Source organism: Mesorhizobium sp. WSM4308, from assembly GCF_002294905.1.
In the GTDB taxonomy this organism is placed as follows: Bacteria; Pseudomonadota; Alphaproteobacteria; order Rhizobiales; family Rhizobiaceae; genus Mesorhizobium.
In genome coordinates this window covers 57,672-100,055 of the sequence record NZ_NSFW01000025.1, presented here as the reverse complement: position 1 = coordinate 100,055, position 42,384 = coordinate 57,672, and the positions used below count along the sequence as shown (strand labels likewise).

Genomic DNA, 42,384 nt, shown 5'->3' with positions numbered 1-42,384 from the left:
CTCCTGTCCCGCCCGGCGACGAACGAGGCCCCTTCCAGCCGCCACTTACCGTCGAGCCGGCTTGTCCTTGCCCGACCCGTCCCCCGCCACCGGTCCGTTCAAAACTCTTCATCGCCTGGAATTCGCTGGCCTCGCGTCGGGTGCCCGTCAGTGACTTGTCGTCGTCCAGCTCCTCACGCTTCATGCCGGCCTCGCCCCGCAGATAGCGTTCGATTTCGGCCGCATAGCCAGCAAGACGACTGCTCACGGCCTGACCTCCCTCGCCTTGCGGGACCCGCCAGCCATCGCCTTCAGTTCCTCGCGGAACTGCCGCACCAGGTTGCCTACCGCCATCAAAGCCTGCTCAATATCCTCATCATAGGCAACTCGGCCGTCGTCCATGGCGCGCACGGCCTGATTGAAATTGATGCCGACGCGCCGCAGCTGATCGGTCATGTCTACGATCGCCGGCCGCAACGCCTCTGAGGCCACAGGCAGGTGCCCAGCCTGAGCCCGCACCAGACGCCGGACGACCTCACTGACGGTTGCGCCCTCCCGCTCCGCAATGGCTTTGAGGCTAGCCAGCTCGTCAGCCGAAAACCGAATGTGCGTCACCTCGCCATAGCGTCGTGACGCACTCTTCACCGCTGCTTTCTGGGCGTCTGCGTTCATCTCTCAAGCCCGCTTGCGGGCGCTAAGGCCTGCCAGGGCCGCGCCGCCTATTTTGTGTGTATCACAAAATAGGCTATCCTGCCAACGTAGAGAAGGGAGGGTGCAAAAAAAACCGAGGGTGCAAAAAAAAACCGGCCGACGTCCCCTCACGACTTAGCCCAGTTTTCAACTCCGGACCGCCAGCACCCAGCGTCGTGATGTTTCCATCGTGAATTGTTGTGATGTGTCCATGTTGCGTTGAGGACTTGTTTCCATGTTAACATGGAAACAACCGAGCGGTTCGCAGCCTGACCGTCCGACCGGACCCCTTTCCCACTGATTGCACCCGGGCGAGCTTTTTTGGTGCGCGTCTGGGTTGCCAAACCGGTCTGCCCCGTCGACTATGTAACCAAGTTTTCGACCGTGACATTGTTTCCACGTGTCCATGGTGATTTGTTTCCATGTTAACATGGAAACAAGGAGCCAACGTGGAAGGAGGCCCAATGATCATCTCCGCTGCGATCCCCAAGGGCGGCACTGGCAAATCGACGATGCTGCGCACCCTCGCATCCGTCGCGCTGCATCGCGGCTATTCGGTCACTCTTATCGACGGCGACCGGCGGCAGAATATGAACCGCTGGTTCCAGATGCTGGGTGACGCTGGCAACCGTCCTGACAGGCTCCAGCTGGTGAGCGCGATGACCCCGCAGGAAATCCTCGACGCCGCAGCCATTCACAACGGTGAGCGCTCCGTCGTATTGATCGATACGGAAGGCACCACGAACGACAACCTCATGGCCGGGCTCTTCGCGGCCGACATTGTCGTCGTGCCGGTCTACTTTGCGCTCGACGATGTGACCGCCGCCATCCAGATCACCGACCACTACATTCCGCTTGCGGTCGAGAGCCGGGGTAGACCCCTGCCTGCGATATTCGTGCTGACCAAGCAGACCATCATCGATGGCAGGGCGCGAGCCCTGACCGAACTGCGCGCCATTATTCAGGCCAACGGCACGCCGATCGCAGAACACGTCCTGCACAATCGTGTTGCCTACCGCGATCTGCAGACCGGGCAGACCCTTTACAGCCCCGCGGTGCCCGATGCGAAGGCGATTGCCGAGAGCGAAGGGGTCTTTGACGACCTTCTGCAAACCTTCATCGAAGCCACAAGGAATGCGGCATGAGTGACGAAACCGCACCGAAACCCGGTGACGACAAGAAAGCCCGCATGATGAAGGCGATTTCCACGCAGCCGCCGGCGCTGCCGAGCATGTTCATCACACCGAAGGTCCAGACGTCAGGGACCAAGGTGCAAGCTACGCCACAGATGCAGGAACCGACAAAGCCGTCCCCGGCAGTCGGGCCCGATTTTCGCAAGCTGCTGCGGCAGGGCCAGAAAAAGGATCCCATCGCCGGCAAGAAGATTCGCGAGGAGGAGATGGTCCGCTGCGGCTACTATCTGACGGCCGTGGAGCAGCGTCAGTTCAAATTGCTGGCGATCAGCAACGGGCACAGCATGACCGAGCTGCTGCGAAAGGCCGTGCAGGATTATATCCGCATTCATAAGCACAAACTGCCGAAGGAATAATCGGCGGTTTGGAGTCGCTATCGCATGCTGCGACGGGTGATGTTCGTGGCTCTCTTGCGACGCGCAAAAAAAGGGCCCGCGACGGAGCACTCCGTCGCGGGCCCTGAGATGTGTTTGCCTACTTGGGTTGGTTGGGGTGTTTCAGCAGTTCCCCGAGGGGGGCGTCGCGCTCCGGACGCCCGCTGGCTGCCACTTTGTCGTCGACCAGCTTTGCGGCCAATTTGGGCGACAGCGGCATGAAGTCGTAGCCCTGTGAGATGGCTGCGTGGCGAAGATCCTCAAGCGCTTCGAACGCGTGGTCGCGGGTGCCAAGCCAGAGCGCGGGCTCGTCGGTTTCTTCGTGCGGGAACGCTTGCAGGAAATAGGTCCGAAGCGGTGGATCGTAGCCGATGACAGCGTCTGGATCCGAGCGGACTTTTCCGGTGACGGTGCCAGTGAGAGTGATGGTGTAGCGGCTCATTGCAACCTCCTTTTGCCGGTGGGGAAGCCGGCCCCTTAAGGGGCCGGCCACCGATGCCTCACTGGGGGTTGTTCCAGAGGATGACCTTCTTGTTTTCCTCGCCACCCGGGGCGGGAGCGAGATTGCCGAAGATCACGCCGATCTCGGGGGCTTCCAGCTTGACCGAGAGGTATTCCTCTCCCGAACGCTGGGAGATGCGGTGCCAGCCGGCTCCGATCTCGAAGCCCGTGCGCTTGTTGACAATCCGGTAGTCGGGCGCGTCCTCGCGCGACTTGTTGGTGTTCGGGATAAGGGTGATCGGGGCGTTGACCCGGAGCGTGGCAAAGACGCCTTCCATCGAGCCGTCGGCCTTGGTGGTGAGGTTTGCGATCGTGGTGGCCATGGTAGTTCTCCTTCGGTTGCATCGGGACCATTCCCGATGGCGCCAAAGGAGAGGGCCGTCCTGCTGCGGTCATCTCGGCGAAAATTCTGGAAAATTCTATTTGCCGAAAAATTGCGGGCAGGCCCTTCGCCTGCCCGCAGACCAAAAACAGAAATCGAATTTTCCTGAATATTCGCCGAGTGTACCCCCAACGGGGGTTGACCGCACAAAGCAGGCGGTCGTCTACAAAGGCGACATGAAACGGGAATGGCCCCGGATGCGACCGAAGGAAAAGAACTCAGGCCGCCATCGCTAGACCGCCGACGCAACGGTGCCGGATCGCAGGAACATGCTGCAGCCTCTCGGGTCATGTCGTCGGCATTGCCAACACATCGAAAAGCAGCCTGGCGCGTGACCGCCTTGCGTGTTCGGTATGGCGGCATAGCGGTTTCGAGATCGGGGCCGGCTGGCAGTGGCCTTCACGCCCCCTCGGGGATGATACCGCGCAGTCAGGTTGGATGACCCGGCAAGCCAGCATGTTGTTCGGCACGCTTGCACCCGCTTCAGAGGCGAGACGGTCCAGATGATCATCCGCACAACGCCCGGCGGCTCTGCGCGTGGACCGGTTTCCAAAGGTGCCGGCTCCGTCCGCTCATACAAGTGGATTAGGCGGCGAGCTGCCGGATCAACATATCGGATTGACCCCGCCGGCTGTCGGCAGGACCGCATCCATCATCCTGGCAACGTTAGACGCTCCTCCGGCGTCATGCGGGCTTCGGCTTGGCGCCGAATGTCCGAACCTGCATGGCGGAGCATGGCGCACCAGTCCTCCACATTGTACGTGGTCGCCATCCGGCCCCTGGCCAGATCGTAAATGACGCACGGCTTGTTCGCGATGGCGAGCCGAAACACGTTGACGGCCGTACCGGGTGATGCGCCGTCCCAGACCATCATGCCAAAGGCGGCGCGCCGCGCCATCTCCCGGTTCTTGGCGGCGTCGTCCCAAGATCCATGAGTGCGTCCAGGTGACGGGACATGGTAGGCGGCCCAGTCGCCCAGATTGTTGTGGGGTTCCTTGCCGGCATGGAAGACCCCGACATGCTCGTACTTGTAGCCCGCGAGCAGGCCCTGCGCCTCGGCATCGGCTCCGGGCGCATCGCCAACCAGCACGCCGTGCTCGGCAGCAACAATTGCGCCGATGCGAGTGATGGCAGGTTCCGGCAGCTCGAATATTTCGCGTGATCCACCTATGAATATCATCGACATGGTGACTTTCCCTTCTCTCTCGCGTCCCCCGCCCCGCGCCGGCCGCCCTCTTCCTCTGGCCCTGCGCGAGGGATCGTCACCCGAAGGCCGAGACGGCCAAGCCGGCTCGGGGAGCGGCGGGACGCCGCGACTAGAGCCCGGCCGGCCGCGGGCCGGCGCGCCCAGGCCTTGCCGCTGCCGGCGTTACGCGCGGGGGAGCTATTGGCCTTTGTCGGCCAGCCAGAGGCTCACGTCCTGGATTGAGCGCATGAGCACCGACGGATTGTCCCGCGCGGGAATGAAGCCCCAGCTCTGCCAGTAGCGCTCGGCCTCGGCGTCGATCGCCCGCACCACCACCGCGCGGCCGCCGACGAAGGCGGCGCTGGCGACGCAGCGCGTCCTGGACCAGGCCGCTGCCGACGCCTTACCCAGCATGACGGTGGTCGACGGCGAGTTGTTCGATCGACAGGGTCGGATCGGGCCGTCGCCCGGTGCGGATGGCGCGCGGTGCGCTGTTTGGCTGGATCACGCCTGGCGCGAGGCCGTAATAGCCGACGACTGTGCCCTCGTCGTGAACGATCAGGACGCGGGTAAACCCGCAGGCCTGGTTCGTTCGCGCGAAGCCGGCCAGCCAGGCGTCGAGCGCGCCTTGCCGCAAGAGAAGCTGTCGAGGCGGTGCGCCTCGTCAAGGTGATCGATGCCTGAAAGCGCCACCTAGCGGTCCCAGGGCGGGGACCGGCGCGCCTTCGGCGGCGACGCAGCGGCGGGGGATGAGATCGCCTGCATGAAGCGTCATAGGCTTGCGGGGAGACGCGGGTGACGGTTTCGTTGAGGATGGCCGCCTGCGCCTCGTGGAGTGCTGCGCGCCGGATGAACTCCGTGCGCGACAGGCCGAGCAGCTGCGCGCCGCGGTCGATGATGGTGAGATCATCCTCGCGAAACCGCATCGACACCTTCCTTTTTGCGGCGGCGGCCATGGTGCGTTCCTGTGCTGGAATGGACATACGCCGATGCGATGCAGCATGACACTGGATTTGTGTGACGCCATTCATGTACCTGGGACCGGCGTACAGGCATGCGGAAACCGCGGACTGATCCGATCCGAGGTATGCTCCCTGCCGCGAAAAGAGAACGTCAATCCAGACGGCTGACGCGGCGGCCCTCGCTGCGCGCTTCGATAAAGGCGCCTGCGATCTTCATCATGAATGCCTTGCTGAAACGACCAGAGGGCTTACCGTCGGATTCGATGTACCAGGAGCGTTCGGCAATATCGTAGTTGTATTCGTCAACCACGATCCAGCAGCGTTTGAGATCGGTCAGACCGGCGCGGCGGCACTCGATAGCGGAGACTTCCAAACCGACCCGATCGCTGGTCGGTGGCTGGGTGGTTATCGCCAGGAGCGCGAGATGGGTCAGGCCATCTCTTGCGCCGCGGACAGCGATGACCACGCAGGTCGGCCGGCTCTTGCGGCCTTCCGTTTCGCCGCGCTCGTGTTGCCATGCCCAAAGATACGGGTAGGAGATCACCTGACCAGGCAGAAATCTACCGCTCATCATCGTACCCTTCCCCGCGCGCCAATCGGTCGATCTCGGCGGCGAAGAGTTCCGTGTGTTCCTCCGGCATCTCGGAGACATGGTATGCGCGGCGGGGATCGCCGCCGATGCGCATCCGCTCGTAGTGCTCGTAGCTCATCAGCACGAACCGGGGTTTCCGGTGCTTGGTGAGAATAACGGGTTCGCGGCTGGCAACGTCGGTGACGTCGCCAACCTGCTTGTTGAGATCCCCGGTCGTGAACTGGCGCATGGCTGGCCTCCTTACCAATCTCCATATTATCTGGATTTTCTTGATTTGCAAGAAAACGGCGCTCACGCGCCGTCCTCCGCGAACCGCCAGACGGGAATGCCCAGCCGACGCGCCTTGTCGGCAAGGTTGTCGGTGATGCCGGAGCCGGGAAAGACGATCAGGCCGTAGGGCACTACGGAGAGAAGCTGGTCGTTGCGGCGGAACGGAGCCGCCTTGGCGTGCCGGGTCCAGTCCGGCTTGAAGGCGATCTGGGTGACCTTGCGGTTCTCGGCCCAGCAAGCGGCGATGCGCTCGGCGCCGCGCGGGCTGCCGCCGTGGAGCAGAACCATGTCGGGATGCTTCTCGCGAGCCTTGTCGAGCGCGTCCCAGATCCGGTCGTGATCGTTGCAGTCGAGGCCGCCGGCGAAGGCGATCTTGGTGCCGGCTGGAACGAGCACCTCGGTTTCGGCGTGGCGACGGGCGGCGAGGAAGTCGCGGGAGTCGATCACCGCAGCGGTCATCGCCTGGTGGGAGACCTTGGAGCCGGTGCGCGGCCGCCATGCCGATCCGGTTTGTGCCTCGTAGAGGTCGGCAGCCTCGTCGCGCATGATTTCGAGCACGTTGCGGCGCTCGATATAGGTGATGCCCTCGGCCGTGAGCCGTTCCAGCTCGACAGACTTCACCTCGGAACCGTCCTGCTCCTGCTGGCTTGAACGCTGCGCCTCTTCATTGCGATCGAGGCTGCGGGCGACGCGCTCGGCGGCACGGTGGAAGACGTTTGCGAAGGACCAGAGCAGGTCATCGAGATCGGGTTCGAGCCTGGTGTCGCCGAGCATGCCGGCGAAGATCTCGACGATCCCGGCTAGCCCGGCCCGGATCACCTCGTCGTCGGGAAGTGGCCGAGCATCAGGTTCGTCCTGATGCGGGCGATGGCCATACATCTGCAGTTCGAGGATGACGCGGTCGGTCGGCGAGGAGGCGTGGTAGGGCTCGTAGGCATCGTCGAAAGGAAGCTCGTAGGTCATGGCGTGTCTCCGTCGGTTGTGGCCGCGCCTTTTGCGGCCTGACAGCGCTCCCCGGCCGCGCCCCGGGGCGCGGCCGCACCGAAGGCCGGAGCGTGAGCGGAGGACGGCGCAGCCGTTGCGGCCGTGAACGGGGGGTGGCAGGGGTCGCCTCTCGGGCAGGCCGCGGGCGCGGCCTCGCCCGGCGGACCGCCGCCATGCCTAAAAGTCTTCCGGTGACGCCACCCCCGCCCGGCTGCCTATTAGGGCCGTTTATCCGGGCGGCAGGAAGAGACGGGCATCCTCCGGGACGAACTGATCGCGGAGCCATGCCGCGAGATGGGCCGGGCCGAGATGGCGCAGATCGTCGTTGAAATCGCCGAGCTGCGGCCACAACACCAGGGCGAGAACCCCAGCCTCGCCTGCGCGCTGGCTGAGACGCTCGATGCCGTGCCGACCGGCGGCGTCGGCATCGGCTGCGATGTAGAGGCGACGGCAGCCGGGCGGGAACGTCAGGCCGGCGAGGTGATTGGCCGAAGTGGCGGCGGCCACCGGCAGCGCCGGCATCACCACCTTAAGCGACGCCATCGTCTCAAAACCCTCGCCGGCGGCCATGACCGGGACGGGCGCACCGGGCTCAAGGCCGAGCCAGATGCCGTTGCCAAAAAGATGCCCGAGCGAGCGGCGTGGATCGGCAAGTTGCGCCTTGCCGACCTTGCCGCTCGGGTCCAGCCCAGAGGACAAGCCAGAGGAAAGGTACGTGCGCTGCAGGCCGGTGATCTGCCCGTCAGGGTTGGTGACAGCGGCAATCAGCGCAGGCAGCGTCTGCGTCTCGCCGGTCACGAGATCCCTGTAGTAGCAGCCGGGATGGAACCGCAGGGCACGCTCATGCGCGGAGAGCAGAATGCCGCGGCCAGCAAGATATCGTTCGGCCAGCGTGCCGACGATCGGTTGGGACATGGCGAACAGGCGACGCGCGGCCTCGGGCGAGCCGCGTGTTGCGACAGGTTGGCGCTGCGTGCCGGCGGGCTGGGGCGGTGGCAGCGGCATGGCGAGGAAGCGACGCGCTTCATCCGCGACATCGCGGAACTCGGTCAGGCCGCAGCTTTCGCGGATGACGTCAAGCAGATCGCCAAATTCGGCTGTGGCGGCATCGGTCCAATGTCCGGCGGCGCCGGGACCGGATTCCGGCCCGCTGAGCCGGACGAACATTGACCGTCCAGGCGTGTTGTGGACATCGCCGACCATCCAGTAGTTGCCGGAGCGATGGCCGTTGGAGAGATAGCCGCGACACACCGCCTCGGCATGTTCGCCAAGGCGGCGCGCCAGTTCGGAGGCCGAGACGGTCATGATCGTCCCCCCTTACGCCGCTGACGCGCGGTCGGTGACGCCGACCAGTGTGTGGCGGTCGAGGAGCTCGGCGAGGATGGACGGCCCTTGCTCGCTCGTCGGGATGAACAGCCGGAGCTTCCAGGAGATGATCTCGGAGATCAGGCCTAGCGCCTTCAGCCGGGGAACAAAAGCGTCGGTGAAGCCGATCAATTCGATACGGTAGTCGTTCATGACCCGACTGCGACGCAGGGTCAGGCCATCGGTGAGTTGCAGTCCGACCTTGCCTTCCACGAGCCCGGTCCAGGCATCTTGCGGCGCGAGCGTCGGCACATGATCGAGCCCTAGATTGCGCAACATGGTCGCGACAAGGGTCGGCGCGATGTGACGGCCGATGATGCGTTCGCCGGCATCGGTCTGGATCCGGTAGACCTGGCAATCATGATCCGGCAGCCGACGCCAGATCGGCAGCAGCAAACCCGTCACGATGTGAAAGGTGCTGGTGGTGAACTCCGGGACGGCGGCGACTTCAGCCTGCCACAGGTCGCAGAACAATTTTCGGTCGGCGGGTTGCCAGTGGGTTTCGGCAAGGGCGTCGAGACCGAAGCGCAGTTCGTCCGTCGGCCGCAGCAGGCGCACTCGGTGTTCGACGGTTCCGTCGTCGAGCATCAGGCTCGCCGTCGGCAGCCGGATCGCCGTGCGGTGCGATCGCGTGTTCACCAACAGAACCGATTGGGGTTCCGCCTGGACGATGGCCAGCGCGTCGACGAGGCTGAGCGGCCGAATTCGGTCCTTGCGCGCGACGGTCAGCACATGCGACTGCGCGCCCGAGACTGGGTGCGCGTAGACGGTGCGGCGATCGGTGACGACGATACTCTCCGCCGTGATCGTCTCCAGGCCTTTGTCATAGGAGCCGGCAGCGATCGCGCCCTCGACCTTCGCCGTCATCAGTTGCTCGAACACCTCGAACAGCAGGTTCTGGGTTTCGATCCGCAACGCCAGCAGGCGATTGAGCCAGGTCGTGATCGGTGGCAGGTCGTCGCGCAGCCCGCCCTCGTCGGTCGTCAGCGACAGCCCGGTCACGGTTTCGAAGGTGGTGAGCGAACAACCTTCGATCCTGCCCTGATGCAGCAGCATGTAGAATTGTCGAAGTGCGGCCCGCGCGTAGGGGCTTTCGAGATTGTCCTCGGCACGGAACAGCCCTGCCCCGCCGGTCTGGCGCTGGCCACGCGTGATCGCGCCCAGCGTGTCGAGCCGCCTGGCGATCGTCGACAGGAAGCGCTTGCCGGCCTTCACATTGGCGGCCATCGGCCGGAACAGCGGCGGTTGCTTCTGATTTGTGCGGTGGGTCCGTCCGAGCCCCTGGATGGCATTGTCGGCGCGCCAGCCGGCTTCGAGCAGATAGTGCTTGCGCAGCCTCTGGTTGCTGACGCCGAGATCGGCGTGGTAGGAACGGCCTGTGCCGCCGGCGTCGGAGAAGATCAGTACGCTCTTGTCGTCATCCATGAAACTCTGGGTCTCTGCGAGATTGGCCGAGCCAGGGCGGTTTTCCACGGCCAGCCGGTCGATGCCGTCGCGGCCAGTCTTCTTCACGATGCGGCGCGACCGGCCGGTCACCTCTGCGACGGTGTCGGTGCCGAAGTGATGGATGATCTGGTCGAGCGCGCTGCCGACAGGCGGCAGCGATGCGAGTTTTTCGACCATCTCGTCGCGCCGGCGAACGGCCTCGCGGCATTGGACGGGATTGCCGTCGGCGTCGTGGACGGGCCGCGAATAGACATTCCCCTCGGCGTCCGAATATTCCTCGAACAACTGGGTGGGGAAGGAGTGCATCAAGTAGCCGCCGACGTACTCGCGCGGCGTGACGTCGACATGCAGGTCAGACCATTCCTCGGTTGGGATTTCGGCAAGCCGTCGTTCCATCAGCGCCTCGCCGGTCGAGACGATCTGTACGACCGCCGAATGACCGTCGGCGAGGTCCTGCTCGATCGCGCCGAGCAGGCTCGGCGTCATCATCGAGGTGATGAGATGGCTGAAGAAGCGTTGCTTGGTGCTCTCGAAGGCTGAACGCGCCGCCGATTTTGCGTCGCGGTTCAGCGTGCCGGCCTTGCTGGTGATGTTGGTCGCCTCGAGTGCTGCGGTCAGGTTGTTGTGAATGACCTGGAACGCGTCGGCATAGGCGTTGTAGATGCGGATCTGTTCGTCGCTCAGTGCATGCTCGAGCAGGTCGTATTCGACCCCGTCATAAGAGAGCGAACGCGCCGCATAGAGGCCGAGCGATTTGAGATCGCGGGCGAGTACTTCCATCGCCGCGACACCACCATCCTCGATCGCGGCGACGAACTCGGCGCGGTTGGCGAAGGGAAAATCCTCGCTGCCCCAGATGCCGAGACGCTGCGCATAGGCGAGGTTCTCGACCGCCGTCGCACCGGTCGCGGAGACGTAGACGACGCGCGCGTCGGGAAGGGCGTGCTGCAACCGCAGTCCCGCCTTTCCTTGCTGCGACGGGGCGACGTCGCCACGCTCGCTTTTGGCGCCAGCGGCGTTGGCCATGGCGTGGGCCTCGTCGAAGACGATGACGCCATCGAAAGATTTTTTCGCCCCCGACGGGTTTTCTCCAATTCCTGTCTGGCTTTCGGCCCTCCCTGCCGACTCTTCTCCGTTCCCTGTCGGGCCTTCGGCCCTCCCCGCCTCTTGGCCAACCCATTCGAGGATCTGGGCTATCCGGGATTTCTTGCCTTCCCGTTCCTGCGAGCGCAGCGTCGCGTAGGTCGTGAACAGGATGCCCTCGGCAAGGCGGATCGGCGTGCCCTGGCGAAAACGCGACAGCGGCTGCACAATTTCCTGGCCAAGTGCCGCCCAATCGCGCTGTGCGTCTTCCAGCAGCTTGTCCGACTTGGAAATCCAGATCGCGCGGCGTCGCCCTTGCAGCCAGTTGTCGAGTATGATGCCGGCGACTTGCCGTCCCTTGCCGCATCCGGTCCCGTCCCCCAAAAACCATCCACGACGGAAGCGGACAGCGTTCGCAGCCCCTTCTGGTGCGGCCGAGACGACATCGCAGGTCTCGTCAACCGCCCAGGTGCCGGCAAGATGGCCGCAATGGGCTTCGCCGGCATAGACGACGCTTTCGAGCTGGGCGTCCGACAGCAGGCCTTCGTCGATGATCGCATCAGGAAGAAGCGGCCGATAGGAAGGTTTTGGTGGCGCGACGGCGGCCATTGCGGCCGACTGCACGAGCGGCGTCGGATGCGGCTTTGCGCGGGGAATGTCGATCGACTGGAGCGCGTAGGGTTCGTAGATCGTGTCGGTGAGCCGGCCGCCGTCCTCCGGCATCCAGTCGCGCAGCTCATAGGCGAGGGGAACAGCCGGGGTGGTGCTCGCGATGATGGGGCGGGTGGGCTTTGCCCGGAGGACAATAGGGCGGACTGGCCGGATGACCTGCGGAACGGCCGCAACGGGTCCGGCTCTCGCCGCGGATCGGGCGGCCATCTGCATGGCGGCATTGCGCAGGATCCCGTTCGATAGGGTGCCGATCGAATCGGGAAAGCCACCCGGTGTCCGGGGCGGCAGATCCGTGATCCAGGCGAGCAGCGTTTCGACATCGGTGGCTTTGCCCGGCGACCGGACGAAGTTTTTCGGTTCGGCGGCCGGTACCTTGTCGATAATTGTCAGACGGGTCTCAGTGGTGGTGCCATGGCGGGCGTAGACACGGCCGTCGATCGCCGCGGTAAAGACAATGGTGCCCTGTTGCTGCAGGCCTTCGAAGGCCGGCCGCCATTTGGGGTTTTCCGGACACAGCCCGGTGCCGGTGATGGCGACCAGGCGCCCGCCGGCGCGCATGCGTGCGAATGCGGAAGAGAGATGTCGCCATGCCGCGTCAGTGACGTGGCCGTCGACATTGGCGCCGACGCTGAAGGGTGGATTCATCAGCACGACGGACGGCTCGATGACCGCGTCGAGATGGTCGTCGATATGGGCAGCGTCGTGCCGAGAGACGGAAACCCTTGGAAACAGCAGGCAGAGTAGATCGGCCCGTGTCGCGGCAAGCTCATTGAGGGCGATCGAGGCGCGCGCCATCTCGGCATGGACGGCGAGCAGACCGGTGCCGGCCGAGGGTTCCAGAACGAGGTCACAAGACGCGATCGCCGCCGCGTGCGCCGTGACGAAGGCCAGGGGCAAGGGCGTGGAGAGCTGCTGCATGGCTTGGCTCTCGTCGGACCGTCGCGTATGGGTGGGAAGAAGCTCGGCAATGCGCTTCATCATCACCAGCATTGCCTGAGGCGTGATCGACCGCGACAGGATCGTCGGGCCGAACCGGCGCAGAAATAGCACCTGGGCGGCTTCCAGCGCCTCATAGGCGTCCTTCCAGACCCACAACCCTTGCGCATCACTGCCGCCCAAACTTGCCGTCATGGCAGTGCGCAATGCGGCGGTGGTGACACGCTTGCCCTGCTCGAGGAAATGCAGAAGCCGCATTCCGGCCTGATGGATCGCCTGGGCGTTGTTGATGGGGGTGGGCGTCGGCGCGTCGGGGGAAGCGGCCGTCCGGGCAACAGCAGACGTGGTCGAAACAATGTTCATGGAGATGTCCTTCGCGAGAGGGGAGTGGCGCCCGCGCCGGCACTCTCTCCGCGCCAGCCGGGCACACTCCTCCCGGCTCCCCTCTGCCTCTGGCGCCGATGCACCAAAGGGGTTGCGCTCTTTGCAAACCCATGACTTGAATGCGCGCACAGGGATGCGGCGGCGACCTGGAGCTGTGGAGGTGATGCGACGGTTCAGAATTGGCAGTGCGGTCTACGAGGAGGCAGCGCCTGACCTGCAGGCGGCGCTGGCGAGTGCCTATGCCCGCACCGAGCGTCCGCTATGCCTGTGCCGCGAGCCGGGCTGCCCGATGTACATCGCCCGCATCGGCGACCTTCACCTGATCAAGCGCATGCCGCTTAGCGGCGGCGGACATGATCTATCCTGTGATTCCTATGAATCACCTTACGAACTGTCCGGGCTGGGCGCCTTGATGGGCAGTGCGATACAGCTCGATCCGCAAAACGGCTTGGCCGCCCTTAAGTTGGACTTCAGCCTGTCGAAGACGGGGAGCCGTGCGGCATCGGTGCCTGCGGGGCAAAGTTCCGCCAGCGTAACGGCCGATCCCAGGAGGATGTCGCTGCGTGGCCTGCTTCATTATCTCTGGCACGAGGCCGAACTGACGGTCTGGACATCGAGGTGGGCCGGCAAACGGCATTGGTGGAATGTCCGCTGGCATCTGCTCGAGGCTGCCGGGCAAATGACGGTGAGGGGCGGCCCACTCGCGGATATCCTGTTCGTGCCCGAGCCGTTTCGCGCCGAGAACAAGCAAGCCATCGAGCAACGTCGCAACGCGGTTCTCGGCACGGCCCTCCCGCCTAAATCAGGTCCCCGAAAGCTGCTCGTCCTGGTGGGGGAGATGAAGGAGATGGTTCCCGCCCGCTCCGGTCAGAAACTCGTCATCAGGCATTTGCCCGGTTTTCCCTTCATCATCGACGATGCATTGCATCGCCGCTTGCAGGCGCGTTTTGAAAAAGAATTGTCCCTGTGGGCAGCGGATTCCAGCTCGCATCTCATGACGATCGCGACGTTCGGACTGAACCCGGCCGGCCTCGCCATTGTCGAGGAGATTGCGTTGATGGTGGTCTCCGAGAACTGGATTCCCTACGAGACGGTCCCGGAGAAAAGGCTCGTCGATGGGCTCGCCCGCCTTCGCGAGAAGAGCGTGAAGGGATTGCGCTTTGACCTGCAACCCGACCAGCCGATCGCCAATGCGTTGCTTCAGAAGAGGGACGAGCCGATAGCGCTCTTTGTCGTTCCGGCCGGAGCGGACGAAAACTACGAAGCGTCGCTCGACGAAATGATCGCCGCGCGACCGGAGATCGGCTCCTGGGTGTGGCGGGTCGGCGAAGGCGATATGCCGCCGCTACCCCTTTGAGCGTCGGGCGGAATTTCCAACGCGCCTCAGTATGCCTTAGGCCAGGCCCAGCTTCTTCTTGAGCTCGGCATTTTCCTTGCGCAGACGGTCGGCAAGCAGGTTCTTAAGGCGCTTGTTTTCTTCTTCGAGCGCGACAAGATCGCGAAGATCGCCGCTGTCAGAGGAAGGTGCGGCAGCCTTCTTCCAATAATAGTAGGTCTGCTCCGATATGCCGGCCTGGCCGACCGCAATCTTGCTGGTCGCGCCGGCAGCGATCGATTTCTCGATCTGGGCAAGCTTCTGGGCGCGTTCCTTCTCGGAATATGTCTTGCGGGCGGTCTTCGCTGCCACGGGAGCTTCTGCGGCCGCGGGCGCAGGTTTCGCTCCGTTCTTGCGGGCCGGCTTTACGAGCTCTGCCTTCGATTTCTTTGCTCGCGGAACTTTCTTCTATTCAGGCACTTCCACTTTGGCTGGCGCTACTGTCGTCTGAACAGTCTGAGCGTCCTGAAAATCGGCCATCATATACTCCGCTTGTGGTTTATCCCCTTCTTCAGCATCAAGGGGTCTTATACTGAAGTCAATGACCTGGGAATTTGGGAGCGGAGCAGCATAGCCCGGCTGCGTCATCTCCGTGGCAATCTTGGACAGGTCGAGATCGCCCCAGATCGAATGGCTTGGCTTCTGCTTACCGCGCCTCTGTTTCATTTCCACGATGAATGGCCGGATCTGGCGCTTCATAGTCTGTTCCTTGATGTGAGCATGACTTGCAAGTCAAGTCGCTGTTCGTGTTAGCGAGTATCCGACCTATCTTATCGCTCTCGTCGTGCTTTATCGGAGAAACCCCGCAACGAGCAAGCGGTGTGTCATGGGCCTTGCGCAGCCGGCTCAATCAACGGGAGGGCGAACATCCCTACTGAGAGGTGATGGGCTGATCTTCAGAGCTGCATCAACACCGATGCTCAGGCGTCCAGCCGGCGGAGTGCGATGACTGTGCACAATCCGGCTGGAGCGATTGCAATCCCTATTTTCTTGGGAACTAATCTTCTTATGGCGGCGGAAGAGCTGGACGCGCTTGTTTTCGGGATGGCGGTCGACAGCGTTCGTGCGCTTTCTGTTCCTTTCGCGGAAAAAGTCGCGGAAGTCGCCCACAGAAGCCAGGGCGTGCTGCTTTTCAATTTGCGCATCGATGGCGACATGGAACTTCAGCGCGTCGCCGCCATCCGGTATCCAAGCAATCAGACAGGGGTTCTGGTGCTGGATAAGCAGGGCTTGTTGACCAGCCATTGCATGGTCAATGGCACTTTCTCCAACTTTATCGCTCCGTTGGAGGACTGGAACACGCTGCCGCTGGCAACGCAAGCCAGGACGAGTATCGCAGGCCCGGCCAGCCTGTTCATCGGCGCTTTACGCAATGCCGGATACCTCCCGCGTGGCGGGCACTGAGCAGACGTTTTTCTGAGGGCGGATGCTTATTTCCTCGGGGCAGTTGGCCATACGGTCTCGAAGGTCTCAACAGCTGAGGATGGAAGCGGGTGCATACATTGAGCGAAAGTCGGTCACCGTCATGGAGAGGTATCGCCGTCGAGGCGCGGTTCTCATAGATATCCATCGTCGCCCTCCTTCGTCAGCTCCGACGCAATCGCACTTTGGACAGGAACTCGTCGATCTCGAGATCCGACAGATCATCGAGCGGCTTGAAGGCAGCATCATGCCTTCCGGCGTTGACGAGAATCGTGCGTTTGCCTTGATGTCCGGCCCACCCGGTCTCGGGGTCTGCGTTGCGGGCGATCCCCCTGAGCTCGACAGGGGTTATGTTCCAGATCGCCTCGAGCTTCCGCGCGGGTCATGCTGTCGCTCGCGCCGGTCTCGTGGGCGATGATGGCGGCGCGCATCTTGTCTGGCGACTGGCGATCGGTGAGATCGCAGAAGCCATGAAACCAGCGCTCGCGGCCCCGGATCCGGATCGCGAAGAATACGCTGGTCACGTTGCCGGCCTTATACTCCGACATTCCGAACATGCCGGTGCGCAGGAAGAGCGGCGGCAACAAATCTAGCATGAAGTGGTATTCGGACGCGGTGATCTCAAACCACTCGCCTGAATAGGGAGTGCCGGAATTGGGATCGATGCCGGGAGTGTCTTTGTGACGGCTGAACAGTTGGAACATCTGCTCGCGGGTGGCGACGCCGTCGAGCACCTTCCTGAAGGGTGGATGTGCGGTCATAAGGTCTCCTGAAGGCAGGTCGGCCACGCGCGGCATCACCGTGCCATGGCAACTGCTTGCTGTGTTGTGGCTGGCGACGGGCAGAGCCCGCGGCCGGCACGTGCATCGGCGATGATGGGGTTTGCAGGAGTTTAGGCGGCGCGTCGTTCGGAGGAACGCGAAGCGTCTCGACCAACTCCAGTGATGGCACGGACGGCGGCGGCGAGCGCCGGAATGTCGTCCAGCATGCCGAGGGCGACGAAGTGGTTGGCTCCGCCGGTATAGTCCTTGCGGCCCTTGCAGGTGCGGATCAGGATACCGTGACCTGAGGACAAACCGAACTGGCCGACCTGGATGTAGGCGTGGTCATGGTGCAGGGTAATTTCACCGCAAACGGCGATGCCTGCCCTGTTGGAGCGCAGGTCGAAGCTTCCCTGCGGCAGCGCGAGTTCGGCGGCGAGTTTCTTCAGCCGTGAACGGGCTGTGGTGTGGAAACGTCTCTTCTGCTGCTCGTCGTAGGAGCAGGATCTTTTCCAGTCGAACATGTCGATCTCCATGAAACAAAAACGCCCGGGCGCGCTATGGCGATCCCGGGCTTGAGAGTGAGTTGGAACTGAAATGAGGTCCGGCGGGAGTGCCGGGCCGGTGCGAGCGTGAGGCGGGTTATTCGGCGGCCTGGAGGTGGTCCGTTTCGTCGCCGTCGATGGTCACCGGCTCATCGGAGGACGGATCCGCATCGTCGGCGAGGAAGGCCGGCAGCTCGGCGGCATCGCCGTCGAGGGCTGCCTCGTCCGACATGTCGCCGGTGACCGCGTTGCCAGCATCGGCAGACACTTCATCGACCTCAACGCGCAGCGGCTCGGGCAACCAGTTCGAGCCTTCGAGAAGCCGGGCGGCTTCACGGGCCATGATGTCCTTCTTCATGTGGTCGATCAGCTGCGCGGAGTCTGCGCCACGCGCTTCACGGACAGCCTGCAGGATCCGCGCCTTGGTGAGCCGCCCGAGGAACTCGACCGTGGGCGTCCACCCGGCGTCGACCATGTCGAACTGGAGCGAGCGGCCAAGCACGTCTGCATGCTCGAGCGCCTTAGCTCGCCTGTTCCAGGGTTCGACCACCGCATTGAGGGTCAGCGAGACGCAGTGCGCGAACAGCGCCTTGCGGCTTGCTTCATCGAGGCCGAGAAGGAAGTCCCACAGGCCTTCCGCCTCATCGGGCAAATCGCGGTCCCAGGCTTCGTGCCGCTCGGCGAACTCCTTGGCCCAGGAGGTCTCGGCAAGACCGTCAACCTGGCTGAAGCTGGCGCTCTTCAGGCTGATCTCCAGGCACGTGTCCGGCGCGAAGCGATAGAAAACCTGCAGGACGAAGGCATGGAGTGCGGCGACGAAGGCGATGTCGACGTCGCCGGCGAGCGCGTTGCGCAGTGCCAGCGTCCGCTGCGCGGTCAGGTCGAAGACGAGCCGATCGGGCAGTGGCTTGATGCCGTCGTCCTCGCCGTCGTCGCCAGAGGCGTCGTTCACCAGCTTACCGTTGACGACAACACCATCGCAATCGTCGTCGCCATTGGACCGGGTTCCGCCGGCAGCGCCCCCTTCCTCGCCCTCATCGACATCGCCGGTTTCGGGCCGCGGCTCGTCCTCGGACCGCACGAAACCGGCGTCGACCTGGAGCTTGCCATTCGCGGCAAGGGTAACGAACACACCGGCAGTGGCCTTCTGGGCGGGATCGTAGCTTTGAGGACGATCATCGATCGCATCGAGATCAGAACCCAGCTGGTCGAGCTTCGCCTCGATTGCTTCGTCGGCATCCTCGGCCTTGGCATAGTCCGCATCCAGCTTGTCATATTCAGCCTTCAGCGCATCGTAGCGTGCGATCTCTTCGGCGCTGAGCTCCTGCGCCTCGGCGTAGATGCGCCGCATGCCGGAGGTGTGGCCATAGGGAAAGCTGATCGCCGCCTCCACCCATTTCCAGCCTTCAGCGCGGATCGCGTCGGCATCCACCTTCAGCCTGTCGAAGACAAGCTGCTCGAGGAGTGCGGCATCCTGGAACCAGCCGCCGGAATCCTGTTCGAACAGGTCGCGAAGGATGACCCCTCCAGCCGCTTCATAGGCTTGGGCGCCGACATAGACGGCCCGGCGATCGTCGGCGCGAACGGTGGTCTCGGTCAGCAGGCGCCTGATGTAATAGGGTTCCTGCGTGTGCGAGCTGGAAATCCGCTCCCAGACCTGTTCCTGGCGCGCGTGATCGTCCGAGATCGAAAACGCCATGATCTGTTCGAGACGGATTTCGTCGTTCTCGTAGTGATCGAGAAGTTTTGGCGACACCGAGGCCAGCCGCAGGCGCTGCCTAACAGTCGCCGGCGATACGAAGAACCGGGCGCCGATCTCGTCTGGATCGAGACCCTGATCGCTGAGCGTCTTGAAGGCCCGGAACTGGTCGAGCGGGTGCAGGTCGGCGCGCCGCAGGTTTTCGGCAAGCGAATCCTCCTCGGCCGAGGTCTCCTGCCCGCGGTTGACGATGCAGGGGATCGGCTCGTTCTTCGCCAGGCGCCTCTGCTTGATGAGGATGCCGAGCGCGAGATAACGCCGGCCGCCGGCGGGCACCTCGAACATGCCCGTCTTCTCGCCCTCGCCGTCGAGCACGGGACGGACGTTCAGGCTCTGGATCAGCCTTCGCCGTCCGATGTCTTCGGCCAGCTGCTCGATCGACACCCCGTCCTTGATGCGCCGGACATTTTTCTGCGACAGCATCAGCTTGTCATAGGAAATATTCTCCGCGGCGTTCATCGCGATCTTCTGAATGGCGTTCTTTGCCATGGTCAGGTTCTCCATGACGGGCGGCCCGGGGCCTCTCCCCGAACCTCCAAGCCCGTCAAAAACCCTCCCCTCCCCCCTCTGCCTCCAGGCCTCACGCCGACCCGGCCCCGGCTCAGACCTCGACGAGGCCGAGCCGCCGGAGGTGCATCCTTCCAGCATGTTGGCTTCACCGGGTTCTCAAACGAAAAAAGCGCCGTCCTCTTACTTCGGAGGACGGCGCTGGGATCGATGGAGACGGCCCGGAGGCGAGGCCGACAACGACAGTTTTCGCTGCCGGCCTCCGCAGGATCAGGCGGCGAGATCGAGAAGCTTCTTGGCTTTGCCCTCCAGGTCCAGGCGGACATCCTGATGCGGCTTGTCGCGCGCGACCCGCGTGATGCCCTGCACGAAATCAAAGATCGATTCCGGTGGTCTGCCTTCCTCCATGAGAACAGTATCGATGATCTTCGCGGTCTCGGACTTGGAGAAGCCCCGCTTGCGCAGGAAGCCCTGGCGGTCTTCGTCGTCTCGGGCAACGATGCGTTGCCGCGCCGTCTTGATGCCGTTGACGAACGGCATGGGCGAGGAATCGGCAAACTGGATGAGGGCCGGCTCGGCTTCTAGGGCGAACCGGGAGGCGGCGTATTTTGAATGGCGAATGGTGATTTCCTCGAAATCTTCCACGCCCCACAGATTGCGATTCTGACAAACCGCGCGCAGATAGAAGCTGGCGATCCCTAGGGTGCGGGCGCCGACTTCGGAATTCCAGCAATAAAAGCCGCGGAAATAGAGATCCGGTTCCCCATTAGGCAGCTGCCCGGCCTCGATCGGGTTCAGATCGTCGACGAGGAAGACAAAGATATCGCGATCAGACGCGTAGAGCGTGGTGGTGTCGCTGGAGATGTCGACGTGCGGATTGTAGATCCCTGTCGACCAGTCGAGCACTCCGGGCACTTTCCAGCGCGTGTCTCCGGTTCCGTTGCCGGCGATCTTTTGAACGGCGTCCACCAGTTCTGAGTCAAATATTCTGCCGTAATCAGGGCCTGTTACCGCCCGCAACTCGAGGCGTCCGTTCTCGATCTCCAGTGTCTTGACCTGCTCGGCGCGATGGTTGAGGAGACCATGCTGTAGGTTGATCGCCGCTAGCGGAGCCGGTAGCTGGCGCAGATAGGTGGCCGGCGCGCCGACCAGGCTGGCGAGTTGGCCAAAACTCCAATGCGTGGGGGCAACAGGCGCACGCGCATCGGGTAGCATTAGTCTCAGGCGCTCGGGATCGTCGCGGCTGGCCTCGACGCGGATCAGCTCACTTTCGACGATGCGGGTCTTGCTGCGCTCCGATCGGCTCTTTACCGAATTCCGGAGGTCGGTAAGCGACAGGTATCGCTCGTCCGCCGGCCGGTTGAACCATTCTGACGAGACGCGGCCGATGCGCTGGCCGCGGCTGACGTCAACCTTGTAACCGGCACGGTCGTTGCGCTTTGGCGTGTGAATTTCCATCTGGGTCATGAGTGTCGCTCCTCGGCGGGCGCCGGAAGACTCTCTCCCGGCCGTTCACCCGCCACCCCAACCCGCCCGCCTTCTTTCTCTCCCGGCACCCGCGCCTTGGAAGCGTCGCCATTGCGGCAGCGGCCGCTTCGAGGCCGGCACCCAGGAAGGAAGGCTCGGCCTTCAGGAAAGCCCGAGCCTGGACCCAGCGCCGCTTCACCTTCCGGACGCGACAGAATTCCGCTGTGCTTTCTTGCGTAACAAGACCGAGGCCCCCTCGGGATTCAGGTAGCGGTCTGCTGAAATTGGGGCAGGCAACTTCTCTCGAGATTGAGCAACTGCAGTTTCTCTTCGGTGCCTAGCCAATACCTGTATAAACTGACCCAACGTCATGATACGCGAAGTCCGTGTCATGGTCTGAATTGAAAGTGTAATTGCATGTCGAGCAGGTTCGTCCGGCCCGTGGTGGTGCAAGTTGGCCGGCAGGAGCGTGAGCGCGTCATATTCGACGTGAACGACGCAGCCGCGATCCTGCTGCGCAGTTTCCCCCATCAGACGACGAAGCGAAAACTGGCTATGGATGCATGTCTTCAGGTTCTGCGCGGTGAAGCTCAAACGCCGGTTGCGAGACGGGCCTTCGTTGCAGCGGCGTTGGAAGCGAACATCCTACGCAGCGACTGAGGGCAAGTTGATAGTAGCCGGAAAAGTAGAGCTTCACGCCAGCACAGCGATGACCGGGGTTGTTCAGCCCGCAACAGAGCATCGAGTCCTGCCATCGCGGGAAACAACCCGACGTTCATCTTAAGCGACATTGGTCAGGAAGACCGTAAGTAACGCGATCGGAGATGGGATATGCGAGATTTGCCGGGCGACATCGATGCTGACGTTGTGATTGAAGTCAGTCGGCTTCTCGACGATGCCGAGGATCTCGCACCTTTGCCGGTGCACGAACTGGTCAAGCGGATTCGTACGACACTGCAGACCCGCCTTTCCGATCTAGCAATCGAAAAACTGGTCGTCGAGATGGCGTCTAAACGTGGATTGCCTATGGTCTTCGACAAGCCTGCATGACCGGAGAGACCGGCAGGCCGAGAAAAGGGCCATGTACAAGTCTTCGCCTGCCGGGCTGGCGAAGATAAGCCGTTGGCTTGACAGCTCTGACCATGGTTCTCAGTTCACCGGTGAACCGGCAACGCGATATTGGACGATCTTGGTAGCGGGATGGCCAATCAGTGGCCGGACGTCGTCGCCCCAGTTTTCCAGTTTCTCGCGCGCAAGAAAAAGGCCGAACCAAGGGTCCGGCCAGGTATGAAGGTCAAAACCTCCAGAGGGAACGCGCCAGACGAATGGGAGGAAACATCCGACGCACCGCGCATACGGGTTAGCAAAGGTGACACTTCAACGACGTGCCGGTAGGCCACCAGACCTGTCCTCTTTGGTGCACTGAAGCTTGAAGCTTGCGTGCCTGATGCGCTTGCCTAAATCACATGGCTGGTTCAGCCAGCCTTGCTCAGGTTGCCGGCCGACGATTTGCCGGTCCGCCGATCTTGTTCTATCCTATAGTTGACCTTCTGGCGTCAACGAGCGTCGACGCGCCAGCGCGCTCGAGAGCAGAAATTTGGACAAAACATCCTGTCCACCACCGTCGGGCTGAATGAAGCCAAAGCTCTTGGTCGCGTTGAACCACTTTACCGTTCCACTCGCCATACGTGTCTGAAGATCGACCGCGTCTTTGTTGACCGAATGGCGACCCGCGCCGGCGACGTAGCCATCGTCAAGGCAATCGTCAGCCTGGGTCTGGGCTTTGGCCTCAAACTCGTCGCCGAGGGAATTGAGAGCGGAGAGCAGGCCGCGACGCTTCGTCGTCTCGGCTGCCGGCCAGGGTTACCTGTTCGGCCGGGCCATGCCCTTTAACGAACTCCTACAGGCGGTCGAACAGGATGTATTTCGGGGTGCAAAATTGCTCCAAAAGGCGGGGGGTCAGCTTCGCGCCTCATGCCAGCCGTTTAACGTTTTAACCGCCACGTCCAAAACCCGCCGTTCTTTCTCCTGAGTGGGTTTTCGCATTTTTCCAGCTTGCTAGCATATTGAGGCTCGTCCCACGTAGTGCTTGACAATAATCCGGATGGTTGACAAATTCTTAAAAATGCCCGATTCGGAAAAGAAGGAATGGCGATGCTACCTTGGGACTATCACCCTGAGTTGACGGTAGAACGGCTGGTCAAGGTTGCACAGTTGCTCGCGCTGGGCCGTGGCAGTGCGGTCGATCGCTTTGACCCCACAATAGGTGACGACAATTGGACCTTGGGAGTCTGCGCCTATAATTACGGCTGCTTCCAGATCGCGCGAACTGCGGGCACACCGGGTTTCGAGTGGCTGGGAGTGATTGATCCCGGCAAGCATTTCCAGTTCAGCATCGGCGGTGTTCCGATGCGCTTCTGGCGCGGAGATCCAGCAGAGCCTACCGCAAAGATCTCGGTTGCCACTCCCTTCGAGCAACTGCAGCTCGATCTGGAGCCAGGCATCCCTACGGCCGGCATGCTGTTTCGAATCGGTGTAACGACCGACATGGATGGCGCCCTCCTCGGAGCTAGCTTCGTCGCGCTACGCAACAACCAGCCCGAAGTCGTGTGGCCATTGCCCCTTGCTGAGGCAGAGCCTTTGATCGTGTTGCTCGATGACGCACGGCCAGAGGGTATTGAACTTTCATCGCCGTCTGTCGGCGATCATCGGGAAGACGAGGACGAGCGCGGCGACGATATCGCCTCTTCTTCCGACGGGGTTTAGGCGTGACAACGAAGGGAAGTGCGCCGGGCCAAGGCCCGGCGGGTCGAGCACGTTTCTTTTACGGTGACAAGCTCCGACTGGCGCGACTGATCACAGGGCTGTCGCTCGATGAGTTGGGCGGGCTCGTGGCCGCTAGCCGGCAGTTTGTTCATCAGCTTGAAACGGGCGCCAAAGAACCAACCGACGAGATGCGCGATGCTTTGGCAGCCGCGCTTGCGGTGACGTCCGCGTTCTTCGCAACGCCGGCGACAAACCCCGTCCGTGAAGAAGACTGCCACTTCCGTCGGCTGGCGAGCGCCCCAAGAGCGCTGATTGCGCAGGCGGTGGCCCGGGGGACAGCGTTAGAAGCGCTGGTTGACGCGCTCGAGGGCCAAGTTCGCATGCCGATCGTCGACTTTCCAGAGGAAGCGCGCCCCGCTTCGCCCGACGCGATTGAGCGCATCGCCGAGAATGCTCGACAGCATTGGGGCTTGGGCCTCGACGGTCCAATCACCAGCATGATGCGTGTTGTGGAGAATGCTGGTGCGGTGGTGGTCCACTTCGACGATCTCACTGACCGCATCGATGCGCTGTCAATGGCTCGGCGCCGACCTATCATCGTTCGCTCAACCGCGAAAGCTGCGGGCGCCCGCTTGCGCTTCGACCTCGCACACGAAGCAGCTCACCTGATTATGCACCAAGGCATCGTGACCGGCGACAGCGTCACTGAAGGGGAAGCGCACCGGTTCGCCGGCGCATTTCTGATCCCGCGCACTGCCTTCGCGCGTGAATTTCCCCGAAGTCGGCGGGCTCTCGATTGGAATGCTCTGTTTACAATGAAGCTTCGTTGGAAGGTTTCGGTGCGCGCCATTGCCCGCCGCGCGTTTGATCTGGGCCTGATCGACGCTGCGCAATATCGCACCGCCAACATCCAACTGGTAAAGACAGGACAAGCTAAGGCGGAGCGCTACGACGAACGGGTTGCGGTCGAGGAACCGGAGTTGCTGCGCGCGGCCATCAGCTGGGTTTCCAACCGTGACACGATTTTCATGCACCACCTGCTTGCCAATCTTGGCATGGCCCCCGAGCTATTTGCCCGACTTACCGGCGAGCGCATGCCGACGCTCCCTGACAATGTTGTACCGCTCGGTATGGCTAAGCTTTTGTAGATGCCGTTCCGTGTTTGGCTTCACGGCATGATTCCGCTGGGCGATGTTTCCTGCCCGATATGAGGCAAGAAGAGGCGGCGCGACACGAACTCGGGAGCCGGCGGCACCATTCGAGGCGGACATTCCCTCTAAAATCATGCGATCTGCTCGATCCGCCAGCTGCTCTTGGCTTTGGCCGAGAGCATCCGGTTCAGATATGCAATGAGCATGCTGGCGTGCTGTGGCTTCGGAACGAAGAACATCACTGCCCCTCTATCGAGCTCAACCAACTCATGATGAACTCGGGGAACCTGAACGCCACCCTCCGTCATGAAGTCGCGGACCGAAAGGTCGTGCCAAGGCATCGAGTCCAAGGCGTAGTAAGAGCCGACCGACTTGAAATAGGCGAATAACGTGTCCCTGTCGGATCCGTATTGGTCAAAACGGGCCGCGTATCGCAGATCAATCACCGACCTAGGCTTGTTAGACAGCACGGCCTTCTGAAGCGTCCGGCCGTGCACGGTATCCATGGCAACGACGAAAACGCGCAAATCGGGAAGGGCAGGCGCGTCGAACAGATCAAGCTGATCGGCACGTGGTAAGCTCTGGACAGTATGACGGGTGGTGACCTCATGCGTCTGCGCGACAACGCGACCATCGACGCGGCCATGCCAGCTTCCGGTATTCTCGACGAGTGTGAGTTGCGGTTTCGCCACGCTATTTCGCCAAGGCTGCTTCGAGTTCGGGATAGCCTACCGTTAAGGTGGCCCATTCGCTACCCCATTCTGGTGCCCGCATCTCAAATTCTCCGCTTGTCTTATTCTTAAGTTGCCACGTCTTCTCGAATGCACGGACGTACATCCGCGGTGCGACCCCTACGAACGGTCTGAAAAGCACCTTAGGCTCGTTGAGCTTAACGTCGTCCTTATCGACGTCCGAAGCGGTACGCATCTGTGCTCGCGCGGCAGCGATGCTCTTTGCGACCGGCGGTATCCACTCGGACGGGGTCACCTCGATGGAATCGCTATGCAGCTTTCTGGCCAGGCTCTTGGGGTACGGCTCGATGAACTGAACTTCGTACACGCCGGCACTGACGATGTGCCTGGCGCAATAGTGGCACGGATATGTTGTGACGAAGAGGCGGGTACCGACGGTCGAAACACCTTCGCGTCCGGCCGACAGCAACGCATCCATTTCGGCATGAACCGCACGACTGAACTCGATAAGGCCCCCCAGCCGAGTCTTCCGGATGCGCGCAGCCAGTTCGATCTTGTCCGCAACCTGCTTCAGCTCTGGAAGGACCTCGATCAAGTTGTCGATGATATCGTTTTGCTCACGATTGCTGCTGCAATACGCCTCGGCGCGGAAAGCACAACGATGATCGTCATTGCCTCTGCTCGACGTCGCGAAGCGTTCGCCATAGACGCCGCCTCCCGCCGCCGGCACTTCGTTCGTTCCGGTCGCGACCACGGTTCCATCGGCGTCGACCAATGCCGCTCCCACCTGCCGGGATAGACAGGCGCTACGCACGCGCGCGGAGTGGGCATGGTGCATCGCGGTCTCCTCGATGGTGGGCCGCTCCACACGATCATGCGAGATGATGCTAACGAACCTGCTCAAATCGGTGTCGAGCAGGTTCTTGGTGCCGTTCGGGTCATCACGGGTATTGTCGATAAAGAAATCCGCCTCGTAGAACGCCTCGGTCACATGCTGGCCATGCTTGCGGTTGGAGTCGTCCGAGTCGCGATCCATGAAACGATCGACTGCGTTCTGTGTTTCGGGCAGCCCCTTCTCCGGCCCGCGGAAGTATTTCTCGAGGATTCGTGCGCGACGCACGCCCTCCTCGCAAACGACGCCGATCAGCCCGAAGGCGTTGCCGTACGTTCTGCGCAACAGGTGAATTTCGGCCGGGTGCCTTATCGAATCGATAAGGTAGACGCGCTTGACGCTGTCGGGAATGACCTTCTCGCCCTTGACGTACGTCTGACCGGTGCGGTCAGCACGTCGCTGTGCAATTTCGCGCATCGCCGCCTTGGCGACTTCTGCCATGTCGTGCTCGCGCATGGAGTCACCGAGGTTCTGCAACTCGGTGACCACTTCCAAGGTCTTGGGCCCGACATCAGGGAAGGCGAGGCCGTTCTCATGTGCCCAGGTTCGGATCAAGTCACTTGCCTTGATCAGCTCAACTTCATAGCCGCCGGACTTGCAAACGCGTTGCAGTGCCTTGATCGCCTGCGACGCGCCTGCCCCTACTGGACCGACAACGGCGAAGAAAAGCTCTTTCGAGTGGCTCCCGGCCAAGACGGTCTTGCTATCCGGCTTCTGACCAGCCTTCTGCTCAATCTTTGCGACGACCGTCGATCTCGCCATGCCAGCACCCCCCGTTCCCGATTCCAATTATTCTTTTCCATATCGAAGAAATCGCAAAGTGGTAAGCGGTATACCATTGGATACAATCACGAAATCCAGAAGAACCTCCAGATCCATCCCGCTTGGGGTGGGCAACACCTTTTGCGGTTCCCGGCACTTAAAGAAGGGAGCCAGATATTAGATATTGGACTATGTGGGTGGGAACTCAGGAAAGCTGGGACCATCGGAGCCGGAGTCGCAACGTCGGCGGAGGTGGTCGACAATCGTCGAGGCAACGGGTGCCGCAAAAGCTTCGGGTTAGCAGACCCCCTGCGCAATGCCGCAAAGGGGCGCCAGCGGAACGGCTACTTCAGCCAAATGCATCTCGATAGTGGTCGTTCGGCTCAGGCTCACCCCGGTCGTTCCGTTGCACCGGCTTAGTGGACGCTTCTGGCGCTACAGCCCTCTTCGCCAAGCGATACGGATCCGAGCTGGATCTTTACACCAACCCCACTCTGAAATCCTCCAGAACCTGAGCCAGCCCTCGCGCGCCGAGAAGGGCCGTAACACGCTTCGCCTGAAGCTTCGGTACCGCGCGATCGTAAATGGCAAGATTGGTCGCCTCATTGAGGCGTGAGGGATAAATGATCCCGTCGGGCTCAGATGGGTGCTCGTGAAACGCCAGAGACCACCGGCGTGCCAGGTTCTGGCGCTGTGCCCGAACGACATCGGTCGGCACACCCATCCGAACGGCATTGTCGCCTCTGAGATCGACCAGGCGTAGGTCTGTCGTGGTCGCGATCTCCGCGTAGCGCCGTCGGGTCAGCTCCACCTCCTCTATTGGAAGATCGTCAAGGATTCCTTCGCGGCGGTCGCGGAAGCACGGTCTCCAGGAAGCACACCTTCAGGGAGTCACCGAGGTAAAGAACGCCAAACCGGTTGGCGTCAAGACGGCGTCGAGGATCGCTGAACCGGCTCGGCGACTTCCCGTACCCCAATGGATCAGGATAGGTGCTCCAGTAGATCCGACCGAACGTCCGACCCCGCGGTATGGTCTCGATTTCGAGCTTTGCGCGCGCGAAATCGGGTGGAGGTGGAACGCCGGGCATTCAATCGAAATCGCCCCTGGCCATGCCTTCCGCCGCGGCCAAAACCGAGGCGTCATCGCCTTTTTGAAGGGCTTGAAGGCCGGTCCGCCCATCGAGGGCACCATGGCGCGACACCAGAAACCGATAGACGGCCCAGGCACTATTGCCCAACATGGCATGCAGCGCCGGCAATGCGCCTAAGGGACGACCGTCCTTGTCGAGTTGCCAGACAGGAAAGCGGAAACCACGTTTGGCCCCATCGATCCCGAGTACCTGTCCGCTTTGCCGCCTGGCGTTGACCGTCACGCGCGACGTGCCAAGCAGCTTGGCAAAGGCATCCGCGCTCAGCATCTCCTTGCCTGCGACAATTTCGGCGACACGCTTGCGGCCGCGCGCGCGCGCTCCGGCAAGAGCCGCCTCGAGTTCGGCATCGGGCATGCCCGCGTCCTCGACGGGAAAGGTATCGTCTGAAGCCATCGGTTGCTCTTCGACCGGCGTGATCGTCTGCGCATCAGCCGCCGGATCGACCTCTACCCGAAACGATACGCGGTGGCCGATCTTACGGCTGCGTGCGATCGCTTCCTGATAGCGTTCGAGCAATACCTTCTTGAAGTCTGCCTGTGCCGGAAGCTTTGTCGTGAAGCTCAGGGTGGCGACTCCCGCCTGCGATGCGTTCCCGCTATGATTGCTGCGTTTTGGAGCGACCATGATGACAACCTCCTGCTGGCACCAATATGGTTGCAGATCGCAAGTTCGTCAAGTTCGATAATTTCGTAAAGTTAGTAGCGAATGGCTGCGGACTAAACAATTCCCCATGCCCGAAAATTTCCCCTGCCCGTCATCTGGCGCAGGTCGAGCTCGCCGACCAGGTTGAGCGCTCGCTGTTCTGTCACCTTCAGCCCGTCCTGGATCAGGCTTGTCGAGACAAGTGGCCGCGAGACCACCAGTTCGACCAGGTCGGCCAATTTCGAGTTGGAGCGCCGTTGTTTGAGCTGCCGCTCCATCTGGCTTTTCGCCAGCACGAGACAGTCATGCTCCTTCAGGCCACTGCTGCATCGTGAATGGCATCGAGAGAGGCCAGCAGGCGATCGCTCCGATTGCGCGCCTGCCGCCGCTCCCTCGGAATGTTTTTGGCGCCGAGATGCAGGCTGGAGAGATGGTGCGCGGCAAGCGCCTTCCTACCGCAGGAGCGCGGCCACCAGTAGCGGCCCTAGCCAGGCGGCGTGCTGCAGCACTTCGATGTTTTGCCAAGCCTCGAGCAGAATCGCGGCGCTCATCACCGACGGCCACTCCCGCGTGGCGGCGAGCTTGGCCTGCCGTGGCGCTAACGATCGACAAGACCGCTCTCTCGCGCTTGAACTAAGCGCAAAGCGATAAGCTGCGGGATTGGCGACCGTCATCCCGTCATCCTCGCCGTCGCCCCGTTCGCCTTCAGCGCCGCCATCAGCATCGGCCCGACTGAGAACTGCCCTGCCGTCGCTTTTTCGGTCAGTACCCGCAGATAGCCGCCGGCCGAGCTGATGTGCTGCGCCCTTTGTAGGATGCAGGCAATCACGATCGCCGCGACCTCCTGGCCCATCACATGGCAAGCCTCCTCATACGCTGACGGCGAAACGCCCAGATATCCCCGCACCTGAGCGGCGGTTATCATGAGATCGCGCCAATTGCCGATGCCGTCGACGGCATAATCCCCAATTTCGGGGCAGGCCTTCAGCACCATCCCCAGCGGGTATGTTTTAGGCGCCTCTGCGGTCCTCGTCCTGGGCTCGGCCGTTGCCCCGCTTTTCTCTAAAGCAGGTTCAAATTCAAAAATAGAGTCGGTATTTGAATCAGATTGCTGCCGCTCGTTTTGAGAGTCATTGCCGATCGGATTCGTGGATTTCATATGGTTTTCCAGCAGCTTATCCACATCATCACGCAAGGCGGCCAGATCGGCAACGATGGGCTCGAGCTCGGCAATACAAGCTCGGCGCGGAATTGCCTCCACAACGCCGCGGAAACGCTTCCACAGGCCTCCCCAGTCTCCCGGGACATCCTCGTCAAGGGCCGCCTCTATCAGCTTGTGGATGTCACGGCGATGCAAGGTGATCCGCTCGCGCATAAGCCTGAGCGCCCTGTTGTCGGCGCGAATACGCTCGGCCGCCGCCTCGAACTCGTAAGCACGGGCCAGCAGGGGCGCCAGGGAGAAGCCAAATGCTTCCTCTATCTCCCCTCCCCGGCCCTTGCGGGCGTAGCGCTTGCCGTTCGGGCTATCCCGACGGATGATCAGCCCGCAGTCAACAAGAGCCGCCAGGTGCCGCCTGACTGTGGGCTCGGGCATTCCGTGCGCCCTGAGCGACAGCTGTGCGTTCGAGGGAAAGACGATCAGGTCGTTTTCCTCACTCAATTCGCTGTCAGGATAGAATGATAGCAAAGCATTCAGTACGGCCAGCGCACGATCGCCGATGCCGACGATGCTCTTGCCCTCGCAGAGGTTGCGGTAGATCTGCCATTTGTCGACAACCCTGCCTTTGGGGATTTCACGTGAATCGTTTTGCGCTGCCAGCATGGCAAGCGACATCGGCCGCCGCCCAAAGGGCGTCGTTGCAATACCCGTCTCCATTTCTTCCTTCGCCTTCAGTTAGGCAAAAGAAATCTGCTCGCCGAACCGACGCTTAAAACGCTTGACAGTGATTCGCGAAAATGTGATTCTCAGCTTGCTAAAGGATGAGAAGGGCTTCCGCGACGGTGACGTTCGGGGGCCTTTTTCTTTTGCGGTTTCAGTCTCCCGTTGCTTCCTTGGTGGACATCCGGAAGGCCACATAGAGATCGTCCAGTTGTCCGGTGATGAACTCAGCGAAACGCGGCCCATCCGGAGCCTCAAGGGTGACGACGGCCTTTTTCGCGGACTTCTTTAGTGTGACGCTGACTGATCTATCCGTCGGCGCCCAGGATTTGATCGGCCCTCTCCGATCGGGTGCCGGAAGCTTGCCTGAGGGTTTCCCCGCCAGATGTCGGGCCAGCATTTCCAATCGGTCATCGCTTGGAGCTGCTTTGAAATCGGGGGATGCCATCAGTTCCTTGACGGTAACGCCCCCCTCCCTGACTTTCTTGGCGAGATCGTACCAACGGTCTCGGCCGCTGTTTTTGGCGGCTCCGATAACGTTGATGATTTCCGCCGGGATGTCCTTGGTGACAGAAATCATCTTCGAGACCACGGTCTTGTCGACAGACAACGCTGCCATGATGACTTCGCGGTCGTAGCCGTTGCGCTCCAGGTTGCCAGCAAAGACGGCCTTCTCAATGAACGAGAGATCGGCCCGGGCGCTGTTTTCCTGCCCTTGGGCGATTACATGGTCCCTATCGTCCAGTTCCTTGACGACCGCCTTCACCGGTCTCCCGAGCGCCTTAGCAGCCCGTGCCCGCCGGTGGCCAAATACTGTCATGTAACGGCCGGCTAAGCCGGGATGCGGACGCACTAGGATTGGACTATCCTGCCCCCTCTGCCGGATGGCTTCCACCAGATCGTCAAAGGCCTCCTTATCATCACCTATGCGATCTGAGACAAACGAGATGTCGATCATGTCAGGATCGAGTTCAATGACCGTAGCGCCTTCTAGGAGTCGAGATTCAATGTCTTTTGCCGCCTGCGCCTTCTCGGCTAGCTCGTCGATCGACCTCGTAATGGCTCCGAAAGCACCGCGGCTGCGGTTTCGCTCCATTGCTGGCGAGAGATCACTCGCCGGATCTGAGTTGACTGCGGTCAACTTTCGATCCGTGAATGAGGTCAGCAGGTTCTTCCTGGACATCAGCGCCCCCATGCCTTGTGGATTAACTCCGTTATCTCGGAGTTGACGCGATGCACCGATTCTATCGCGCGGTCATACGTTGACCGGGTGAACTGGGAGCGTTCGACCTCGTAGAGCGTCTGCTTCGTTATCCCTGCATCCGAGATCGCGGTACTTTTCAGCATCTCGTTGACAAGCACATGCTGCTTGAACAGCGATCGCATGAAGGCGACCATCTGGCTCTGCGGGCCGTCAGTAGGCTCGTAGCGGGTAACAAGGTAACGAAGCCAGTCGAGCCGCATGTTGGCTCCCGCCCTCTTCAGCGTGCCCATGACCTCGCCCATCATCAGCAAGAACTGGCACATCGACATCACATCGAGCATCTGTGGATGCACGGTGATCAGGATGCCGGTAGATGAAGAGAGCGCCGTCAGTGTCAAATAACCGAGCTGAGGCGGGCAATCGATGATGACTACATCGTAGTGGTCTGCAACATCCCCCAAGGCCTCGTCGAGACGTCCGAAAAAGATGCGGCCCATGGAGCCGTCCTTTTGAGCGAGGGCCAAGGGAGTATCGTATTCGAATTCCTGCAGCTCGAGATTCGCGGGCACGATATCGAGATTCGGGAAATTGGTCTTCTGCACTAGCGCCGACAGCGGCTTTCTCTCGTCGTCATAGCGCAGGGCTTCGTAGAGGGATTCGTTGTGGTCGATCTCCGGCTGGAAGCCGTGCAGGGCGGAAAGCGAGGCCTGCGGATCAAGGTCGATGGCCAGAACTCGGTGCCCGGTCAGTGCCAAATGCTGTGCCAGGTGGGCTGCCGTCGTCGTTTTTGCGGAGCCGCCCTTGAAATTGACGACCGCAATTATCTGCAGGTGTTCCGCGCTTCGACGGTGCGGAACATATTTCGCTGCCGCCCGGCTGTTTCGATCCAAATACTGTCGCATCTCCAGTAGCTGCAGGGCCGTGTAGGAACGGCGGCCGGACGGTGTTACCATCGGCTGTGGCCCCTTGCCTTCGAGAGACAAATTCTTGAGATAACCGCTCGTTACATTGAGATATTGCGCAGCCTCCGCCAACTGGAACGGTCGCAATGTCTTTTGTGCATTCGGCGGGAACATTTCGAGCCGATGTTCGTGAAGCATTGCAGAGAGGTCATTGGCCTGTTGGGTGATTAGCAGATCGACCTCTGCAATCTCTTCCCGGATTATCACATTCATCGAAATCTTCCGCACATGCGTTTTGAAAGCCGATACGGCCCACCAACCGCATGTAGCTCTGATTCTTTCGTTCCGGCAACAAATTTAATATTAACGAGAGGTTAACAGAGAAATCGCCCGTCCGCAGTTGACTGCAGTCAACTTGCGCCGCCGGATTCGACTCACGTGAAACTAACGCCCTGCGATCAAGGAAGAGGCCCTGACGTGGCCCCTTCGGGACTACCTCTGGCCTTGCGGATGTATAGTTGCCCCGGAGCCGCAGTTGAAGGGACGAGATCCGCGATTTGGATGGCGAGATCAATTGCTATCGATAAAGGATCTCTTATCGATAGCGAGGCTATCGACCACTCTACGGCGATGGAGGTAACCTTGTGTCTCCGACCCGAAACGATTATCTTACGGCCATTATGAGCAAGCATTTGGCATCAATCCTGACGACCGTGAACGCGCCCTACAGCGTGCAGTTGGACGACGCGGCGCTGGCTCATTGCCTGGCGGATATCGATTTGGCCAAACAGCATCCTGGCCATGTCAGCGCCTTTCTCGGCGAGGTCCCCCCCGCACTGCAGATCGAGTTCGCTGTCGTGCACGACATCCCGGTTCCTGATCTGAAGGCCTTTGCCGCTGCGTTCTCTGCCTGGTCCGGCGAGAGCTATCCGCTCGCTGCGTGATGTCCCCACACGTTAGCCGGCGCCCTTCCGACTGGCGGTGGCTTTTTGGCATCGCTGCCGATCTGATTGACCAGCTTCGGGAGAATGCGGGCGGTTACGACTTCGAATGGTCGTTTGGTGGTGGGACGGCTATGATGATCCAGATTGGTCATCGTGAAAGCCATGACATCGATGTTTTCCTCAATGACCCGCAACTGCTCGGCTTCATCGACCCGTCCAGAAGCCGCCTACGCTTTGAGCTGATGCCATCGGACTATCAGGGTGACGGGCTTCGATTTCAAAAGTTCGCCTTCGAAGGCATCGGCGAAATCGACTTCATCGTAGCCGGAGCACTGACAAAGGCGCCCTTCAAGACATATGATATCGAAGGGAAGACGGTTCGGCTCGAGACCATTCCCGAAATCATTGCCAAGAAGGTCTACTATCGCGGCTCCGAAGCCAGGCCCCGTGACATCTTCGACATCGCAGCCGCAGCCCGGTCGCAACTCGGCGCAGTCGTGGATGCCTTGCGTGCGTTTCCGCAACAGGTCGCGAGCACCAGGGAACGGTTGGAAAAGCTGAATCGGGAATTCGTTAGTCGTGCAATCGCGCAGTTGATGATCATGCCCGACTACGAAGCGTCAGCCGCCGACAGTCTGGACGCCGCGATCGTTGTGCTTGATGAGGCGTTGTCATCGTCCAAGCCGACCTGATCGCCTCCCTCCGGGTCGTTGCGGGGGAGGGGAGGGCTTCTTCTACAACCCCGACGCCTTGGTAAGGTTGGTGGGACCTTTGACGGAAATCAACTCGTCTTTCGATTCAAAAGGGGAGGGGCTTTTCCCTATCTCCTACAGCCCACTCGCCTTGGTGAGGTTGACGCGGAACCTGTCTCTGCGGCGTTGATAGCGGCGGGTCATTTCGGCTGAGGCATGGCCGAGTTGCTTTGCACATAGCGCTCGTCGACTCGGCTGAGCACGCGAGGCCCGCGCGCAGCGAATGCCAGAAAACTTTTGGCCGCGCTCGCCCTCGGGAAGATCCCCGCGCACGCCGGCGGCCAAGGCCGAGCGTTTGACCAGCGCGCCACCCCCTGATCGTCAAGCCGTTCGGCTCCCACCGCTTTGCCCTGACCGGTGACGCGGCGGAAGAGGGGGCCATGCGCGATGCGGGCCAGCTTGAGCCAGGTCTGCGGGGCGACGACCGGGCCGTCGGTCCTTCCGATCGAGCGGTTGACCGCGTTGCGTATAGTTCCAGGTCAGCGACGACAGGCGGCGCTAGATGGTCGACACCGACTTGCGTCCTTTGCCGATCCCGAGGCCTGGGCCTTGATGTAGAGGCCGACGATTTGTGGGTCTGGTGGCAGCGGATCAAACGACTGACGCCGGCAGCAGGCGCAAAAAAGCTTCCAGTCGGTGGTATAGGCGCGGCGGGTGTTCGCCGAACTTGCTGCCTTGACATGATCGCGCGCACGGTCGGCTTGATCCGCGTGCGTGCTAGGGCGGTGGCAGCAGCTTGGTTCAGTCCCTGAGCTTGAAAGCTGTCGAGAATTGCCATATCATTTGCACAGGAAATATGACTCTCAATATGGTGGGATGAAATCTGTGGCTCATGCACTCAAGATCCCCGAGCAGAATGGACCTCTCATCTTGTCTTATATGGACCGGAACGGGAAGATTGCGATCGAGCAGGTCGCGGACGGTTTTGGCATGTCCAAAGGCCAGTTGGCCCAGACTGCCGGTCTAGCGCGCGAGACCCTTTATCGCTCAGAGCGCAGCGCCACGGTAAAGACCCAGGGGCGTCTACGGGAAATGCTTGAGATTATCAGCCGCGTGACGGATTGGGCGGGCGGCAAGGAGCAGGCGATGGCCTGGTATCGGGCTCAGCCGCTCCCAGCTTTTGGCGGACGCACCGCTGAAGCGCTGGTGAAGGACGGCAAGGCAGCAGCGGTCCGTGATTATCTCGATCACATGGCCGTTGGCGGGTTTGCGTGAGGTTCGTCAGAACCTGCTACCGCGCACACGATCCACGTTGGGCATTCAAGCCGACTTCCGGCGAAGGAGCGGCGATCCGAGGCGCCCGATTCAATCCCAAAGGCGTGCCGGCACTCTATCTGGCACTGACCATCATGACAGCGATCAAGGAAGCCAACCAGGGCTTCGCGCAGCGGATCGATCCGTGCGTGCTTTGCTCCTATGAGATTGATTGTGACGACATCGCGGATCTGACAACGCAAGAGGGGAGGGGAGAGTTTTCTGTCGCGCTCGAGGACATGGCCTGCGCCTGGGCGACGGCGCTTAGCGACGGAGAGCGCCCGGCGTCCTGGTCCATTTATGACCGGCTGCGGCCTCGAAATATCGCCGGCATCGTGGTCCCAAGTTTCGCCCCGAGCGCCGAGATGGAGGATCGCAACCTGGTCCTTTGGGACTGGGGTCCGGATCTGCCGCACAAGCTAACTGTATTCGACCCGAGTGGTCGGTTGCCGAAGGACCAGCTATCCTGGCGATAACGCATTCTCGGCATCCAAACGGCAGGGGAGGGGTCTTTCCGCCCTACAGGCCTGACGCCTTGGTGAGATTGACGCGGAACCGGTCACGTCGGCGCTGGTATTTGCGAGTCATTTCCGCCGAGGCGTGTCCGAGTTGTTTTTGCACATAGCGTTCGTCGACCTCGGCCGATGAGGCAAGACCGGCGCGCAACGAATGGCCCGAGAATTTTGTTGCACGCTCTCCTTCCGGCAGGTCGCCGCGGACGCCGGCGGCGAGAGCGGCGCGCTTGACCAGCCGTGCCACCTCCTGGTCGTTGAGCCGCTCGGCGCCGACCGTCTTGCCTTGGCCGGTGACGCGGCGGAAGAGGGGACCATGGGCGATCCGCGCCAGCTTCAGCCAGGTCTGCAGGGCAACTACCGGGCAGGTGGCGTCGGACGAGCCGCGTCCGATCTCGACCTCGCGCCAGCCGGTTTTGCCCCGCAGCGTCACCAGCAACCCCTTTTCCAGGATCTCGATCCAGCCCGAAGAATCCTCGGTCTGATCGCGCCCGACGTCGAGACCGACGATTTCGGAGCGGCGCAAGCCGCCGGCGAAGCCCAAAAGCAGCATGGCGCGGTCGCGTAGGCCGCGCAGCGTACCGCGATCGAGCGTCTCGAGCATCGCAATCAGATCCTCGGGCAGGATGGCCTCTTTCTGCCGGGGAGGGGAGGCGTGGCTGTTGCGGATGCCGGCGAGCACCGTGGCGATATGCCGGTCTTTGCGGTCCAGCGGCTGGCCACGCTGAGAAAAATTCCAGGTCAGCGAAGAGAGACGTCGCTCGATTGTCGAGACGGCGTTCGGCTTTTTGTCGCCTGTTACCTTTCCGGACGCGCAGGCCGTGATGTAAAGGCCGACGACCTGCGGATCCGGTGGCAACACATCGAGATGCTGGCGGCGCGCCCAGGCGCAAAAATGCTTCCAGTCGGCGGCGTAGGCGCGCCGGGTGTTGGCCAAGCTCGCCGCCTCGACGTAATCGCGAGCGCGCTCGGCGAGCCCTTCCAGATGAGCCGGAAGGCCGACAATTGGCGGCGCGGCCGCTGCCGTGTTCTCCCCCGAAAAATCGTTCGACGGCTGTCCCATGGCGAGCACGACATCGATGATATCGGGGAGATCGTCGACGACCGCCTCTGCTGGCGAATGATCGATGATAGCGGCCGTGCTGTGGGACGGTCCGGAGGTCGGGTCGACGTGTTTTTCGGGCTTCTGCTCGACGAAAATGGCCATTTCTACACTAGACGCCACAACGAACGATAATGCAAGATTATCGTTCGTTATCTGTTGCCGACAGCCTGTGCGTTTTGGTGCAAAACTGATGGCGCAAAGCGCACAGCCACTTTACCCTCCAAATCATGATTCGCCTCGATCCCGCGACCGCCATTGCCTCTGCGCCGCCCGCCGTCCCGGCCTGGGCGCTCGCAAACGCCGGCGCGCCGAGCGACGCTGACGCCACCTTCAACGCCGGCGCCGCCCTGGCTTCGCTCGACGGCCTCGCCCGCGCGCAGCCCAGCTGGGCCGGAGCCTGGCGGCAGCGGATGGCGCTTCGCTGTGCCGCGGCCAGCATGCGGCTCGCCGGCCGCTCAGAAGACGAGGCCGCGCTGCGCGATGCCTGGTACCTGCGCCCGGCCGGCGCCGACACCGGCCCCGCCGGCGCGGTTCTTGGCGCCTGGCGGCAGTTGGCCATGCAGCCGTCGGTCGCCGCCCCCGACCGGCTCGAAAAGATCGTCGACCAGCTCGGAGTGCATTGGGACGACGCGGCGCTCGCCGCGCTTTCCGCGGAGATCGAAAAACTGGCGGCATCGCAGCGGCCGGCGCCGTTCGCCGCCGCGGCGCTCGCCGCCCGCACCGTCGCCATGCGCCACGATGCCGAGCTTTTTGCCTGGTGGCTGGCCGACCTGGTGCTGGCAAAAAGCTTGCGCTGGCCGCGGCCGCTGCCGCTGCTGATGGCTCAGGCCTTCGGACCGGCTTTTCGCCGCGAGGCCGGCGGCAAGCGCATTCGGCCGGGGGAAAAAGGGTTTGAGCGGGCGGTTTGCGTCGCGCTCGTTGCGGCCGCGGCCGACGCCTGCCGATTGGCCGCCGATGTGTCGCGTCGTGCGGAGCGGCTCATCGCCGTCGCACCGAAGCTGAGGGCAAAGGGGGCGGGCGATGTGATCCAAGGACTGCTCGACGACGACGCCGTCTCCGGATCGCTGACGACCAAAAACCTGTCCCGCTTTGCGGCGCGGCGCTTGTTCGACCGGCTGCAACAATTGGATGCCGTGCGCGAGCTTTCCGGCCGTCCCAGCTTTCGGCTGTTTGGGCTCTAGCAATGAGCGAAGCGTCTGCCCGCCGCAAGTCGAACGAACAGCCTTTGCTGCTCGACACGGAACTGGACCACCTGCCGCCAGAACTGCGCTGGCGCGAGTGGATGGGCCGCGTCGAAGCGGTGATCTTTGCGGCAAATGAACCTGTGACACGTAGTGTCCTCGCGCGGGTGGTGGGAAAAAACTGCAATATCGAGCTGATCATCGACGACATCCGCGCCGAACTCGCCGGCCGCCCCTATGAGCTGGTCGCGGTCGCCGGCGGCTGGCAGCACCGGACCAAGAAAATCTTTGGCGACGCCGTCCGCGCCGCCTTCGGCACGGCAGCGGGCGAGGGGTCGAAAGAATTGTCGCAATCCGAAGCGCTCGTGCTGATGTGTATTGCCTATTTCCAGCCGATCACGCGCGCAGAACTGTCGAGCTTTTTCGGCAAGGAGGTGTCGCGCGACCTGATCGGCGTGCTGCGCGCGCAGGAGCTGATCGCCTCGGGGCCGCGCAGCCCGCAGCCGGGGGCGCCCTATACCTATGTGACGACGAAAAATTTTCTCTCGCAGTTCGGGCTCGACACGCTGCGCCAACTGCCGGATTTCGAGGCGCTTGAGGACGCCGGGTTGCTGTCGAAGGAGAAGCTCCTCGCCGGAAACATCATCCCAGGATTTGCAGATATCGAAGAACATGGCGCCAACGGCTTCCTCGACGAATAGATGATCCCGTCATGGCGGGACAACCCAGGTGATCTCGCCGCTTGTCAGATAGACGATTGCGCCACGCACGGCACCGGTCGCAGACAGGTAGTCACGCAGTTGCCGCATATGTGCTTCGCGCACAGCAGGTGCGGGATGGACGTCGGATTTCCAATCGATGGCAGCGTCGACACGGTCTTCGATGATCGCCAAAGCGTCGGCCCGCCCGGCAATAAGGCTCGCTTGGTCGCGCCCCCAGATTGCGATTTCGGGCACAAGGTGGGGCCGCAGTTCGGCAATCTGCGGCAAAGCGAGCCCGCGGAGCGCCGCTGCTCCCATCTCATAAGGATCGGGCTGAGGTTCATCGTCATTTACGTCGGTCACCAATTGATTGAGCAGTTCGCGAGCGCGGTCAACGCTTGCACCGAGTTCTCCCGCGAGCTCACCGGTAAGAAGCTCTTCCATCAGCTTGTGAAGGATGACGCCGCGGCGGGCGCCGGCACCGGCCACCTCGAAATGCTCAATGTGGCTCTCCGAAGTTACGACGCCCTCGAGAGGGTCGCCGAGTCGATCGGCATCATGTTCGCTGGGCCGGCGCCACACTATCGGCGGCGCGCTTTCCTCGACGCACCGTTGCTCGGCGGCAAAAATATCAGAAGACTGCTCGTTGGTCAGAGACGCCGGTGCCGGCATTTCGCGCCGCGCAAAGGACGTAAGGTCCAGCTCAGGAATGTCCCGCTGACGCAGGTCTATCGAGCTGAACCAGGAATCTTTGGACGCCTGGGGAATGTGGGGAAGGATCAGGAGATCCCGTGCCCGCGTGCATGCCACGTACCAGATACGCTCACGTTGATTGGCATCCTCCAGGCTTTCCGCGGCGCGCGCTGCAGCCAGCTCCGGCGGCGCGACGCCCCCCAGCATCCAGTGCAACGTGTTGTCGGACTGCCGATGCACGAACTGATCCGGCCGGTAGAGTTCGGTCGTCGAATTGACCGGAATGACAATTGGCCACTCCAATCCCTTAGCGCTATGAATGGTGACGATCTCGACGGCATCCTTGGCAGCATCGATGCGTCCTTCCTGCGCCCGGGCCTTGCGCTCCCAATCTTCCTGCAGATCGCGAATGAAAGCGCGCAGGCCAGCGATCGAGTAGCCGCGCGCCCTCTCGATCAATGCGTCGAGGTTGACGAGCGCGCGGGCATTCCTGTTGCGATGTCGCGCTGCCATGATCACGCGAACATTCAGGCGTTCGATGGCCTCCGCCAAAATCAGGCTTGGGGTCACGATTGAGGCGCGCCGACGAAGCCGCTGCAACTCGAGGAGAATATCTCTGGCGACAGCATGCTGCACGAGCTCGGGATCCGTCCGCACAGTGAAAAAGCGTTGGCCGTCGGCTTGCTCGACAAGGGCTGAGGTGATGTCCAGCAGTTCCTGTTCGCTCAGGCCCACCAGCGGCCCTCGCATCAGCGCGCCAAAGGCCAGCGTGTCGGAGGAATCCGCCAGGACCCGTAGCAACGCCAGAATGTCCTGCGTTTCCTGCCGCCGCATCAGAGTCTGGCCGGCTTGCGAGGATACCGCGAGGCCGCGCTGCTCAAGCGCGCGTTCGTAACGCCACAGTTCCGTGTGTCCCGGAGAGAGCAGCGCGATGTCGCCGGCCTGCAGCGGAGTGGATGTCTTGTCCGCACGTTTTATCGACACATTGCCGATCAAGGCAGCGCAAATGTCGGCAACGCGCTCGGCTTCGGTCTCGCGAAACATTTCCGCGTAGATGCGACCCTCGGTAGCCACCTCGACGGTGAAGCGGGCGACGCAGGGAAGCGGGTGCGACGCTTCGAAGAGGGTCGGTGCGAGCGCGACATATCGGGGCTGCGAGGGCTTGGCAAAGACCGGCTCGAAGCAGGCGTTGACATGCTCGATGATCGGTTTCAGCGATCGGAAATTAGCGGTGATCTCAAGCACCGCACCATGATCCTGGCCGTCGATCAGCTGGCGGCAGAGTTCGTAGGCTTCTATGTCGGCGCCGCGAAAGCGATAGATCGCCTGTTTCGGATCGCCGACGAGGAAGAGCGCCCCGGACCGTAGCTCCGACTTCTCCCATTGTCCTGGCCGCGCTTGGGTCGCGGCGATCCAGAACAGGATCTCGCTCTGGATGCCGTCGGTGTCCTGGAACTCATCGACCAGGATGTAGCGATAGCGCTGGCCGATGGCCTGGCGCACCTCGTCATGGTCGCGGACCAGCGAGCGGACGTGAATCAACAGATCGTCAAAATCCAGGACGGCGGCAGCGCGCTTGCGCGCCTGATAGCTTTCCAGCAACTGGTCGAGGGAGGTCGACAGCGAGCACACCAACGTGCTGGCGATATGACCGACGAGCTCGCTCCAGGCGGTGACGACGGTTTCATAAAGCTCCCGGCCATCATTTGAACCGACATCATTGCGGTGAGCGCCGAAGCCCCGCGCAGCCTCATCGTAGGTTTTTAGCTGCAGGCCTTTGCGCTCGAAGAGGAGGCCGGTTCCCGGATCGCAGAGGCGCCACAGGGCTCGGAAACTCTCTTTGCTTGCGAGGCAGTCATGATATCGCTGCGCAAGCCCGCGCAATTCGTGCGCGATGTCGGAAAGCCATTTGTCGGGTTCGGCGCTCGTCTGCCACCGGTCGAAATCGTCGACCGCCTGGACGAAATCAATGTCGGGCCGCGCGCCGGCGGACGGACGGATCGGTTGGGCGTCGGGATGCTTGCGCCGAAGGTTCGCGAGTTCACGGATGAGATCCACCACCTGAAGCGGAATCTCCTCAGCCAACACGACAATCGGGTCGCCTTCCGCGGCATCGGCCGCGAGCCGATGCGAAAACCACGCCGACAGCTCCGCCATGAATAGATTGCCGGCGACGGTGGCATCGACCACACGGGCGCCGGGGTCGAGCCCGGCCTGGACGCCATGGCTGCGGATGACCGACTGGCAAAATCCGTGAATTGTCGTCGCCGTGAGCTCGTCGAGCCGGGGAAAAGCGACGACAAGCGCCTCGCGCTGCTGCTCCGAAAGGCCCTGCGGAAGAACCGCCTCGATGAACGCGGGAACAT

At 62.0% G+C, this 42,384-nt stretch carries 45 protein-coding genes and 3 pseudogenes (1 of these 48 cut by a window edge); 15 read left to right on the top strand and 33 right to left on the bottom strand.

The genetic code is table 11. From position 1 onward, the window contains the following. On the bottom strand, positions 1-247 hold a 247-nt coding region (locus CK227_RS36515; RefSeq protein ID WP_210421573.1), incomplete at its 3' end, for a hypothetical protein. Further along, positions 244-651: a ribbon-helix-helix protein, CopG family gene (locus CK227_RS33290; protein WP_095775673.1), complete on the bottom strand. Its 408-nt coding sequence runs from the start codon at positions 649-651 to the stop codon at positions 244-246. The genes CK227_RS36515 and CK227_RS33290, both read right to left, overlap by 4 nt. A gap of 482 nt (positions 652-1,133) precedes the next feature. Between CK227_RS33290 and CK227_RS33285 the strand changes: the two genes are divergently transcribed. Together CK227_RS33285 and CK227_RS33280 are read left to right on the top strand one after the other, a co-directional pair. Continuing rightward, entirely contained in the window at positions 1,134-1,814 is a 681-nt protein-coding gene (locus tag CK227_RS33285; protein WP_095775674.1) for a ParA family protein, read from the top strand. Further along, positions 1,811-2,218 carry a hypothetical protein gene (locus tag CK227_RS33280; protein ID WP_095775675.1) on the top strand — a complete coding sequence of 136 codons (408 nt, stop codon included), beginning with the start codon at positions 1,811-1,813 and terminating at the stop codon, positions 2,216-2,218. The genes CK227_RS33285 and CK227_RS33280 overlap by 4 nt, the downstream gene beginning before the upstream one ends. A gap of 118 nt (positions 2,219-2,336) precedes the next feature. Here CK227_RS33280 and CK227_RS33275 read toward each other — a convergent pair whose 3' ends face one another. The 11 genes and pseudogenes from CK227_RS33275 to CK227_RS33230 all read right to left on the bottom strand — a co-directional run bounded on the left by CK227_RS33275 (position 2,337) and on the right by CK227_RS33230 (position 12,978). Then, positions 2,337-2,678: a hypothetical protein gene (locus CK227_RS33275; RefSeq protein WP_095775676.1), complete on the bottom strand. Its 342-nt coding sequence runs from the start codon at positions 2,676-2,678 to the stop codon at positions 2,337-2,339. Positions 2,679-2,736: 58 nt separating this feature from the next. Further along, positions 2,737-3,060 carry a DUF736 family protein gene (locus CK227_RS33270; protein WP_006205585.1) on the bottom strand — a complete coding sequence of 108 codons (324 nt, stop codon included), beginning with the start codon at positions 3,058-3,060 and terminating at the stop codon, positions 2,737-2,739. Between the two features lie 711 nt (positions 3,061-3,771). Beyond that, the gene (locus CK227_RS33265) at positions 3,772-4,305 is read right to left on the bottom strand and encodes a hypothetical protein (RefSeq protein ID WP_095775677.1); all 534 of its coding nucleotides are present in this window, start codon (positions 4,303-4,305) and stop codon (positions 3,772-3,774) included. Positions 4,306-4,503: 198 nt separating this feature from the next. After that, positions 4,504-4,719, bottom strand: coding sequence for a hypothetical protein (locus CK227_RS38035; protein WP_348628980.1), 216 nt, complete (start codon positions 4,717-4,719; stop codon positions 4,504-4,506). Next, positions 4,709-4,942, bottom strand: coding sequence for a hypothetical protein (locus CK227_RS38030; protein WP_348628981.1), 234 nt, complete (start codon positions 4,940-4,942; stop codon positions 4,709-4,711). The genes CK227_RS38035 and CK227_RS38030 overlap by 11 nt, the downstream gene beginning before the upstream one ends. 193 nt (positions 4,943-5,135) lie before the next feature. Then, positions 5,136-5,231 (bottom strand): annotated as a pseudogene (locus tag CK227_RS37630) (ribbon-helix-helix protein, CopG family); the annotation flags it as partial. 187 nt (positions 5,232-5,418) lie between these two features. Next, positions 5,419-5,838, bottom strand: coding sequence for a hypothetical protein (locus CK227_RS33250; RefSeq protein ID WP_095775678.1), 420 nt, complete (start codon positions 5,836-5,838; stop codon positions 5,419-5,421). After that, on the bottom strand, positions 5,828-6,088 hold the full coding sequence (locus CK227_RS33245; RefSeq protein WP_057143280.1) for a type II toxin-antitoxin system prevent-host-death family antitoxin: 261 nt from the start codon (positions 6,086-6,088) through the stop codon (positions 5,828-5,830). Before CK227_RS33245 ends, CK227_RS33250 begins: the two co-directional genes overlap by 11 nt. A gap of 62 nt (positions 6,089-6,150) precedes the next feature. Continuing rightward, on the bottom strand, positions 6,151-7,092 hold the full coding sequence (locus CK227_RS33240; RefSeq protein WP_095775679.1) for a DUF2493 domain-containing protein: 942 nt from the start codon (positions 7,090-7,092) through the stop codon (positions 6,151-6,153). Positions 7,093-7,341: 249 nt separating this feature from the next. After that, positions 7,342-8,418 (bottom strand): toprim domain-containing protein, encoded by a 1,077-nt coding sequence (locus CK227_RS33235; protein WP_095775680.1) that lies wholly within the window; start codon positions 8,416-8,418, stop codon positions 7,342-7,344. A gap of 12 nt (positions 8,419-8,430) precedes the next feature. Then, positions 8,431-12,978, bottom strand: coding sequence for a strawberry notch family protein (locus tag CK227_RS33230; RefSeq protein ID WP_095775681.1), 4,548 nt, complete (start codon positions 12,976-12,978; stop codon positions 8,431-8,433). 184 nt (positions 12,979-13,162) lie between these two features. On the opposite strand from CK227_RS33230, the gene CK227_RS33225 reads away from it, so the two are divergent. After that, complete coding sequence (locus tag CK227_RS33225) at positions 13,163-14,356, top strand: DUF1173 domain-containing protein (RefSeq protein ID WP_095775682.1); 1,194 nt, start codon at positions 13,163-13,165, stop codon at positions 14,354-14,356. 36 nt (positions 14,357-14,392) lie between these two features. Here CK227_RS33225 and CK227_RS37625 read toward each other — a convergent pair whose 3' ends face one another. Together CK227_RS37625 and CK227_RS37620 are read right to left on the bottom strand one after the other, a co-directional pair. Continuing rightward, positions 14,393-14,686 carry a transposase gene (locus CK227_RS37625; RefSeq protein WP_245318350.1) on the bottom strand — a complete coding sequence of 98 codons (294 nt, stop codon included), beginning with the start codon at positions 14,684-14,686 and terminating at the stop codon, positions 14,393-14,395. Positions 14,687-14,782: 96 nt separating this feature from the next. Then, positions 14,783-15,073, bottom strand: coding sequence for a hypothetical protein (locus CK227_RS37620; protein ID WP_245318351.1), 291 nt, complete (start codon positions 15,071-15,073; stop codon positions 14,783-14,785). A 246-nt stretch (positions 15,074-15,319) separates the two neighbouring features. On the opposite strand from CK227_RS37620, the gene CK227_RS33215 reads away from it, so the two are divergent. Then, the gene (locus CK227_RS33215; protein ID WP_095775683.1) at positions 15,320-15,778 is read left to right on the top strand and encodes a hypothetical protein; all 459 of its coding nucleotides are present in this window, start codon (positions 15,320-15,322) and stop codon (positions 15,776-15,778) included. Positions 15,779-16,041: 263 nt separating this feature from the next. Here CK227_RS33215 and CK227_RS33210 read toward each other — a convergent pair whose 3' ends face one another. The 4 genes from CK227_RS33210 to CK227_RS33195 all read right to left on the bottom strand — a co-directional run bounded on the left by CK227_RS33210 (position 16,042) and on the right by CK227_RS33195 (position 20,835). Next, positions 16,042-16,557, bottom strand: coding sequence for a DUF1419 domain-containing protein (locus CK227_RS33210; protein WP_245318352.1), 516 nt, complete (start codon positions 16,555-16,557; stop codon positions 16,042-16,044). 131 nt (positions 16,558-16,688) lie between these two features. Further along, positions 16,689-17,093 carry a hypothetical protein gene (locus CK227_RS33205; protein WP_095775684.1) on the bottom strand — a complete coding sequence of 135 codons (405 nt, stop codon included), beginning with the start codon at positions 17,091-17,093 and terminating at the stop codon, positions 16,689-16,691. Positions 17,094-17,199: 106 nt separating this feature from the next. After that, positions 17,200-19,350, bottom strand: a complete 2,151-nt coding sequence (locus tag CK227_RS33200; protein WP_095775741.1) for a ParB/RepB/Spo0J family partition protein — start codon at positions 19,348-19,350, stop codon at positions 17,200-17,202. 288 nt (positions 19,351-19,638) lie between these two features. Then, the gene (locus CK227_RS33195) at positions 19,639-20,835 is read right to left on the bottom strand and encodes a DUF932 domain-containing protein (RefSeq protein WP_095775685.1); all 1,197 of its coding nucleotides are present in this window, start codon (positions 20,833-20,835) and stop codon (positions 19,639-19,641) included. Between the two features lie 417 nt (positions 20,836-21,252). On the opposite strand from CK227_RS33195, the gene CK227_RS33190 reads away from it, so the two are divergent. Both CK227_RS33190 and CK227_RS33185 read left to right on the top strand, forming a co-directional pair. After that, positions 21,253-21,495 carry a DUF982 domain-containing protein gene (locus CK227_RS33190; protein ID WP_095775686.1) on the top strand — a complete coding sequence of 81 codons (243 nt, stop codon included), beginning with the start codon at positions 21,253-21,255 and terminating at the stop codon, positions 21,493-21,495. A gap of 171 nt (positions 21,496-21,666) precedes the next feature. Further along, positions 21,667-21,885 (top strand): hypothetical protein, encoded by a 219-nt coding sequence (locus tag CK227_RS33185; RefSeq protein ID WP_095775687.1) that lies wholly within the window; start codon positions 21,667-21,669, stop codon positions 21,883-21,885. A 425-nt stretch (positions 21,886-22,310) separates the two neighbouring features. Here the strand turns inward: CK227_RS33185 and CK227_RS33180 are convergent. Further along, positions 22,311-22,521, bottom strand: a pseudogene (locus tag CK227_RS33180) (cold-shock protein). 36 nt (positions 22,522-22,557) lie between these two features. Between CK227_RS33180 and CK227_RS33175 the strand changes: the two are divergent. From CK227_RS33175 to CK227_RS33165, 3 genes are all read left to right on the top strand, one after another. After that, positions 22,558-22,728 (top strand): EAL domain-containing protein, encoded by a 171-nt coding sequence (locus CK227_RS33175; RefSeq protein ID WP_095775688.1) that lies wholly within the window; start codon positions 22,558-22,560, stop codon positions 22,726-22,728. 255 nt (positions 22,729-22,983) lie between these two features. After that, positions 22,984-23,601 carry a hypothetical protein gene (locus CK227_RS33170; RefSeq protein WP_095775689.1) on the top strand — a complete coding sequence of 206 codons (618 nt, stop codon included), beginning with the start codon at positions 22,984-22,986 and terminating at the stop codon, positions 23,599-23,601. Positions 23,602-23,603: 2 nt separating this feature from the next. Then, entirely contained in the window at positions 23,604-24,749 is a 1,146-nt protein-coding gene (locus tag CK227_RS33165; protein ID WP_142886633.1) for an XRE family transcriptional regulator, read from the top strand. Positions 24,750-24,883: 134 nt separating this feature from the next. Here the strand turns inward: CK227_RS33165 and CK227_RS33160 are convergent, their stop codons facing one another. From CK227_RS33160 to repA, 10 genes are all read right to left on the bottom strand, one after another. Then, positions 24,884-25,444 (bottom strand): hypothetical protein, encoded by a 561-nt coding sequence (locus CK227_RS33160; RefSeq protein WP_095775690.1) that lies wholly within the window; start codon positions 25,442-25,444, stop codon positions 24,884-24,886. Between the two features lies 1 nt (position 25,445). Next, positions 25,446-27,098 carry an anti-phage dCTP deaminase gene (locus tag CK227_RS33155; RefSeq protein WP_095775691.1) on the bottom strand — a complete coding sequence of 551 codons (1,653 nt, stop codon included), beginning with the start codon at positions 27,096-27,098 and terminating at the stop codon, positions 25,446-25,448. A 478-nt stretch (positions 27,099-27,576) separates the two neighbouring features. After that, the gene (locus CK227_RS37920; protein ID WP_280951255.1) at positions 27,577-27,909 is read right to left on the bottom strand and encodes an RES domain-containing protein; all 333 of its coding nucleotides are present in this window, start codon (positions 27,907-27,909) and stop codon (positions 27,577-27,579) included. Between the two features lie 277 nt (positions 27,910-28,186). Continuing rightward, positions 28,187-28,873, bottom strand: coding sequence for an XRE family transcriptional regulator (locus tag CK227_RS33145; RefSeq protein ID WP_095775692.1), 687 nt, complete (start codon positions 28,871-28,873; stop codon positions 28,187-28,189). Between the two features lie 92 nt (positions 28,874-28,965). Then, a complete protein-coding gene (locus CK227_RS37610; RefSeq protein ID WP_245318353.1) occupies positions 28,966-29,169 on the bottom strand; it encodes a helix-turn-helix domain-containing protein in 204 nt (67 codons plus the stop codon). A gap of 35 nt (positions 29,170-29,204) precedes the next feature. Further along, complete coding sequence (locus CK227_RS37910; RefSeq protein ID WP_280515982.1) at positions 29,205-29,291, bottom strand: hypothetical protein; 87 nt, start codon at positions 29,289-29,291, stop codon at positions 29,205-29,207. 52 nt (positions 29,292-29,343) lie between these two features. Beyond that, a complete protein-coding gene (locus tag CK227_RS37905) occupies positions 29,344-29,565 on the bottom strand; it encodes a DUF1612 domain-containing protein (protein WP_280951256.1) in 222 nt (73 codons plus the stop codon). Then, the gene (repC, locus tag CK227_RS33135; protein ID WP_095775693.1) at positions 29,562-30,767 is read right to left on the bottom strand and encodes a plasmid replication protein RepC; all 1,206 of its coding nucleotides are present in this window, start codon (positions 30,765-30,767) and stop codon (positions 29,562-29,564) included. Before repC ends, CK227_RS37905 begins: the two co-directional genes overlap by 4 nt. A gap of 157 nt (positions 30,768-30,924) precedes the next feature. Continuing rightward, positions 30,925-31,953, bottom strand: coding sequence for a plasmid partitioning protein RepB (gene repB, locus CK227_RS33130; RefSeq protein WP_179296563.1), 1,029 nt, complete (start codon positions 31,951-31,953; stop codon positions 30,925-30,927). Next, positions 31,953-33,149 carry a plasmid partitioning protein RepA gene (gene repA, locus CK227_RS33125; RefSeq protein WP_095775694.1) on the bottom strand — a complete coding sequence of 399 codons (1,197 nt, stop codon included), beginning with the start codon at positions 33,147-33,149 and terminating at the stop codon, positions 31,953-31,955. The genes repB and repA overlap by 1 nt, the downstream gene beginning before the upstream one ends. Before the next feature lie 419 nt (positions 33,150-33,568). On the opposite strand from repA, the gene CK227_RS33120 reads away from it, so the two are divergent. Next, positions 33,569-33,820 carry a hypothetical protein gene (locus CK227_RS33120; protein WP_245318354.1) on the top strand — a complete coding sequence of 84 codons (252 nt, stop codon included), beginning with the start codon at positions 33,569-33,571 and terminating at the stop codon, positions 33,818-33,820. Further along, complete coding sequence (locus tag CK227_RS33115; protein ID WP_095775696.1) at positions 33,820-34,512, top strand: nucleotidyl transferase AbiEii/AbiGii toxin family protein; 693 nt, start codon at positions 33,820-33,822, stop codon at positions 34,510-34,512. The genes CK227_RS33120 and CK227_RS33115 overlap by 1 nt, the downstream gene beginning before the upstream one ends. Before the next feature lie 135 nt (positions 34,513-34,647). On the opposite strand, the pseudogene CK227_RS37600 reads toward CK227_RS33115, so the two are convergent. Then, positions 34,648-35,273: pseudogene (locus CK227_RS37600) on the bottom strand (hypothetical protein); the annotation flags it as partial. A gap of 178 nt (positions 35,274-35,451) precedes the next feature. Between CK227_RS37600 and CK227_RS33105 the strand changes: the two are divergent. Together CK227_RS33105 and CK227_RS33100 are read left to right on the top strand one after the other, a co-directional pair. Then, the gene (locus tag CK227_RS33105; RefSeq protein ID WP_179296568.1) at positions 35,452-35,787 is read left to right on the top strand and encodes an MbcA/ParS/Xre antitoxin family protein; all 336 of its coding nucleotides are present in this window, start codon (positions 35,452-35,454) and stop codon (positions 35,785-35,787) included. Continuing rightward, positions 35,784-36,302, top strand: a complete 519-nt coding sequence (locus tag CK227_RS33100) for an RES family NAD+ phosphorylase (RefSeq protein ID WP_095775697.1) — start codon at positions 35,784-35,786, stop codon at positions 36,300-36,302. Before CK227_RS33105 ends, CK227_RS33100 begins: the two co-directional genes overlap by 4 nt. A 43-nt stretch (positions 36,303-36,345) precedes the next feature. Here the strand turns inward: CK227_RS33100 and CK227_RS33095 are convergent, their stop codons facing one another. Further along, entirely contained in the window at positions 36,346-37,545 is a 1,200-nt protein-coding gene (locus CK227_RS33095) for a site-specific integrase (protein ID WP_095775698.1), read from the bottom strand. Positions 37,546-37,670: 125 nt separating this feature from the next. Here CK227_RS33095 and CK227_RS33090 point away from each other — a divergent pair, with 125 nt between their 5' ends. Further along, positions 37,671-38,624 (top strand): DUF1403 family protein, encoded by a 954-nt coding sequence (locus CK227_RS33090; RefSeq protein ID WP_095775699.1) that lies wholly within the window; start codon positions 37,671-37,673, stop codon positions 38,622-38,624. Between the two features lie 2 nt (positions 38,625-38,626). After that, the gene (locus tag CK227_RS33085; protein ID WP_095775700.1) at positions 38,627-39,325 is read left to right on the top strand and encodes an SMC-Scp complex subunit ScpB; all 699 of its coding nucleotides are present in this window, start codon (positions 38,627-38,629) and stop codon (positions 39,323-39,325) included. A 9-nt stretch (positions 39,326-39,334) separates the two neighbouring features. Here CK227_RS33085 and CK227_RS33080 read toward each other — a convergent pair whose 3' ends face one another. Continuing rightward, a protein-coding gene (locus tag CK227_RS33080; RefSeq protein WP_095775701.1) for a UvrD-helicase domain-containing protein crosses the window boundary here: on the bottom strand, positions 39,335-42,384 show its 3' portion. The gene runs 235 nt beyond the window's last position; the window shows 3,050 of its 3,285 coding nt (coding positions 236-3,285); the start codon falls outside the window, past its right edge — the gene reads right to left on this strand; its stop codon occupies positions 39,335-39,337.

Excerpts from the sequence above, each read along its gene's own strand:
- CK227_RS33290 (WP_095775673.1), bottom strand. The coding sequence starts at position 651 with ATGAACGCAGACGCCCAGAAAGCAGCGGTGAAGAGTGCGTCACGACGC.
- CK227_RS33285 (WP_095775674.1), top strand. The coding sequence starts at position 1,134 with ATGATCATCTCCGCTGCGATCCCCAAGGGCGGCACTGGCAAATCGACG.
- CK227_RS33280 (WP_095775675.1), top strand. The coding sequence starts at position 1,811 with ATGAGTGACGAAACCGCACCGAAACCCGGTGACGACAAGAAAGCCCGC.
- CK227_RS33275 (WP_095775676.1), bottom strand. The coding sequence starts at position 2,678 with ATGAGCCGCTACACCATCACTCTCACTGGCACCGTCACCGGAAAAGTC.
- CK227_RS33270 (WP_006205585.1), bottom strand. The coding sequence starts at position 3,060 with ATGGCCACCACGATCGCAAACCTCACCACCAAGGCCGACGGCTCGATG.
- CK227_RS33265 (WP_095775677.1), bottom strand. The coding sequence starts at position 4,305 with ATGTCGATGATATTCATAGGTGGATCACGCGAAATATTCGAGCTGCCG.
- CK227_RS38035 (WP_348628980.1), bottom strand. The coding sequence starts at position 4,719 with ATGCTGGGTAAGGCGTCGGCAGCGGCCTGGTCCAGGACGCGCTGCGTC.
- CK227_RS33250 (WP_095775678.1), bottom strand. The coding sequence starts at position 5,838 with ATGAGCGGTAGATTTCTGCCTGGTCAGGTGATCTCCTACCCGTATCTT.
- CK227_RS33245 (WP_057143280.1), bottom strand. The coding sequence starts at position 6,088 with ATGCGCCAGTTCACGACCGGGGATCTCAACAAGCAGGTTGGCGACGTC.
- CK227_RS33240 (WP_095775679.1), bottom strand. The coding sequence starts at position 7,092 with ATGACCTACGAGCTTCCTTTCGACGATGCCTACGAGCCCTACCACGCC.
- CK227_RS33235 (WP_095775680.1), bottom strand. The coding sequence starts at position 8,418 with ATGACCGTCTCGGCCTCCGAACTGGCGCGCCGCCTTGGCGAACATGCC.
- CK227_RS33230 (WP_095775681.1), bottom strand. The coding sequence starts at position 12,978 with ATGAACATTGTTTCGACCACGTCTGCTGTTGCCCGGACGGCCGCTTCC.
- CK227_RS33225 (WP_095775682.1), top strand. The coding sequence starts at position 13,163 with ATGCGACGGTTCAGAATTGGCAGTGCGGTCTACGAGGAGGCAGCGCCT.
- CK227_RS37620 (WP_245318351.1), bottom strand. The coding sequence starts at position 15,073 with ATGAAGCGCCAGATCCGGCCATTCATCGTGGAAATGAAACAGAGGCGC.
- CK227_RS33215 (WP_095775683.1), top strand. The coding sequence starts at position 15,320 with ATGACTGTGCACAATCCGGCTGGAGCGATTGCAATCCCTATTTTCTTG.
- CK227_RS33210 (WP_245318352.1), bottom strand. The coding sequence starts at position 16,557 with ATGACCGCACATCCACCCTTCAGGAAGGTGCTCGACGGCGTCGCCACC.
- CK227_RS33205 (WP_095775684.1), bottom strand. The coding sequence starts at position 17,093 with ATGGAGATCGACATGTTCGACTGGAAAAGATCCTGCTCCTACGACGAG.
- CK227_RS33200 (WP_095775741.1), bottom strand. The coding sequence starts at position 19,350 with ATGGCAAAGAACGCCATTCAGAAGATCGCGATGAACGCCGCGGAGAAT.
- CK227_RS33195 (WP_095775685.1), bottom strand. The coding sequence starts at position 20,835 with ATGACCCAGATGGAAATTCACACGCCAAAGCGCAACGACCGTGCCGGT.
- CK227_RS33190 (WP_095775686.1), top strand. The coding sequence starts at position 21,253 with ATGTCGAGCAGGTTCGTCCGGCCCGTGGTGGTGCAAGTTGGCCGGCAG.
- CK227_RS33185 (WP_095775687.1), top strand. The coding sequence starts at position 21,667 with ATGCGAGATTTGCCGGGCGACATCGATGCTGACGTTGTGATTGAAGTC.
- CK227_RS33175 (WP_095775688.1), top strand. The coding sequence starts at position 22,558 with ATGGCGACCCGCGCCGGCGACGTAGCCATCGTCAAGGCAATCGTCAGC.
- CK227_RS33170 (WP_095775689.1), top strand. The coding sequence starts at position 22,984 with ATGGCGATGCTACCTTGGGACTATCACCCTGAGTTGACGGTAGAACGG.
- CK227_RS33155 (WP_095775691.1), bottom strand. The coding sequence starts at position 27,098 with ATGGCGAGATCGACGGTCGTCGCAAAGATTGAGCAGAAGGCTGGTCAG.
- CK227_RS33145 (WP_095775692.1), bottom strand. The coding sequence starts at position 28,873 with ATGGTCGCTCCAAAACGCAGCAATCATAGCGGGAACGCATCGCAGGCG.
- CK227_RS37610 (WP_245318353.1), bottom strand. The coding sequence starts at position 29,169 with ATGGAGCGGCAGCTCAAACAACGGCGCTCCAACTCGAAATTGGCCGAC.
- CK227_RS37905 (WP_280951256.1), bottom strand. The coding sequence starts at position 29,565 with ATGACGGTCGCCAATCCCGCAGCTTATCGCTTTGCGCTTAGTTCAAGC.
- repC (WP_095775693.1), bottom strand. The coding sequence starts at position 30,767 with ATGGAGACGGGTATTGCAACGACGCCCTTTGGGCGGCGGCCGATGTCG.
- repB (WP_179296563.1), bottom strand. The coding sequence starts at position 31,953 with ATGTCCAGGAAGAACCTGCTGACCTCATTCACGGATCGAAAGTTGACC.
- repA (WP_095775694.1), bottom strand. The coding sequence starts at position 33,149 with ATGAATGTGATAATCCGGGAAGAGATTGCAGAGGTCGATCTGCTAATC.
- CK227_RS33115 (WP_095775696.1), top strand. The coding sequence starts at position 33,820 with ATGTCCCCACACGTTAGCCGGCGCCCTTCCGACTGGCGGTGGCTTTTT.
- CK227_RS33105 (WP_179296568.1), top strand. The coding sequence starts at position 35,452 with ATGGACCGGAACGGGAAGATTGCGATCGAGCAGGTCGCGGACGGTTTT.
- CK227_RS33095 (WP_095775698.1), bottom strand. The coding sequence starts at position 37,545 with ATGGCCATTTTCGTCGAGCAGAAGCCCGAAAAACACGTCGACCCGACC.
- CK227_RS33090 (WP_095775699.1), top strand. The coding sequence starts at position 37,671 with ATGATTCGCCTCGATCCCGCGACCGCCATTGCCTCTGCGCCGCCCGCC.
- CK227_RS33085 (WP_095775700.1), top strand. The coding sequence starts at position 38,627 with ATGAGCGAAGCGTCTGCCCGCCGCAAGTCGAACGAACAGCCTTTGCTG.